Source organism: Pseudomonas sp. LAIL14HWK12:I10, from assembly GCF_900184205.1.
In the GTDB taxonomy this organism is placed as follows: domain Bacteria; phylum Pseudomonadota; class Gammaproteobacteria; order Pseudomonadales; family Pseudomonadaceae; genus Aquipseudomonas; species Aquipseudomonas kermanshahensis.
In genome coordinates this window covers 1-57671 of the sequence record NZ_FXWU01000010.1, presented here as the reverse complement: position 1 = coordinate 57671, position 57671 = coordinate 1, and the positions used below count along the sequence as shown (strand labels likewise).

Genomic DNA, 57671 nt, shown 5'->3' with positions numbered 1-57671 from the left:
GCCTTTCGCGCCCCGGATGAAGACCACGATGAACCGGATCTGGACGAGCCTGCTGACCGCTAGCCTGATGAGCCTGACAATCAACGCCCACGCCGCCACGCTGCTGGTGGGTAGCTACACCGATGGCCAGAGCCAAGGCATCTACCGCTACCTGTTCGACAGCAAGACAGGCCAGATCACGCCGACCCCGCAACAGGTGGTCAAGAGCGAGAACCCTTCCTGGCTGGTGCTCTCGGCCGACCAACGGCAACTGTTTGCAGTCAACGAAACCGCGCAAGGCCACGTCAGCAGTTTCAGCGTGAGCCGCAAAGGCGAGATCAAACCGCTCAACCAGGTGACCACCCGAGGCGACGAGCCGACCCACGCCAGCCTCAGTCGCGACCAGCGCTTCCTGTTCGTTGCCAACTACGCCGTCAAGCCAGACCCCGGCGGCAGCTTGGTGGTGATCCCGGTGGCCAAGGACGGCAAGCTCAAGGACGTGGTGCAGCAAGCCCGCCATAAACCAAGCGGCGTAAACCCCGAACGCCAGGCCGGCGCCCATGTGCATTCGCTGGTGCTGTCGCCGGACGGCCAGCACCTGTATGCCTGCGACCTGGGCGCCGACAAGGTGTTCATCTACCGTTACGACGGTGCCAGCACAGACCACCCACTGACGCCAGCGATTCCGGCGTCGGTGGCCCTGCCGCCGGGCAGCGGCCCGCGTCACCTGCTGTTCGACGCCAAGGGGCGACACGCCTACCTGACCTTGGAAATGAGCGCTGAGGTGGTGGTGTTCGATGTGCAGAACGGCAGCCTGGTCGAGCGCCAGCGTCTACCCCTGACGGACCACCAGGACGCTGCGGCCAAGGCCGCTGGCGGCCTGCACCTGTCGGCGGATGGGCGCTTCTTGTACGTGAGCAATCGCGGCACGGCCAATGAGATCGTGGCCTTCAGCGTGGGCAAGGAGGATGGCCAGTTGGCGTTCTTGCAACGCCGTTCGGTGGAGGGCGATCACCCTCGGGAATTTACCCTCGACCCTAGCGACAACTTCCTGTTGGTGGCCAACCAGAAGAGTGACCAGATCGTGGTCATGCGCCGTGACCCGCGTAGCGGCAAGCTCGGTGAGACAGTACAGACGCTGCCGCAGGCTGCGCCGTCGGACCTGAAGTTCATCGAGTGACGCCAGGTGTTCGGCGTTCGTTTTTGGGCGTTCTTGAGATCGAGCGCCGCCCGCGCGGCGCTTCGCAGCACAAGGCTGCTCCTACATTTGTTTCGGGCCAGTCACGCCTGTGAAGGCGGCGCGCGACCGCCCTGTGAGTCCAACTCGATATCGCGCCATGCACCTGTAGGAGCAGCCTTGTGCTGCGAAGCGCCGCGCGGGCGGCGCTCGATCTCAAAACTACTCAAGCATGCCCGCCGGACACTGCCAGCTATCGCGCCATCACTGCCTTGAACAGATCCGACCCCAACCAGCCCTCCAGCCAGCTCCGCACCCGCGGATAAGCCGCCTCGGCGAACCACTGCGGTTCGACCCCGGCAAACTGGCGCATCAGGGGCAACAAGGCGGCATCGGCAAGGCTCGGGTGATCGGCCAGCAGGTACGCACGCCCTTCGAGCAAAGCCTCGAGATCCACCAACCAGGCTTCGGCCTGCTGGCGGTAGTGCTCGCGGTTATGTTCGGGGTAGCGCTCGGCGTACTTGTACAGGTTCACCTGCGCCTTGAACGTGCTGTCGTTGCGGGCGATCAGCGCCTCAGCCTGTTGCGCCGCCGCAGGGTCGGCCAGTAGCTGCCAGTCCTGCGGGTCGTTGCGTTGCAGTGCCCAGCGCATGATGTCCAGGCTTTCTTCCAGCACACCCGCCCCGGTGTCCAGCACCGGCACCGTGCCCTTGGGCGACAAGGCCAGCAGCGTGGCGGGCTTGTGCTTCATCGCCACTTCTTCGATCTGCACCTCGCACCCGGCGTAGCGCAAGGCCAGGCGCGCGCGCATGGCCCAAGGGCAGCGGCGGAACGAGTAGAGGATCATCCGCACACCTCGACGTCACTCAGGCCGTTGCCCTGGCGGCGTACCTGGATCTGCACCGGGATCCGCTCATGCATCTCTTGCACGTGGGAGATCACCGCCACCTTGCGGCCTTGCGCCTGCAGGCCGTCGAGGGCATCCATGGCCAGTTGCAGTGACTCTGGGTCGAGGCTGCCGAAGCCTTCGTCGATGAACAATGATTCGATGCGCAAGGTGCTCGACGCCATCGACGCCAGGCCAAGGGCCAGGGCCAGCGAGACCAGGAAGGTTTCACCGCCCGACAGCGAATGCACCGAGCGCAGCTCGTCGCCCATTTCGGTGTCCAGCACCAGCAGGCCGAGGGCGCTGCCGCCACGTTTCAGGCGGTAACGACGCGCCAGCTGGCGCAATTGGCTGTTGGCATGGTGCAGCAGCAGGTCGAGGTTGTAACCCTGGGCGATCTTGCGGAACACATCGCCGGAGGCCGAGCCGATCAGCGCATTGAGCCGCGCCCAGCGCTGCCACTGCTGATGGGCGTGCTCGATTTCCGTGGCCAGAGCCTGGTACGCCTGTTGACGGCGCTGGTCTTCGGCCTGGGCGGCGCGCAGCTCGGCGCACTGCTGTTCATGGTTGGCCAGCACTTCGCGTAGCTCAAGCAACGACTGCTCCAGGTCTTCGGCCGTGGCTTCGACACTGGCTTGCGCGGCATGTTGCTGCAGCCGCTGTTCACGCTCCTGCAACAGTACGCGGCCTTGTTCGATAGCCTTTTCCGCCGCCTGCAGGTGCTGGCGCAGTTCAGCCATTTGCGCGTCGTCCATGCCCAGCAAGCGGTCCAGGCCACTGTCGTCCAGCTCGGGGTGTTCGGCGCGCCAGTGGGCGATTTCCCCCTGCAACTGCTGGTGCTCCTGTTCGAGCGCCTGTTGGCGGGCGATGTTGGCCTTGAGTTCGCCGGCCAGTTGCAGGGCTTGGGTGCGGGCGTGTTGCAGGCGCTCGGCCGTTTCGGCCTCGCTTGTGCGGGCCTGCTCCACCTGCTGTTCCAGATGGCGCTGCCAGTCTTCGGCGCGCGGGTGGTCACCGAGCAACTCGGCCAATGCGGCGCGGGCTTTTTCCATCTGCTCGGCCAGCCCGTTGATCTGCTGCTGCAGGTCTTGCTGGCGCTGCACGCGGGTGTGTTGCTGATCGAGCAGGCGCTCCAGCTGTTGCTGGCGTTGCTGTTGTTCCTGCAGTTCGTCCTTTTGCTGGTCCAGCTGTTGCTGGCGCTGGGCGATCTGCTGGTCAAGGCTGAGGAAGGCGTGCGCTGGCTCGTCGTGCAGTGCCTGCAACACAGGCGCTGGCAGCAGGGTGGCGAAATCAGCCAGGGCCTGTTCGAGGCGTTCCTGGTCGGCGGCCAGGGCTTGATGCTGTTGGTCCAGGCGGCGCTGGGCCTGCTGTTGGGCTTCGCTGGCAGCCTGCAACTGCTGGTTCAGGCGGGCGGCATCGCGTTGCAGGGTCAGCAGGGTGGACTGGCGTTTTTCGTCGCGGGCGATCTCTTGGTCGAGGCGCTGCAACTGGCTGTCCAGCCAACCACTGCGGGCCTTGCCTTCATGGGCGCTGAGGGCGGGCCACAAGGCATGGGCGGCGAGTTGGCCGGCCAATGGCTGCAATTGCTCGTTCAGTTGTGCCTGTTGGTGCTGGTATTCCTTGATCTGGCCGTTGACCACACCCACCTGGGTGCGCAGTTCGATCAGGCGGGTGTTGAATTGCTCAACCTGGGCCATGGCCGTGGCTTCTTCGGCCTGGTCGTGCCGGCCAAGGCTCTGCAGCAGCGCTTCAGGCTGGTGGAAGGGGTGTTCGGCGCTGCCGCAAACCGGGCACGGTTCGCCATCGTGCAACTGCGCACGCAGTTCTTCGACGCTGGTGTTGCGTGCCAGGCGCTGGCGTTCCAGCAGTTGCCGGGTCAGTGCCAGCGCCTGCTCGGCGGCTTCCAGCTCGGCCTTGGCGGCAGTGCCTTCGCCAATCAGTTGCTGGCGTTGCTGCATGGCCTGTTGCTGGCGTTCGCGCAGCGACTGAATACCCTGTTGCAGCTCCTGCTCGCGGGCGTGCAGGCGCGACAGTTCTTCCACGGCGCGTTGTTGCTTGCGGTATTCTTGCAGCATGCCACCCAGCAGGTCGAGCTGCTCGGCCAGGGCCTGAGGCTCTGCTGCGGCTTCGCGGAACAACACGTCGAGGGCGTCGCGCTGTTCCTGCAGTTGCGCATTGGCCTGGCTGGCCTGGGCCTGCAGGCCGGGCAGCTCTTCACGGCCCTGGTTCAGGCGGTTGCCGATTTGCAGCAACTGTTGCAGCTGCGGGCGATAGGCCTGCCAGGCGTTGGTCAGGGCGGCCAGGGGCGCACTGTCAGCCAGGGCTGCTTCAATGTGGGCCAGTTGCTGTTGGCCGCGCTGCTGGTGCTCGCCCAGCTGCTGCAATTGTTGCTGCAACTCGGCCGCGGCCAGGTCGGCCTGCTGGCCGGTTTCGCGCGCCTTGCCCAGTTCCTGTTCCAGGCGGGTGAGGGTGTCTTGCTCGGCGAACGCCTGGCGCAAGCGCGGGGCGTTTTCGCCTTGGCTGGCCTGGGCCTGGCTCAGCGCTTGGCGGGCTGATTCGAGGGCCTGCTCCAGTTCGCCGGTGCGGTTGTGCAGGTCGCTTTGCTGGCGCTGTTGTGCGTCGAGCTCGCTGGCCAGTGGCGCGCGTTGCGCGGCCAAGGCCTGCTGCCGGTGGAACTGGTGGCGCTGTGGCGCCAGGCGCTCCAGGCGTTGCAGGTCCAGGCGCTGTTCGGCCAGCTGCTGCCAGGCCTGTTCGGCGGCCTGCAGGGTTGCATGGGCTTCGGCCTGCTGTACCTGCAGCAGGCGCTGCTCATTGAGCCAGCCACGCTGTTGCTCCAACTGGCGCTCGCGCGCTTGGTCGGCCTTGAATTGCTGTTGCGCCTGCTCCAGGCGCTGGTCGAGCTCGGCGCGGGCTTCGGCCAGCAGCGGCAGCAGGTGGCTGGCACGGTCTTTCAGAGCGTTGTGCGTTTCACCGGCCTCGCGCGCCTTGCTGAAGGCGCGCTGGCCAAGGCGGGTGTAGATCGCGGTGTTGGTGAGCTTTTCCAGCAGCTCGCTGCGTTCCTTGTCGTCGGCCTTGAGGAACGCACCGAACTCGCTCTGGGCCAGCATCACCGCACGGGTGAACTGCTCGAAGTTCAGGCCCAGGCGTGCTTCGACCAGTTGCTTGTATTCGTTCTTGCCGCTGGCCAGCACCTGCTCGCTGTCCAGGTCATAGAAGCTCTGGCGGCTGTGTTGCAGCTTGCCATTGGCCTTGTCGCGGGCGCGGTTGGCTTCCCAGCGGGCGCGGTAGCGACGGCCATCGATGCCGACGAAGTCGACTTCGGCATAACCGCTGCCCGTGCCGCGGCGCACCAGGTTGCGCGGGTCCGAGGTCGGGATCTCGCCGTCGGCGTCCGGTACCTTGGCTTCGCGGCCGATGTCGTTGAGCCGCGGCACGGTGCCGAACAGCGCCAGGCACAGGGCATCGAGCAGCGTGCTCTTGCCGGCGCCGGTTGGCCCGGTGATGGCGAACAGGCCGGCGCTGGCCAGGGGCTCGGCGGTGAAGTCGATGTCGATTGGGCCGGCCAGGGATGCCAGGTTCTTCAGGCGGATGGCGAGAATCTTCATGGCTGTTCCTCTTCCAGCTGGACGTCCTGCAAGAGCAGGGCGAAATCGGCCAGGGCCTGCTCATCGGCGGGGTTGCCGTAGGCCTGTTCCCAGGCGCGGCTGAACAGGTCCTGCGGGGTCATCTGGGACAGTTCGACGAAGGCCAGGTCGTCGTCCTCGGCACTCGTGCGCCCGGCGTATTCGGCGCTGATGCGGATCAGCCGCACGGCCTTGCCTTGCAGCGCCCCCTCGACTTGCTGACGCAGGTCGGGTTGCGGTTCGTCCAACACCACACGCACTTCGAGCCAGGGCTGACGATTGGGGTCTTCGAGCAAGTCGATCACCGGCAGCTCAGCCAGCTGTACCAGCAACTCGCCGAGCGGCGCCGGGCCAATGCGTTGCAGGGCCACGGCGCGGGGCACCAGGCGCGGCTCGACGCTGACCAGCTCGGCGCCGTCCAGCTCCACCTCCAGCACCTGGTGCGGGTAGTTGATTTCGGCAAACGACAGCGGGATCGGCGAGCCGCTGTAGCGAATGCGCGCTTCGCGGTTGACCTTCTGCGGCTTGTGCAGGTGGCCCAGGGCGACATAGCTGATGGCCTTGTCGAACAGCTTGGCCGGCAGGGCTTCGGCATTGCCGATGATCAGGCTGCGCTCAGAGTCCTCGGACACCGCACCCCCGGCCATGTGGGCATGGCTGATGGCGACCAGCGCCTGGTCCTTCTTGCGCTTTTGCTGGGCAGCGGCAATCAGTTGCTGGTGCACCTGGGTGATGCCGTGCAGGTAATCGTCACCCAACTGCGGGCCGGTCACTTCTGCCGGGCGCAGGAAGGGCAGGGCCAGGCACCAGGCGCTGACCTTGCCGCGGGCGTTGGTCAGCGGGATCAGCAGGCGCTCGGCATCCAGCTGGCCTTCATCGAGCCAGTGCACACGACCCAAGGCGTGGGTGCGCAGGCGGCGCATGAGCGCGGCGGGCAGTTCGATGCGTGAGCCGGAGTCGTGGTTGCCGGCGATCATCACGATGTCCAGCTTGGGCTGTTGCTCATGGGCTTGGACGATGAAGTCGTAGAGGCGCTCCTGGGCTTTGACCGGTGGGTTGACCGTGTCGAAGATGTCGCCAGCGATCAGCAGCGCATCCGGCTGGCGCAGGTGCAGCTGGCCGAGCAGCCAGTCGAGGAAGCAGGCGTGTTCGAAGTCGCGTTCCTGGCCGTGCAGGCTTTGGCCCAGGTGCCAGTCGGAGGTATGAAACAGACGCATGGATGACCTGTTGGTGTCGAGTCGAGCAAGCGGGGGCTTGGCTTGGATGATGGGCGTTGCGCAGGGGGGTATGGTAACTCAATGGTGGGGGTAGGGGGCATGGCTGGGGGGATGGGTGGGGGGATGTTGGCGGATTGCGTGTGGGGCGCATGTCTTGAGTTTTGCAGTGCCTATGAGATCGAGCGCCGCCCGCGCGGCGCATCGCAGCACAAGGCTGCTCCCACATTTTTTTCGGGCCAATTAATCCTGTGGCATAGGCGCGCGGCCCCGTGGTGCCCACGTTGATATCGAGACGGACAAACAAGGCGGTCGCGCGCAAATTTCCCAGACCTCACTGGCCCGAAACAGATGTGGGAGCAGCCTTGTGCTGCGAAGCGCCGCGCGGGCGGCGCTCGATCTGATAGGCGCTAAAAATACCCATGTCATGCACCCCAACCTCACCCCCACCCCTCATTTCGGATACAACGGCGGCAAGCTCCCGGTCTCCCCCGATGGCAGCAGCACCTGCTCAGCCGGCGGAATCGTCCCGATCGCGCGCCACAAATCCTCACCCTGCCAATACTGCCCACTCTCGCTGTACAACGCCCCGTTCAACCCATCCAGCGCATCGGACAACGGCACGAACCGCGCAGCCATCTCCGCCAGGGTCTCCGGCTGCTGCCGCGCCCAGGCGTCCAGCGCTTGGCGTGTGGTCTGCGGGTCGTTGGCTTGGCAGGCGCGCTTGAGGTCGTCCAGCAGCGTGCGGGGGCTTGGGCCTTGTTGCGCGGCGCGCAGTACCGCGGGTTGTGAACGGGCCCGCCACCACAAGGCGAAGCCCAGCAATGTGGTCAGGGCAAACACCAGCGTCGCCAGCTGCCACGGCCACAACAGGCTATTGCCCGCACGGGTGTCGCCGACCGGCGTGTCAGCGCTCAGGGCCGGGTTGTCCTGCACGCTCAGGGTGCGTGCTGGCAGGCTGGTGTGCTCCAGGTGGTCTTCGCGGGTGTTCCACCAAGCCACTTCCAGCGCTGGCAAGGCCAGTTCGCCGCTGTGGGTCGGCACCAGCGCTTCGCGCTCTTCGCGGTTGGCGGTCATGCCGCGCTCGTTGATTTCGTTGCGCAGCAGCGGCTGGTCGGGGTAGCGGCGCAGGCCGGTGATTTCGGTGGCCGGCAGCGGTGGCAGCTGGGTGCTGGACAAGCCGTCGGCGCGCAAGGTGATGTTGCGGGTGAGCGAATCACCGATCTGCGTCTGCTGGCTGCCCGGGTCGGGGTTCCAGTGTTCTTCAAGGGTCAGGCTGCGTGCCGGCAGCCAGGGCGCACCCGCCGGCCAGGCCGCTGGAATTGGGCGCACGTCCAGGCGCAGGGGCAGCGAGCTGACCTGGATCTGGCGGCCGGCACGCGGGGCGGCCGTGGCAGATTGTTCGTTGTCGGCGCTGGCAGCCGCGGTGGCGGTGAAGGTCAGCGCCGGCACTTCGAGGCTGCCACTTTGCTGCGGGTAGACGGCGTAGCGGGTTTCGATCACCCCGTGACGCACGCCGTTGATTTCTTTCTCGTAGGTGCGCGACTCGCCCAGTGGCTCGACCTTGGCGTTTTCCAGCTGCAGTGGGCTGAGGCTGCTGTCGTCATACAGCGCCACCGAATGGTAGATGCGCAAGGTCAGCACGGCCTGGGCCTGAACATAGACCTCGTTGCTGTCCAGGGTCGCCTCAATGAACACCTGGGAGGCGCTTTCCTGGCGGCTGGCATCGGCTTGCAGCACTTGCAGGTCGATGGCCTGGCTGCGCGACTGGCCCAGTTGCAGCTCCGGGATGCGCAGGCTGCCGCTGCGCCGTGGCAGCAGGGTGATGATCCAGCGGGTGCTGGCGCGGGTCTCGCCATCGAGGGTGTGCAGGCTGTTCAGCTGGCGTGTGCCACGCACTTCGAAGTCGCCTTCAAGGGCACGCAGGTCGGGTTTGCCGAACTGGGTCACGTCCTGGCTTTCGAGGGTCAGTTCCAGGCTTTCGCCGGCCTCCAGGCGGGTGCGGTCGACGCTGGCTTGCAGCATGGGTTCGGCCTGGGCCATCAAGGCCCATGTGACACCGAGCAGAAAGACGCCGAAGCGACTCATCGTGGATTGTCCTGATGCAATTGCTGTTCATACCAGAATTTGCGCCGCAGCAGCTCCGCCGGGTTATCGGGAATCTCCCGCAGCCATTGTTCAAGGGCCTGACGCTGTTCGGCGTCGAGGTTGGTCGACACCGGGCGTTGGGGGGGCACGGTGACGTTGTCGTCGGCGCCCCCCTGGTTGCCGGGTGTGGCCTGGCTGTTGGTGCTGCCTTCGCCGGGTTCTTCGGCGTTGGCGGGTTCGTCATTGCCAGGGGTGCCCTGGGCCGGGCTGCTGGCCGAACTGCTGTTGCCTTCGGTTTCGCTGCCGGGTGTGCCTTGGGCCTCGTTGCTGGCGGGTTGTTCTTCGGCCTTCGCCTCGCGCTGTTGCAGCAGTTGCTGGACCAGTGCCTGGTTGTCCAGTGCCGGTTGCAGGTCGGGTTGGCGCTCCAGGGCCTGCTCGTAGGCATCCAAGGCGGCTTCCAGCTCGCCACTGCGGGCCAAGGCATTGCCTCGATTGTAGTGGTCCGCTGCCGTGTTGCCTTGTGAGAATGCCTGGGCGGCTCCGGCGTAATCGCCAGCCTGGTACAACGCCATGCCGCGCCACTGTGGATTTTGGAAATGCCGTGCGGCGCTGGCCGGGCGGTTCTGTTCGAGCATACGCTGGCCCTGCTGGTCGGGGCGCAGCCACAGGTCGTTGAACTCGAAGGCCTGGCTGGGCTGCGGCAAGGCCAGCAACAGGGGCAGGCAGAACAGCCAGCCGCGACGACCGGCGCAGGCCGCCAGCAGTAACAGCGGAATCAGCAGCCAGTAACCCTGGTCGGCCCAGCTGTCCAATTGCAGGGTCTGGCCGTCGCTGCGTGCGGTGCGCGGGGTGTCGAACAGGCCCAGGCCGCGCAGGTCGAGGTCGTCGACCCGGGCATTGCGGTAGCGCCCGCCGGTGCCGCTGACAAATGCCTTGAGGCTGGCGCTGTCCAGGCGCGGCAGCAGAATTCCGCCTTGGTCGTCTTTAAGGAATTCGCCATTGGCTTGTCGCACCGGTGCCCCATCTCGGCTGCCGATGCCCAACATCAGCAGGCTCGGGCCCTGGCGGCCGAGGGCCTGCGTGATGCCCTCGCGCTCCGTTGCGCTGAGCGAGGAACCGATCAGCAGCAGGCGCCCTTGCCCCAGGCCGCTCTGGGCCAGCAGGGCCAGGCCTTTTTGCACGGCCAAGTCGGCGCGCTGGCCGGGTTTGGGCATGATCGAAGGGTCGATCGCCTCCAGCAGGTTGCGGGTGGTGCCCAGGTCATCGGACAGTGGCACCAGGGTGTGGGCGGACCCTGCGTAGACGATCAGCGCGGTCTGGCTGTCGTGGCGGCGTTCGAGCAGGTCGAGGACCTTGCGCCGGGCCTGCTCCAGCCGGTTGGGCGGGCTGTCTTCGGCGAGCATCTGTGGGGTCAGTTCGAGCAGGATGACCAGCGGGTCGGCAGGGCGCTGCCGGTTTTCTTCCACACGCTGCCAGCTGGGCCCGAGCAGTGCCAGCACCACCAGCGTCCACGCCAGGCCCAGCGCCACCCAAGGCAGTTTGCTGGTGCTGCCGCTGCCGCCGCCGAGCAGCACGGCGTGGAACGCGGGCGGCAGGATCATCTGCCAACGCCCGGCGCGTTTGCGTCGGTGCCACAGCTTGAACAGCAACCAGCCGAGCAGTGGCACTACCAACAGCCAGAGCGGGCGCAACCATTGTGGCCACAGGTCGATCATCGCCGTTTCCTCAGGCGCAGGCGTTTGAGGCGCTGGCGCCATTCTGGGTGCGGCTGCAGAAAGCGCGGTTTGCGCAGCAGGCGCTGCAAGCGGTTGTCTGGCCACTGCACGGCCACCACCAGCAGCACGCTGAGCAACAGTGCCAGGGCCAATGGCCAGGCGTACAAGGCCTTGGCGGTGCGCGCCTGGGTTGGCTGCTGGGCCACTGGCTCCAACTGGTCGAGGGCGTCGCCGATGGCGTTCAGTTCGGCGCCGTCGTGGGCGCGGAAGTAGGCGCCGTGGGTCAGCTCGGCAATTTCCTTGAGCGAGGCTTCGTCCAGGTCCAGGCTCGGGTTGAGGCCCAGCAGGCCGGGCGTGCCGCTGGCCTCGGGGTTGGCGCCGATGCCGATGGTATAGATGCGCACGCCTTCCTGGGCGGCCAGGCGGGCGGCGGTCAGTGGGTGGATCTGCCCACCGTTGTTGGCGCCGTCGGTGACCAGCACCAGCACGCGGCTTTGTGCCGGGCGCTGGCGCAAGCGTTTGACCGCAAGGCCGATGGCATCGCCGATGGCAGTGTTCTTGCCGGCGATGCCGATCTGCGCTTCGTCAAGGAAGGTGCGCACGGTACGCCGGTCGAAGGTCAGCGGCGCCTGCAGGTAGGCCTGGCTGCCAAACAGGATCAGCCCAACCCGATCGCCTTCGCGGTCCTGAAGAAAGTCGCCAAGCAGCGCCTTGACCAGGTCGAGGCGGCTGATTTCGTCGTTCTTCCACTGCATGTCGGGGAAGTCCATGGAGCCGGACACGTCCACCGCCACCAGCAGGTCGCGGCCGCTGGCGGCCACCGGTACCGGGTCGCCGAGCCATTGCGGGCGGGCCGCGGCCAGCAGCAGCAACAGCCAGATGATGACAAAGGGTGCCTGCTGGCGCCAGGTGGGCAGGTTGAGCCGTGCCCGGCGCCCGGCCAGGCCTTCCAGCTCGTTCAGGAAGCCCACTTTGAGCACCGGCTCGCCACTGTCGGCGGCTGGCAACACCAGGCGAGCCAGCCACGGCAGCGGCAGCAGGGCGAACATCCACGGCCAGGCCAGTTCAAACATGCTTGCGGATCCAGGTTTCGACGGCCTGGCTAAGCCCGACGATGGCTTTGTCGTCGAGTTTGCACTCAGGCTTGTAGGCGCCTTCGACCAGCACCATCCAACGCGTAAGGCCGGCGGCCGGGCAGCGGTTGTCGAGAAACGCCAGCCACTGGCGGCCGTTGAGGGTATGGCTGTTGGCGCCCGGGTAGTGGCTGCGGCACAGGCGCTTGAGCAGGGCATTGATCTGTTGCAGCCAGGCGCCGGCCGGGGCGCCGTCATACGGGCGTGGCAGCTGGGCAAGTTCGGCCAGGGCGGCCACGCGTACCGGGTCGAGCGGTTGCTCGGCGCGCACGATGCGGCGTTTGCGCGGGCGCCAATGGCGTACGCGCCACAGGCCCCAGGCAAGCAGCGGCAGCAAGGCCAGCAATACCCACCAACCCGGTGCCGGTGGCCACAGGCCGACTGCCGGCGGGGCAATCAGCGGTTGCAACTGGTCCAGCGGGGTCATTTGCTGCTCCCCGGGCGCTGGGCGTTTAGGTATTCGCGCAGTTGCTCGATCATCTCGCTTTGCGTACTCAGCGGCATCAGCACCACGCGCAGCTTCTGTGCCATCAGTTCCCAGCGGGCGATACGTGACTCGGCCTGCTGGCGGTAAGCCTGGCGCAAGCTGGCGTCGAGGGTGTCGAGCTCCAGTTGCGCGCTGCGCTGGGCGAAGCGCAACAGGCCGGCTGCGGGCAGGGCATGGTCGAGCGGGTCGGAGACCGGCAGCAGCAGCAGGTCGCAGTGGCGCGAAAGCATGGCCAGGTGCTGTTCGACCTGGTCGGTCAGCGAGCGCTCGTCGCAGATGACGATCGCCAGGCTGCCAGGGCGCAGCACTTCACGCGCCCGGCGCAAGGCCAGGCCCAGGCTGTCGGCCTGGGGCGTGGCTTCGGTGTGCAGCGCCTGGTTGACCTTGGCGATGCGGTTAAGCAGCTGCAGCAGGCTTTGCTTGCTGCGCCGGGGTTTGATTTCGTGGTGCTCGTTGTCGCCAAACACCAGCCCGCCGATGCGGTCGTTGTGGCCCAGTGCCGCCCAGCCGAACAGGGCCGCAGCCTGGGCCGCCAGCACCGACTTGAACATCAGCCCCGAGCCGAAGAACAGCCGCTGGCTCTGTTCGACCAGGATAAAGATCGGCCGCTCGCGTTCTTCATGGAACAGCTTGGTGTGCGGCTCCTGGGTGCGGGCGGTGACCCGCCAGTCGATGTTGCGCACATCGTCGCCAGCCTGGTACACGCGCACTTGGTCGAAGTCCACGCCGCGCCCGCGTAGCTTGGAGTGGTGCAGGCCCACCAGCGGGCTGCGCTGGCCGGGCCGGGAGAACAGCTGGATTTCGCGCACGCGGTGGCGCATGTCGATCAGCTCGGCAAGGCCGATGCGGATGCCGGGTTCGGCCAGCTGCGCGGTGGGCATGGGGTCAGGCAACGGCGACGACGTCGAGGATGCGCTGGACCACGCGGTCCTGGTCGATCCCCGCAGCCTCGGCCTCGAACGACAGGATGATGCGGTGGCGCAGCACATCGAACAGCACTGCCTGAATGTCCTCGGGGCTGACGAAGTCGCGCCCGGCCAGCCAGGCGTGCGCACGCGCGCAGCGGTCCAGCGAGATTGAGCCACGCGGGCTGGCGCCGTAGGCGATCCAGTCGGCCAGTTCGGCGTCGAACTTGGCCGGCGTGCGCGTGGCCATGACCAGTTGCACCAGGTATTCCTCCACGGCATCGGCCATGTACAGGCCGAGGATTTCCTTGCGCGCGGCAAAAATGGCCTGCTGGCTGACCCGGCGCTCGGGCTTGGTCTCGCCGCCCAGTGCCTCGCCGCGGGCCTGCAGCAGGATGCGCCGTTCCACCGCAGCGTCGGGGAAGCCGATTTTTACGTGCATCAGGAAGCGGTCGAGCTGGGCTTCGGGCAGCGGGTAGGTACCCTCCTGCTCGATGGGGTTCTGGGTGGCCATGACCAGGAACAGCGGTGACAGGTCATACGTGCTGCGGCCCACGCTGACCTGGCGCTCGGCCATGGCTTCGAGCAGCGCCGACTGGACTTTGGCCGGGGCGCGGTTGATTTCGTCGGCCAGCACCAGGTTATGGAAGATCGGCCCCTGCTGGAACACGAAGCTGCCGGTTTCTGGGCGGTAGATTTCGGTGCCGGTAATGTCGGCCGGCAGCAGGTCGGGGGTGAACTGGATGCGATGGAACTGCGCCTCGATGCCTTCGGCGAGTTCTTTGATGGCTTTGGTCTTTGCCAGCCCGGGGGCACCTTCGACCAGCATATGGCCGTCGGCCAAAAGCACGATCAACAGCCGCTCGACCAGCTTTTCCTGGCCTAGGATCTGGGTGGAAAGAAAGGTGCGCAGCGCGATCAGCGCTTCACGGTGTTCCATCGGCGACGGTTCCTGGTATTGGGCCGCAGGCGCGCTGGGAACAGCTGCCTCGGCAAGGGGTGATACTTTAATCTATCCGGGGGGGTGGCGACCAATGGCGGCTGGCAAATTTATCCAGGCCGTCGGGCGTGGGCTTGTCGACAAGTCCTGCGCAACCTTCGGCGTCGGCTGATAGTCGGCCGCTGTGCCCTGGCGCTTGCTGATGCTCTTTGAGCAAGCAGGACGCAGGATGATGCAAACCCACCGCAGTACCTTCGATACCCCTGTGCCAACGACGTTGCGCGTTGGCGTGTTCTTTGATGGCACCGGCAACAACCTGGGCAATGCCACGGCGGCGGTCCAGGCTGCTGGGCCGCTGGCAGGTACCAGCTATGGCAATGCCTGGAGCAATGTGGCCTTGCTGCATGCGCTGTACCCAGCCCCCGGCAGCCCTGCGCCGGGCGCGATGGCCTTTCTCAAGCTGTATGTCGAGGGCATCGGCACCACCGCGGGGGCGGCGGACTCCAGTTTTGCCTCGGCCACCGGGCGTGGGCGTACCGGCGTCGAGGCGCGCGTCGCTGAGGCCGTGACAATGATTGCCGACCAGTTGCGGGGCTGGTGCCTGGCGTATCCGCAATCGCGGCTCGCGCGGGTCGAACTCGACCTGTTCGGGTTCAGTCGTGGCGCCGCTGCCGCCAGGCACCTGGCCAATGTGCTGTGTGATGATGCGAGCAACCTGTTGGGCACCTCGTGTGCTGTGTGCATCAATTTCATTGGCCTGTTCGACACCGTGGCGGCCATCGTCGCGCCGTTGCAGGGGGACTTCGACCCCGCTGACGCTCGCCACGGCGGCTTGCGCTTGGGCCTGGGCAAGGGCATTGCGCGGCACGTGGTGCAATTGGTGGCCGGTGACGAGCGCCGGCATAACTTCCCGCTGGTGCGCAGCGAGGGTGACATTGTCGTGCCGGGCGTGCACTCGAACATTGGCGGGGGCTACCTGCCGTGCATGCAGGAGCAGGTGCTGCTGTGCAAACCGCAGTCGCAGCGGGTGCCTGTGCGCACAAAAGCCGAATGCACCCGCGCCTACTCGGCGGCCAGCGCCTTGCTGACATCGGCGTTTGCTGAGTTGGGCGAACCGCGGCCGCGGGTGCTGACCTGGGAGCAGCCGATCGCCGGCGGCAAACCGGACGAGGCGCAAAAGCAGGTGTATGCGGCGGTTTATCGGGAGAGGGACGTGGCCGGCCATCTTTCCCGGGTGTACCTGAGCATCATGCGTGAACTGGCAGTGCGTGGTGGGGTGCCGTTTGCCGAGCTGGGCGGCGATGAAGCCCATCGGCTGCCCGATGACTTGCTGGACATCAGCCGCAAGCTGCATGGCTTTGCCTTGGGTTCCCGCCCTGATGTTGGCCTGACCGAGGACGAGCAGCGCCTGCTGCGCGACAAGTACATCCACACCTCGGCGCACTGGAACCCCGTGAAGGGCCTGCGCAACAGCACGCTGGACGTGCTGTTCGTCAATCGGCCTGGCGAAGCGGGGCGGGTGGAGCATGCAGACCCGATGGTGTAATTACGGCTGAGTACGCTTGAACCCAGGGGCGCGCCCGTTCAGCACTGCGTAGGCCAGCAGGCCGATGACCAAGCCCCAGAAGGCCCCGCCGATACCCAACAGGGTGATGTTGGCAGCGGCTGCAAGAAAGGTGATCAGCGCGGCTTCGCGTGACTTCGCGTCGGCCATTGCACCGGCAAGGCTAGTGCCAATGGTACCCAGCAGCGCAAGGCCGGCGAGGGTGGTGATGAAGGTGGCAGGGAGTGCCATGAACACGCTGGCAAGCGTGACGCCGAATACCCCCACAAGGATGTAGCAGACCCCTGCGGCGATCCCCGCGATCCAGCGTTTGGCCGGGTCTTCATGGGCTTCCTTGCCGGTGCAGATGGCGGCGGTGATGGCCGCAATGTTGAACGCGTGCGAGCCGAACGGCGCCATGAGCAAGGAGCCCAGGCCGGTGACTGCGACAATCGGGTTGGCGCTGGTCTTGAAGCCGTCGTTGCGCAGCACCAGCATGCCGGGCATGTATTGCCCGGTCAGGGTGATCAGGAACAACGGCAACGCGACGCTGAGGGCTGCATTGAGGGTAAAGGCCGGGGCAGTGAACACCGGTGTCGCGATTTCCAGCGTCAGTTGCGAAAGGCCGGCCTTACCCTGGATCAGCAGGTAAGCAAGGCCAAGGACGAGGATGCCTACGACTGCGTAACGGGCAGTAAAGCGTTTGAACACCGCGTACGCCACGATGAGCAACCCGGCCAGCACAGGGTCGACCGACAGGCCGGCAAACGCGCCGATGCCGAACTGTAGAAGAATGCCGGCCAGCAGCCCTGCCGCGACCCCGCCAGGGATGATCCGGACCAGCCTTTCGAAGTACCCGGTCAGGCCCAGCACTACGAAGCCGGCAGCGGACAGCAGGTACGCGCCAATGGCCTCGGCATAGGGCACGCTGGCCAGTGCCGTGACCAGAAACGCGGCAGCCGGGGTGGACCAGGCCGTTATCAAGGGTTCACGGCTGTACCAGGACAAGACAAGCCCGGTAATACCTACCCCGATCGACACCGCCCAGACCCATGACGAGGTCAGCTCCGGGCTTAGCCCGGCGACCTTGGCTGCCTGGAACACCAGGATGAACGTGCCGCCGTAGTTGACGATGACCGAAACCAACCCGGCGATGGCGGGGTGCAGGATGTCGGTCAGCCCAAGCGATGCCGATGGGTGTTGAGCAGGCGTTGTCACAAGTGGCCTCCGTGCTTATGTGATTGATGAGTGCCTCTGCGTGTGTTCGCGCAGAACGATGATCGCCAGCGTGGCGCACGCCGTGTAGGAGCAGCCTTGTGCTGCGAAGAGGGCCTTAACAGCAGCGACGATTCACGGTGTTTTCACCGGCCTCTTCGCAGCACAAGGCTGCTCCTACACGTCGTGCTGCTAGGTGCGCGCAGCTGAAGCGTCCAGCAACCCTTTCAGGTAGGCACTGCCTTCAGCGTCCAGGGGTTGCAGCGGCAGGCGCGGCGCCCCCACGTCCAGGCCAAGCATTTTCAGCCCGGCCTTGATGGTGGTGGGCAGGCCGCGTTGGGTGATGTACGCCAGCAACGCGTACTGTTGGTAGAACAGTGCCCGTGCTTCAGCCAGCTCGCCCTTCTGCACGGCGTCCCACAAAGCCAGGTTCAGCGCGGGGATCAGGTTCGGCGCTGCGGTGCACCAGCCGGCGGCGCCGGCAACCAGGGCTTCTAGGGTGAGCGGGTTGCAGCCGTTGTAGAAGGCCACCTTGCCATCGGTCGCGGTGTACAGGCGGTGCATGCGCTGAATGTCGCCGGTGCTTTCCTTGACCATGGTCACATTGGCCACCTCGCCGAGGATGCGCAGGATCAGCTCCACCGACAGGTCGGTGCCGCTGGTGCCTGGGTTGTTGTACAGCATGATCGGGATGTCGATTGCCGCGCCGACTGCCTTGTAGTGGTCGACCACCTCCGCCTCGGTCAGCTTCCAGTAGGAGATGGGCAACACCATCACCGCCGTGGCCCCGCACGCCTGGGCCAGGCGGGCGCGCTGCACGGTACGTGCGGTAGTCAGGTCAGAGACACTGACCACGCTGGGTACGCGGCCAGCGATTTTCTCGAGGCTGTAGCGCACCACCGCTTCCCACTCGGCCTCGGATAGGTAGGCACCTTCGCCCGTGCTGCCCAGCGGGGCGATGGCGTGCACGCCGGCCTGGATCAGGCTGTCGATGGATGTGCCCAGGGCGGCTAGATCGACCGAGCCGTCTGCCGCGAAGGGAGTGATGGTGTAGCCGATGACGCCGCGAATTACAGGTGTAGACATGACCAGGCACCTTTGCCGTTGTTCAGGAAGGGGGACAGCTGCAATCAGCCCAGGCATTCGCCATGGGCACGCAAGGCCCGGCGCGCGTAATAGCTGAACGCGGCGCCATGGCGTTTTGGCGTGGAAATCCAGTCATGGGCTTCTTTGCCAAGTGCTTCGGGGATGGGGCGGATTTCACCGGCGCCCATGGCCAGCAACTGCATCCTCGCCGCACGTTCGAACAGCAGGGCGAGCACGCAGGCTTCTTCGATCGAGCGGCCGGCGATCAGCAGGCCATGGTGGGAAAGCAGAATCGCCCGCTTGTCGCCGATGGCACTGGCGATGATCTCGCCTTCTTCGTTGCCCACCGGCACGCCTGGCCATTCCTTGAGGAAGGCGCAATCGTCGAACAGCGGGCAGAGGTCCATGTGCGAGATGGCCAGCGGCACTTCGAGCATCGACAAGGCTGCGCTGTGCAGCGGGTGGGTATGGATGATGCAGTTGACGTCAGGGCGTGCGCGGTACAGCCAGCTGTGGAAGCGGTTGGCGGGGTTGGCCATGCCCTGGCCTTGCAGCACCGTCAGGTCTTCGTCCACGACCAGCAGGTTGGAGGCCGAGATCTCGTCGAAGCCCAGGCCAAGCTGTTGCGTGTAATAGGTGCCAGGTTCCGCAGCGCGTGCGGTGATCTGCCCGGCCAGGCCCGAATCGTGGCCGCCGTCGAACAGAATCCGGCAGGTCAGTGCGAGCTTCTGGCGCGGGGTGTAGGTGTTGTCGGCCAGCGCAGTCAGCATTTGCTGTTGGGCACGTTTGACGAGCTGGTCCTTGGGGGTCTGCATGGTCGTGGTCACAGTGGGGTACCTGCACGGGATAAGGGCGATGACGTCCTGGTTGCCGTGGCTGGCTTCAGGACACACGCCGATCTTAATGACACTTTGTGTCATATGCAAGCGAAGTGTCATCGCGCCATGGCTCACCCCATGACGACCTGCGCAGGTATCCCTTACTCGTGCTTGGCGGTGGCCTCTTTTTCCAGAATCCTCGCCCCTGCACCGTCCTTGCCCAGCACATCCTCGGGGTTGCGCAGCGGGCAGTCTTCCAGTGACAGGCAGCCGCAGCCAATGCAGTTGTCCAGGCTGTCGCGCAACGCTTCCAAGGTGCGGATGCGTGCGTTCAGGTCTTCTCGCCAGGCCGATGACATCTCACCCCACTGCGCTGCCGTGAGTTTGCTGTTCGGCGGGTAGCGGCCAAGGGCACGCTTGATGACCTCGAGGGGGATACCCGTGCGCTGGGCCACCTTGATGATGGCAATGGTGCGCAACACCAGCGCGGGGTAACGCCGCTGGTTGCCGGCGGTGCGCGTGCCGGCGATCAGCCCCTTGGATTCGTAGAAGTGCAGGGCGGATACCGCAACGCCACTGCGCTTGGCGACTTCGCCGACAGTCAGCAGCCGCGTGCTGTTGGTGGATGATTTGGCTGTCACACCTGTTGACCTCAAGTTAAGTTGAGCTCTTATAGTCCTGCCCGATCTTTCCTGCAACCACCCCGCTGATCGGAGCAAGGCATGAACAAAAGGATGTTACTGGCCATGACTGTCGCCGCAGTCGGTGCCTTGGTCGGCGCCTACGCATTGACGAGCAGTAGGGTAGCGGCCCAACAGGCCGCGGCGTGGCCGGTCACCAAAGTTGCGCTGGCCACTGCCGAGCCGGTCGACCTGGCGCGGCAACGTTTTGCATCGGGGGAGCTGGAGGCGGTCAATCAGGTGCAGGTCGCGGCCGAGGTGGCAGGGCGCATCACCCACATCGCCTTCGCGTCGGGGCAGGCCGTGCGTGCCGGGCAGTTGCTGGTACAGCTCAACGATGCGCCCGAACAGGCCCAGCGCGTGCAACTGCGGGCGAAGCTGCGCAATGCCCAGGTCGCGGCGCAGCGGGCCAGTAAGTTGCGCGCGCTGAATGCCGTTTCGCAAGAGCTGCTGGATAACGCGAGCACAGCGGTGGATGTGGCCGCGGGTGAGCTGCAGCATGTCGAAGCGCTGATTGCGCAAAAAGCCATACGCGCACCGTTTGCAGGCAATGTGGGTATCCGCCGTGTTCACCAGGGCCAGTACCTGGGCGCTGGCGAGGCGATTGCCAGCCTGACGGATACACGCCAGTTGCACGTCAATTTTTCCCTCAGCGAACAGGCGGCCCCCGAAGTGACTGTCGGGCAACTGCTGGAACTGACCGTCGATGCTGTGCGCGGGCGGGCGTTTCAGGCACGGGTAGTGGCGGTCGACCCGCTGGTCAGCAAGTCACGCCTGGTCCAGGTGCAGGCTGCCCTGCCAAACCTGGATGGGCAACTGCAGCCGGGCATGTATGCCGGGGTCCGTCTGCCTGCCGCGCAGCCGTCGAGGGTGCTGGCCGTGCCGGAAACGGCGATCACCTACACCGCCTACGGGCAGACGGTGTTCATTGCCAGGCAGGATCAGCAGGGCGTCACCAGCGTCAACCGGGTACCGGTAACGACCGGTGAGCGCTGGCAGGGGCGCGTGGAAGTCACCTCGGGCCTCGCGCCGGGCGACAGGGTGGTGGTTTCCGGCCAGCTGAAATTGAGTGATGGCATGCAGGTCGAGCAGGTCGCAGAAGACAGCCTGCTGGACGTGGCTGGGGGGCAGCAACCGTGAACTTCACCGATACCTTCGTGCGTCGCCCCGTGCTGGCGCTGGTGGTCAGCAGCCTGATCGTGCTGATGGGGTTGTTCGCCCTGGGCAAGTTGCCGGTGCGTCAGTACCCCTTGCTGGAGAGCGCGACCATCACCATCAGTACCGACTACCCCGGCGCCTCCGCCGAACTCATGCAAGGCTTTGTGACCCAGCCGATCAGCCAGGCGGTTTCTTCGGTTGAGGGCGTTGACTTCATGTCGTCATCATCGTTGCAGGGGCGCAGCCTGATTACCCTGCGCATGCTGCTCAACCGAGACCCGACCCAGGCGCTGGCCGAGACCATGGCCAAGGTCAACCAAGTGCGCTACCGCTTGCCCGAGAAAGCCTACGACCCGGTGGTGGAGCTGTCTGCAGGTGACTCCACGGCGGTGGCGTATGTCGGCTTCTCCAGCCAGACCCTGTCCATCCCAGAACTCAGTGACTACCTGTCGCGGGTGGTTGAGCCGCTGCTTTCGGGGATCGACGGCGTGGCCAAGGTGCAGACCTTCGGCGGGCAGAGCCTGGCCATGCGCCTGTGGCTCGACAGCGAGCAGATGGCCGGGCGCGGGGTGACGGCTGCCGACGTCGCACAAGCGGTGCGGGCCAATAATTACCAGGCCACCCCAGGGCAGGTGCGCGGGCAGTTCGTGCTGGCCGATATCCAGGTCGACACCGACCTGACCCGCGTCGAGGACTTCCGTGACCTGATCATCCGCAACGACGGCACCGACCTTGTGCGCCTGCGTGATGTGGGCACTGTCGAACTGAGCGCGGCGGCCACCCGCACCAGTGCCACCCTGGATGGCAAACCCGCTGTGCACTTGGGGTTGTTCCCCACGCCATCGGGTAACCCGCTGGTCATCGTCGACGGCATTCGCGAATTGTTGCCGCAGATCCAGCAAACGCTCCCGCCCGGCGTGAAGGTGGCGCTGGCCTATGAGACTGCGCGTTTCATCGAGGCTTCGATCGAAGAAGTGTTGCGCACGCTGGTGGAAGCGATGCTGATCGTCGTGCTGGTGATCTGGCTGTGCCTGGGGTCACTGCGCAGCGTGGCGATCGCGGTGGTGGCCATTCCGTTATCGATGCTGGGTGCAGCGGGGTTGATGCTGGCGTTCGGCTTCAGCCTCAACCTGTTGACCTTGCTGGCGATGGTGCTGGCCATCGGCCTGGTGGTGGACGATGCCATCGTGGTGGTGGAGAACGTGCACCGTCATATCGAAGAAGGGCAGACACCGGTGGCGGCGGCGTTGGCCGGTGCACGCGAAATCGCCGGGCCGGTGATCGCCATGACCCTGACCCTGGCCGCCGTGTACGCGCCCATCGGCTTGATGGGGGGGCTGACCGGCACGTTGTTCCGTGAATTTGCCTTGACCTTGGCGGGGGCGGTGATCGTTTCGGGTGTCGTTGCACTGACCTTGTCGCCGGTGATGAGTTCGTTGCTGCTCAAACCCGGCCAGCAGGATGGGGCCATGGCCCAGTTCGCCGAAAGGGTGTTCGCTGCGCTCACAGCGGCCTATGCCCGGGCCTTGGCGTTTACCTTGGCGCGGCGCTGGCTCAGTGCTGGTGTGGCCCTGCTGGTTTGCCTGAGCCTGCCCTGGCTGTACCTGTTGCCGCAGCGCGAGCTCGCACCGCCGGAGGACCAGGCGGCCGTGCTGACGGCAATCAAGTCGCCGCAACAGGCAAGCCTGGACTACGTCGAGCGCTTTGCCAGCAAACTCGACCAGGTGATGAAATCGATTCCCGAAACCACCGACACCTGGATCATCAACGGCACCGACGGGACGGCGGCCAGCTTCGGTGGCATCAACCTCAGTGCATGGCAGCAGCGCAAGCGCTCTGCCGCGCAAATCCAAGCGCAGCTGCAACAGGCGGTCGCGGACATCGAGGGCAGCAGCATCTTCGCCTTCCAGGTGGCGTCGTTGCCAGGTTCCAGTGGTGGCTTGCCGGTACAGATGGTATTGCGCAGTGCCCAGGATTACCCGGTGCTGTACCAGACCATGGAAGTGCTCAAGCAGCGCGCCCGCGAGAGCGGTTTGTTCAGCGTGGTGGACAGCGACCTGGACTACAACAACCCGGTGGTCAAGGTCAGCATCGACCGCGCCAAGGCCGCCAGCCTGGGGATCAGCATGCAGGACATCGGCGAGTCGCTGGGCGTGCTGGTGGGCGAGCAGTACCTGAACCGCTTTGCCCTGTTCGGTCGCGCCTATGACGTGATCCCGCAAAGCATCCAGGACCAGCGCCTGACCCCGTCGGCCCTGAATCGCCAGTACGTGCGGGCCGAAGATGGCAGCCTGGTGCCGTTGTCCACGGTGGTGCGCCTAGACCTGCAGGTCGCGCCTAACCGCCTTTTGCAATTCGACCAGCAGAACGCAAGCACCCTGCAGGCCATCCCCGCGCCCGGTGTCTCAATGGGCAAGGCCGTGGCATTTCTGCAGCAGCTTGCCGCCGAGTTGCCGCCCGGTTTCAGCCATGATTGGCAATCGGAGTCACGCCAGTATGTGCAGGAAGGCTTTGCCCTGATGTGGGCCTTTCTTGCGGCCTTGGTGGTGATCTACCTGGTGCTGGCCGCGCAGTATGAAAGCCTGGTGGACCCGCTGATCATCCTGGTGACCGTACCGTTGTCGATCTGCGGTGCGTTGCTGCCGCTGGCGCTGGGCTGGGCCACGTTGAACATCTATACGCAGATTGGCTTGGTCACGCTGATCGGGCTGATCAGCAAGCACGGCATTCTGATGGTGGAGTTCGCCAACGAGATTCAGGTGCGCGACAACCTTGACCGTGCGGCGGCCATTATGCGCGCCGCGCAAATTCGCCTGCGCCCGGTGTTGATGACCACGGCGGCGATGACCTTCGGTGTGATACCGCTGTTATTTGCCAGTGGCGCAGGGGCCAACAGCCGCTTTGGGCTGGGTGTGGTGATCGTCTGCGGCATGTTGATCGGCACGCTGTTCACCTTGTTCGTGCTGCCGGCGATCTACACCTGGCTGGCGCGTGATCACCGGGTGACCACCCTGCGTAAACAGCAACTGGCAGACGCCGAGCGGAGCGTTGGGCTGAGTGTGCCTTGAGTGTTCATGTGGCGCCCCGGTGCCATATACCGCGGCGCCTGCATCGCCGGCAAGCCGGCTCCCACAGGATTCGGGGCTCGCTTGCGATGTTTGTTCTCTGCGTGACAGCCCAGCCCAGAGGAACAGGCGCGCAAATGCCCGGTTAGGCGCGTTCTGGTTTAAGGTGCGCGTAGGCCAAAATGGACTCTCACTGGAAGGACACGACACTGATGGACACTGCTTTTTCACCTGTCGCCGAGCGCCTGCACAATCGCCGATTCGCGGTAGCGAACAATGCACAAGGGCTCTCCGGTGCTGGCACGGTCTTTCATTACGTTGTCGATGGAAGCGCCATAACCAGCCACTATCAGGGCGGCAGGATCCGGATTGGCAATCAGGTAGGCCGTGTTACAGGCCCCGACACGATCGAGCTTCTTTTTCAGTGTTTGACCACCGAAGGTGAAATGCTGGCCGGCTGGTCGCGCGGTACGGTGGGGCTCGATCAAGCCGGTCGCACCACGCTGCACTTCGTTTGGGGCTGGTTGTCGGGGGCGACGGGGGGTGGCGAATCCCGCTACGTCGAGCTCGTCGAGTAGCAGCAGCCCCCCCCCCGCAGCGCTCACTTGCCGCTGATCACCCGGGTCCACAGCCGGGTGCTCAAGCGCATGCCTGCCGGTGACAGGGTCTGGATCGGGAACAGCGTATCCGGCACGGCCTGGGATGGGTACACCGCCGGGTTGTCGAGGAACGCCACGCCACAGGCGCTCAGCTTGCGCTGGTTGCTGCCCAGGCTGAGCTTGTAAGCGCTGAACTCGGCGTTGTGCCTGTCCATTGAAACCGTGAGCGGGGAGGTGGTGGAAACAAGCGGCGATTGCGATGCCTAAGTACTGTATTTGCGAGATGGCCTTGATGATCGGTCGCTGACGGTGTTGTTCGATGAGTACCTGATCCCGGTCTGCGCGCCGCGCCTGGGCATGCACCCATAGTCAGGCTATGTAGGTCATTTTCGAAACCCGCTCCGATTCCCTTTATCCCGTTGCACGCTGCACGTTGGGAATTTAGTCTCGCGCTTTCCGCGTCGTGTCGCACAGCACATACCATGCATCAGGACGGCGTTTGTGTGTGTTGATTTGCGTATGATTTTACGCAATATTGTGTGTTGTCGATTCGGGGGAGCCGCTGCATCTCCTCCCGTCTCCCTTTACTCTCTGGAGGCAATGCAGCAAACCGATGGGAGCAAGCATGCGATGGCTGGACTAATGACCAGAGCTGAGCAGGCGGTGTCTGCTACGGCAATGGCTAGAACGTTTGGAGCGCGTTTAAAGGAAGTGACGAGCGGGGATGCAACCCACCTCGTCATTTTCAAGGACAACGAGCCGGCTGCTGTGCTGATAGGTGTTGAGGCCTACCAAGCCATGCAGGACGAGCTCGAAGATCTGCGCGCAGAACGGCTGGCTGCCGAGCGCCTACTCAGCCTGAAAGAGGAAAATAGCGTGAGCCTTGAAGACATGGAGGCTCGCTTCAGGTAGGAACGCGATGATCTGGAATGTCAGGTTTCACCCTGAAGTAGAAAATGACCTTCTGCAGCTTGGGCGCGCGGAGGCACAAAGAGTCCTCAGAGTGGTGCGTGAGCGTATCGCAGGAGGCGAGCCTGACAAGCTAGGCAAGCCCCTTAGGGGCGTGCTGGCGGGTTGCCGCAGAATTCGCACAGGCGATGTGCGCATTGTCTATCGAATTAACGGCACCGAGATCGTTCTGGTTCTCTGCATAGGTGCCAGACGCGACGATGAAGTGTACGAAGCAGCCTACAAACGTGTGTAAACCCTAAGTCCCGCTTCGGCGAGGTTTAGGGTTTCCTGCTTGGGAAATGACAGCCCTCAAACCTCGCAGACAAACGTCCCCGTCCCCTCAAGAATGTTCTGCAGCGTCTCCTTCACCTCGTCCAGGTCGCTCAGTTCGCTGGTCAGGATGATCTCCAGCGCTTCATCCCCCCTCAGCGCATCGCGGTCCCCGGCCGCCACTTCGATCAGCAGGCGCTGCGCGCTCAGGGTCACTTTCAGCCCGTCCAGCGTCGACGGCTCGTCATCCAGGGTCAGGTCAACCGTGTCTTCATCTGGGTAACGGGTAAGCAGGAACATCTGACCCTTGTCGCTGTGGCAGCAGAGGGTTGCCATGTTGTCTTCCTCGTCATCGCAAGGGGTGGCGAAGAGCAGGGCGGTCTTGATTTGCATGGACAGGCTCAGGTCAAAGGAAACGGAAGGGAATTCTGACAGTCTTGCACGTATCCATAAACGTAAAGTTACCCCCCCTTGACCGAAATTGTCGCAGCGCTGCAAGCGTTGGTGACTACTCAGTCGTTAAGCTTCGGCGAGCCCTGGGCGTGCTGTGCACGTCCAACGCCTGGTTATAACCGTCCGCCATGCCACGGGTTGGCTATCGTTGATCCGTACACGGCGCACGCGAGCGACGCTTCAATTATTACAAAGCCCAAGCGGAGTACCACAGATGGCGTTTTTCACCGCAGCCAGCAAGGCCGACTTCCAGCATCAACTGCAAGCGGCTCTGGCGCAGCACATCAGCGAACAGGCACTGCCACAAGTGGCGCTGTTCGCCGAACAGTTCTTCGGCATCATCTCTATGGACGAACTCACCCAGCGCAGGCTTTCCGACCTGGCTGGCTGTACCCTTTCTGCCTGGCGCATCATCGAGCGCTTCGACGCCGAACAACCTCAAGTGCGGGTGTACAACCCTGATTACGAACGCAACGGCTGGCAATCGACCCACACCGTGGTCGAGGTGCTGCACCATGATTTACCCTTCCTGGTCGACTCGGTGCGCACCGAGCTCAACCGCCGTGGCTACAGCATCCACACCCTGCAAACCACGGTACTGAGCGTACGCCGCGGTGCCAAGGGCGAGCTGCTGGAGCTGCTGCCCAAGGGTACCCACGGCGAAGGCGTGCGCCATGAGTCGCTGATGTACCTGGAGATCGACCGCTGCGCCAACGCCGCCGAACTGACGGTGCTGGCCCGTGAAATCGAACAAGTGCTGGCCGAAGTGCGGGTGGCGGTCGCCGATTTCGAACCGATGAAGGCCAAGCTGCGCGAAGTCGTGGCGCTGGTGGAACAGACCGCGTTTGGCCCGGCGCAGCATGACAAAGGCGAGGTGAAGGCGTTTCTCGAGTGGCTGCTGGACAACCATTTCACCTTCCTCGGCTACGAAGAATTCACCGTCCAGGGCGGCAGCGATGGCGGCCAGATGGTCTACGACGAACAGTCGTTCCTCGGCCTGCCACGGCGCCTGCGCGTGGGGCTGACGCCTGAAGAGCTGCGTATCGAAGACTACGCCGTAGCCTACCTCAACGAGCCGCTGCTGCTGTCCTTCGCCAAGGCCGCGCTGCCCAGCCGCGTGCACCGCCCGGCCTACCCGGACTACGTGTCGATCCGCCAGCTGGACGCGGATGGCAAGGTGGTCAAGGAACACCGCTTCATGGGCTTGTACACCTCCTCGGTGTATGGCGAGAGCGTGCACGCCATCCCGTACATTCGGGTCAAGGTGGCCGAAGTCGAGCGCCGTTCGGGCTTCGACCCCAAGGCCCACTTGGGCAAGGAACTGGCCCAGGTGCTCGAAGTGCTGCCGCGCGACGACCTGTTCCAGACCCCGATCGACGAGCTGTTCAGCACGGTCATGGCCATCGTGCAGATCCAGGAGCGCAACAAGATTCGCGTGTTCCTGCGCAAAGACCCATACGGCCGCTTCTGCTACTGCCTGGCCTACGTGCCGCGCGAGGTCTACTCCACCGAAGTGCGGCAGAAGATCCAGCAGGTGCTGATGGAGCGCCTCAAAGCCAGCGACTGCGAGTTCTGGACCTTCTTCTCCGAATCGGTGCTGGCGCGCGTGCAGCTGATTTTGCGGGTCGACCCGAAGAACCGCATCGACATCGACCCGCAGCAGCTGGAAAACGAAGTGATCCAGGCTTGCCGCTCGTGGCAGGACGATTACTCGACCCTGGTGGTAGAGAACTTCGGCGAAGCCCAAGGCACCAACATCCTGGCCGACTTCCCCAAAGGCTTCCCGGCGGGCTACCGCGAGCGCTTCGCGGCGCACTCGGCCGTGGTCGACCTGCAGCATGTGCTGGGGTTGTCTGAAAGCAAGCCGCTGGCCATGAGCTTCTACCAGCCGCTGACCCAGGTCGGCGAGCGTACCCTGCATTGCAAGCTGTACCACGCCGACACCCCGCTGGCGCTGTCCGATGTCTTGCCGATTCTGGAAAACCTCGGTTTGCGCGTGCTTGGCGAGTTCCCGTATCGCCTGCGCCACGCCAATGGCCGTGAGTACTGGATCCATGACTTCGCCTTCACCTACAGCGAAGGCCTGAGCCTGGATATCCAGCAGCTCAACGACACCCTGCAGGACGCCTTCATCCACATCGTCCGCGGCGATGCCGAGAACGACGCCTTCAACCGCCTGGTGCTGACCGCCGGCTTGCCGTGGCGCGATGTGGCGCTGCTGCGTGCGTATGCCCGTTACCTCAAGCAGATCCGCCTGGGCTTCGACCTGGGCTACATCGCTAGCACCTTGAACAACCACACCGGTATCGCCCGCGAACTGACCCGGTTGTTCAAGACCCGCTTCTACCTGGCGCGCAAACTGACCCAAGACGATCTGGACGACAAGCAGCAGCGTCTGGAACAGGCGATCTTGACGGCGCTGGACGATGTTCAGGTGCTCAATGAAGACCGCATCCTGCGTCGCTACCTGGACCTGATCAAGGCCACCCTGCGCACCAACTTCTACCAGCCCGATGCCAACGGCCACAACAAGTCGTACTTCAGCTTCAAGTTCAACCCCAAGCTGATCCCCGAGCTGCCAAAGCCGGTACCCAAGTTCGAGATCTTCGTTTATTCGCCACGGGTCGAAGGCGTGCACCTGCGCTTCGGCAACGTCGCCCGTGGCGGCCTGCGCTGGTCAGACCGCGAGGAAGACTTCCGCACCGAGGTGCTCGGCCTGGTCAAGGCCCAGCAGGTGAAGAACTCGGTCATCGTGCCAGTCGGCGCCAAAGGCGGCTTCCTGCCGCGCCGCCTGCCCCTGGGCGGCAGCCGTGACGAGATCGCTGCCGAAGGCATTGCCTGCTACCGCATCTTCATTTCTGGCCTGCTCGACATCACCGACAACCTCAAGGACGGGGGCGTGGTGCCGCCGGCCAACGTGGTGCGGCACGATGAAGACGATCCGTACCTGGTGGTGGCCGCCGACAAGGGCACCGCGACGTTCTCGGACATCGCCAACGGCATCGCCATCGATTACGGCTTCTGGCTGGGCGACGCCTTTGCCTCGGGCGGCTCGGCCGGTTATGACCACAAGAAGATGGGCATCACCGCCCGTGGCGCCTGGGTGGGTGTACAGCGCCACTTCCGCGAGCGCGGCATCAACGTGCAGGAAGACCCGATTACCGTGATCGGCGTCGGCGACATGGCCGGCGACGTGTTCGGCAATGGCTTGCTGATGTCCGACAAACTCAAGCTGGTGGCGGCGTTCAACCACCTGCACATCTTCATCGACCCGAACCCGGAGCCGGCCAACAGCTTCGCCGAGCGCAAGCGCCTGTTCGACCTGCCGCGTTCGGCCTGGAGCGACTACGACACCAGCATCATGTCCGAAGGCGGCGGGATCTTCCCGCGCAGTGCCAAGAGCATTGCCATCAGCCCGCAGATGAAAGAACGCTTTGCCATCGAAGCCGACCGCCTGACCCCGACCGAGCTGCTCAATGCCCTGCTCAAGGCGCCAGTCGACCTGCTGTGGAACGGCGGCATCGGCACTTATGTCAAGGCCAGCAGCGAGAGCCACGCCGATGTCGGCGACAAGGCCAACGACGCCCTGCGCGTCAACGGCAACGAGCTGCGCTGCAAGGTGGTGGGCGAGGGCGGCAACCTGGGCATGACCCAGCTTGGCCGGGTCGAGTTCGGCCTCAATGGCGGCGCGACCAACACCGACTTCATCGACAACGCCGGCGGCGTGGACTGCTCGGACCACGAGGTCAATATCAAGATCCTGCTCAATGAAGTGGTGCAGGGTGGCGACATGACCGAGAAGCAGCGCAACCAGTTGCTCGGCAGCATGACCGAAGAAGTCGGCGCGCTGGTGCTGGGCAACAACTACAAGCAGACCCAGGCGTTGTCCCTGGCGGCCCGCCGCGCTCGCGAGCGGATTGCCGAATACAAGCGCTTGATGGCGGACCTGGAAGGGCGTGGCAAGCTCGACCGAGCCATCGAGTTCCTGCCGTCCGAAGAGCAACTGGCCGAGCGCCTGGCGGCTGGCCAGGGCCTGACCCGTGCCGAGCTGTCGGTGCTGATCTCGTACAGCAAGATCGACCTCAAGGAGCAACTGCTGAAGTCGCTGGTGCCGGACGACGATTACCTGACCCGCGACATGGAGACCGCGTTCCCGCCGTCACTGGTCAGCAAGTTTGCCGAGTCCATGCGCCGTCATCGCTTGAAACGCGAGATCGTCAGCACCCAGATCGCCAACGACCTGGTCAACAACATGGGCATCACCTTCGTCCAGCGCCTGAAGGAATCGACCGGCATGAGCCCGGCCAACGTGGCGGGCGCCTATGTGATCGTGCGCGACATCTTCCACCTGCCGCACTGGTTCCGTCAGATCGAAGCGCTGGACTATCAGGTGCCGGCCGAAATCCAGTTGACCCTGATGGACGAGTTGATGCGCCTGGGCCGCCGTGCCACGCGCTGGTTCCTGCGCAGCCGCCGCAACGAGCAGGATGCCGGGCGTGATACCGCGCATTTCGGGCCGAAAATCGCGCAACTGGGGCTCAAGCTTGACGAACTGCTGGAAGGCCCGACCCGCGAGCGCTGGATGGTGCGCTACCAGGGCTTCGTCGACGCCGGTGTGCCAGAGCTGCTGGCGCGCATGGTGGCCGGTACCAGCCACCTGTACACCTTGTTGCCGATCATCGAGGCGGCGGATGTGACCGGCCATGACCCGGCGCAGGTGGCCAAGGCGTTCTTCGCCGTGGGCAGCTCGCTGGACCTGACCTGGTACCTGCAGGAGATCAGCAACCTGCCGGTGGAAAACAACTGGCAGGCCCTGGCCCGCGAGGCGTTCCGCGACGATATCGACCTGCAGCAGCGGGCGATCACCATTTCTGTGCTGCAAATGGTCGATGCACCGCAGGACATGGATGCCCGGGTGGCGCTGTGGGCCGAGCAACACCGGGTGATGGTCGAGCGCTGGCGCGCGATGCTGGACGACCTGCGCAATGCCACCGGGACTGACTATGCGATGTACGCGGTGGCCAACCGCGAGCTGGTCGACCTGGCCATGAGCGGGCAGGCGGTGGTGGTGCCGTCCTGATCGGTGGTCTGAAATGAAAAAAGCCCCGGCAGCGATGCCGGGGCTTTTTTAGGCGGGCTTGCCCCGCGAAGAGGCCGCTGCAGGCTTACTTGAACCGCCGCTCCACGCCTTTCTCCACCAGAATCTTCGCCGAAATCTCTTCCACCGAAAAATGCGTGGAATTGATATTGGGAATGTTCTCCCGCCGGAACAGGCTCTCTACCTCGCGCACCTCGAACTCGCACTGGGCAAAGCTGGAATAGCGGCTGTTGGGCTTGCGCTCGTGGCGGATGGCCGTCAGGCGGTCCGGGTCGATGGTCAGGCCAAACAGCTTGCTGTGGTGCTTTTTCAGCACCGCCGGCAGTTGCAGGCGCTCCATGTCATCTTCGGTCAGCGGGTAGTTGGCCGCACGAATACCGAATTGCATGGCCATGTACAGGCAGGTTGGCGTCTTGCCGCAGCGCGAGACGCCGACCAGAATCAGGTCGGCCTTGTCGTAGTAGTGCGTGCGCGCGCCATCATCGTTGTCCAGGGCGAAGTTGACCGCCTCGATACGCTCCATGTAGTTGGAGTTGCCGCCAATCGAGTGGGATTTGCCCACGGAATACGACGAATGGGCGGTCAATTCTTGCTCGAGCGGGGATAAAAACGACGAAAAGATGTCGATCATGAAGCCATTCGAGGTCGCCAGGATCTCGCGGATGTTCTGATTGACGATGGTGTCGAAGATGATCGGGCGCACACCATCGCGCTCGGCGGCAGCGTTGATTTGCTGCACCATGGTGCGCGCTTTGTCTGGCGTATCGATGTAGGGGCGGGTGAATTTGTTGAACGGAATGCTTTCGAATTGAGCGAGCAAGCTTTGCCCCAGGGTCTCGGCGGTGATGCCGGTGCCGTCGGAGATGAAGAACGCGGTTCTTTTCATTTGCACCCTGGGCCTTAAGCTGATGACGTTTCTTGGATATGATAAGTTCGGTTTGCCGAATGCGGCTGTCGGCATTCTCACTTATTTTCCAGGTACAGGCCACAAACGCCCGGCCAAGTCAAAGCAGACAGGCGGGCGCCTTTGAGCTTTTCCAACACAGTTAGTGGAGAGATCACCTTGGTAGAGTACGTAGTTTCCCTCGATAAGCTCGGCGTCCATGATGTGGAGCATGTGGGGGGCAAGAACGCATCCCTGGGCGAGATGATCAGCAACCTTGCGGGTGCTGGTGTATCGGTGCCGGGCGGCTTTGCCACTACGGCGCAGGCGTACCGCGATTTTCTCGAACAGAGTGGTCTCAACGACCGGATCCATGCCGCACTCGATGCGCTGGACGTGGATGACATCAACGCCCTGACCAAAACCGGCGCGCAGATTCGCCAGTGGGTCATGGAAGCCGAATTCCCGGCGCGTCTGGATGCGGAAATCCGTACGGCCTTCGCCGAAATGGCCGCTGGCAACGACAACATGGCCGTTGCCGTGCGCTCTTCGGCCACCGCCGAAGACCTGCCGGACGCCTCGTTTGCCGGTCAGCAAGAAACCTTCCTCAACATCCGCGGCGTCGACAACGTGATCCGCGCGGCCAAGGAAGTGTTCGCCTCGCTGTTCAATGACCGCGCCATTGCCTACCGCGTGCACCAGGGCTTCGACCACAAGCTGGTGGCCCTGTCGGCCGGCGTGCAGCGCATGGTCCGCTCCGAGACCGGCACCGCTGGCGTGATGTTCACCCTCGACACCGAGTCGGGCTTCCGCGACGTGGTGTTCATCACCGGCGCCTATGGCCTGGGTGAAACCGTCGTGCAGGGTGCGGTCAACCCTGACGAGTTCTACGTACACAAAAACACCTTGCAGGCAGGCCGCCCGGCCATTCTGCGCCGCAACCTGGGCAGCAAGGCGATCAAGATGATCTACGGCGACGAGGCCAAGGCCGGTCGTTCGGTCAAGACCGTCGAAGTCGACCGCGCCGAACGCGCCCGCTTCTGCCTGAGCGACGCCGAAGTCAACGAACTGGCCAAGCAGGCCATGATCATCGAGCAGCACTATCAGCGCCCGATGGACATCGAGTGGGCCAAAGACGGTGACGACGGCAAGCTGTACATCGTTCAGGCCCGCCCTGAAACCGTAAAAAGCCGTTCCAGCGCCAATGTCATGGAACGCTACCTGCTCAAAGAGAAAGGCACCGTACTGGTCGAAGGCCGCGCCATCGGCCAGCGCATCGGCGCCGGCAAGGTCCGCGTGATCAACGACGTGTCGGAAATGGACAAGGTCCAGCCGGGCGACGTGCTGGTCTCCGACATGACCGACCCGGACTGGGAACCGGTCATGAAGCGCGCCAGCGCCATCGTCACCAACCGTGGCGGGCGTACCTGCCACGCGGCGATCATTGCCCGTGAGCTGGGTATTCCGGCCGTTGTCGGTTGCGGCAACGCCACCCAACTGCTCAAGGACGGCCAGGGCGTGACTGTCTCCTGCGCCGAAGGCGATACCGGCTTCATCTTCGAAGGCGAGCTGGGCTTCGACATCAAGCAGAACTCGGTCGACGCCATGCCGGACCTGCCGTTCAAGATCATGATGAACGTCGGCAACCCGGACCGTGCCTTCGACTTCGCCCAGCTGCCCAACGCCGGTGTCGGCCTGGCGCGCCTGGAGTTCATCATCAACCGCATGATCGGCGTGCACCCCAAGGCGCTGCTGAACTATGCCGGCCTGCCGGCAGAGCTCAAGGACAGCGTCGACAAGCGCATCGCTGGTTACGACGACCCGGTCGGCTTCTATGTCGAGAAGCTGGTCGAAGGCATCAGCACCCTGGCGGCAGCCTTCTACCCGAAAAAGGTCATCGTGCGCCTGTCGGACTTCAAGTCCAACGAATACGCCAACCTGATCGGCGGCAAGCTGTACGAGCCGGAAGAAGAAAACCCGATGCTGGGCTTCCGTGGCGCTTCGCGTTACATCAGCGAATCGTTCCGTGACTGCTTCGAGCTCGAATGCCGCGCGCTGAAGCGCGTGCGCAACGAAATGGGCCTGACCAACGTCGAAATCATGGTGCCGTTCGTGCGCACCTTGGGCGAAGCCAGCCAGGTCATCGACCTGTTGGCCGAAAACGGCCTGGCCCGCGGCGACAATGGCCTGCGCGTGATCATGATGTGCGAGCTGCCGTCCAACGCGATTCTGGCCGAAGAGTTCCTGGAATACTTCGACGGCTTCTCGATCGGCTCCAACGACCTGACCCAGCTGACCCTGGGCCTGGACCGTGACTCGGGTATCATTGCGCACCTGTTCGACGAGCGTAACCCTGCCGTCAAGAAGCTGCTGGCCAACGCCATCCAGGCGTGCAACAAGGCCGGCAAGTACATCGGCATCTGCGGCCAGGGCCCATCGGACCACCCAGACCTGGCCAAATGGCTGATGGAACAGGGCATCGAAAGCGTGTCGCTGAACCCGGACTCGGTGCTCGAGACCTGGTTCTTCCTGGCCGAGGGCCAGGGCGCAGCCTGATGCAGTGAATTGCGGGGGCGCGTCTGGCGCGCCCCCGCCTGGTTTTATCCAGGGCGAGTTCCAGTAATGGTTCCCGCCCTTTTTTGTGCACCAAGCAACCTTATGCATAGCAGCAGCACTTTATTTCCCGTGGCCTTGCTCAGCGCAGAGCGCCGAGGCGACTTGAGCGAGGACGTGTACCGGATCAAGGCTGGCAACAGCCCCGACCCGAGCGTCGAGCTGGCCGTGACCCGCCTTGGGTTGGCCGACCAGCCAGGCGCCCAGGGCGTACCGGTCATTCTCTTGCACGGCAGTTTCTCCAACCGCCGTTTCTGGTATTCGCCCAAAGGCATCGGCCTGGGCGCGTTTCTCGCCCGCGCAGGTTTTGATGTGTGGATCCCAGAAATGCGTGGCCATGGCCTGTCGCCGCGCAATCGCCAGTGGCAGCACAACCGTGTCGCCGACTATGCCCGCGATGACTTGCCCTTGGTTGCTGCATTCGTTCAGGAGCAGGCCGGCCAGGCGCCGCACTGGGTTGGCCATTCCCTGGGCGGTACCACCCTGGCCGCCGCACTGGGTGGCGGGTATTTGCCGCCTGAGCAAGTTGCCAGCGCGGCGTTCTTCGGCACCCAGGTCAGCCGCGTGTACTGGCCCTTGAAAGTGCCGCCGGTGGTGTGGGGGGCGAAGTTTTTGCTCAAGCGCTGGCGGCAGATTCCGGGGCAGCGCTTAAAGCGTGGCCCCGAGGACGAGCCGATCGGCCTGGCCCTCGAAAGCATGCGCTGGCATGGCCTGTTCGGGCGCTTTGGCGACAAGGACAATGACTGGTGGGCCGGGCTTGCACGGGTCGATGTGCCGGTGCTGGCCGTGGCCGGCGCGGGCGACTTCCAGGACCCTGTATGGGCTTGCCGCAAGCTGTTCGAGCAGTTGGGCGGGGCGCGCAAGCAGTTTCTGCGGCTGGGGCGCGAGGAAGGCTTCGAGGCGTTCGGGCATGTCGACATGCTGGTCAGCAAGGCAGCCCAGGCTCAGGTCTGGCCGTTAGTGGAGCGCTGGTTGAGGGACCCCTTGGTGCCCGTGCATGCTTCGATTGTGATGGCGGAGCCTGTGTTGGCCAGCTGATTCTGTGCGGCCTTTACTGGCCCTTTCGCGGGCAAGCCCGCTCCCACAGGATCACTGCAGCTCCTAGGCCAGTGGTATTCCTGTAGGAGCGGGCTTGCCCGCGAAAGGGCCGGTACAGGCACAAGCTGACCACTCAGTCCTGGATGACTGCGACAGCCTCTCCGGTGTAGCCTTGGCCCACACCCGCTTTCGTTGTGACTGACAGGAGCTTCCCATGCAGCATTACGTAACGCCCGACCTCTGCGACGCCTACCCAGACCTGGTCCAGGTGCTCGAACCCATGTTCAGCAACTTCGGCGGCCGCGATTCGTTCGGCGGCCAAATCGTCACCCTCAAATGCTTCGAAGACAACTCGCTGGTCAAGGAGCAGGTCGAACTCGACGGCAAGGGCAAGGTGCTGGTGGTCGACGGCGGCGGTTCGCTGCGCTGTGCGCTGCTGGGCGACATGCTGGCCGAGAAAGCTGCCAAAAATGGCTGGGAAGGTTTGGTGATCTACGGCTGCGTACGCGACGTGGACATCCTGATCCAGACCGACGTCGGCGTGCAGGCCCTGGCCAGCCACCCGAAAAAGAGCAACAAGCGCGGCATCGGCGAGCTCGACGTGCCGGTGACCTTCGCCGGCGTGACCTTCCGCTCGGGTGAATACGTATATGCCGACAACAATGGCGTGCTGGTTTCGCCAAGCCCGCTGAAAATGCCGGAGTGATGCGCCGCACGCGCTGATGGAGCTTTGATGTTCGAGGAAGACAACGCGCAGTGGGGGCTGGTGCATGCCCTGGTGCTCGATGGCAAAGGCGGCGCGCGCTCGATTGCCCGTACCGAACTGGACGACCTGCAACTGCACCCCCAGGAAAGCCTCTGGCTGCACTGGGACCGCAGCCACCCGCAAACCCGTACCTGGCTGCTGCGCGACAGCGGCCTGAGCGAGTTTGCCTGCGATTTGCTGCTGGAAGAAAACACCCGGCCGCGCTTGCTGCCGCTGGTGGATGAACAGTTGTTGCTGTTTTTGCGCGGGGTCAACCTCAACCCGGGCGCCGAGCCTGAAGACATGGTTTCGGTGCGCATTTTCGCCGAGGCGCAGCGGGTCATCTCGCTACGCCTGCGGCCGCTGCGGGCCAGCGACGAGATTCTGCAGTTGCTCAGCGAGGGCAGGGGGCCGAAGTCGGCTTCCGAGTTGTTGCTGTTGATGGGAGAACTGCTGACCGAAAAGGTCCAGGGCCTGGTCAGCGACCTGTCCGAATTGGTTGATCTCGAAGAAGAAAAGGTCGAATCCGACGAACGGTACACTCCAGAGCAGGGCAGCCTGCAGCAGATCCGCCGTCGGGCCGCTGGCCTGCGGCGTTTTCTGGCGCCGCAGCGTGAAATCTACGCCCAGCTGTCACGCAGCAAGTGGAGCTGGTTCGCCGATGCCGACGCCGACTACTGGAACGAGTTGAACAACAGCCTGATCCGCTACCTCGAAGAGCTTGAGCTGACCCGCGAGCGGGCCGCGCTGGTGCTTGAGAGCGAGGACCGGCGCCGCAGCGAGCGGATGAACCGGACCATGTACCGCTTCGGCATCATCACCTGTATTTTCCTGCCCATGAGCTTCGTCACCGGGCTGCTCGGCATCAACGTCGGCGGTATTCCGGGGTCGAACAGCCCGTATGGCTTCTTGTTCGCCAGTCTGTTGGTGCTGGGTTTGGCAGTGGGGCAGTGGTGGCTGTTCCGGCGGTTGCGGTGGGTGTGAATGGCTATTGACCTGCACTGTGTGACCCATCGCTGTGCCATCTCGTCTCTTGCTGATACTGCGCGAGGTGCCCATGCACGATCCGTTTGAAGAATCCCTGCGCGACCTGCTCAAGGCGTCACCGTCCGGCCAGGACCGAGATGACGCCGCCTGCTTGGGTCGTGTGCTGAAAACCGCCAACCGCCAGGTCGGTGCGGGTGATCTGTTCAGCCTGCTTGGCCGTTGGAGCCAGGCGCTGCTGATTGCCGTCAACAATGGCTCGGCGCATGTTGCGCCCGTGCGTAGAAACTCTACCCGCAACGCTGCCAGCGGCAGCAAAGCAGATAAGGCCGATTGAATATGGAACTGGATCTCTGGACCCAAAGCCTGGTCACTGCCATGACGGCCCTTTGGACCAAGGTGGCGAACTTCATCCCTAACCTGTTCGGCGCGCTGGTGGTGGTGCTGCTCGGTTTCGTAGTGGCCAAGCTGCTCGATGCGCTGCTCTCCAAATTGCTTGCCAAGCTTGGCCTGGACCGCCTGATGGCCGGTACCGGGCTGACCAAGATGTTGAGCCGGGGTGGCATCCAGGTGCCGATATCGACCCTGATCGGCAAGATCGTCTACTGGTTCGTGTTGCTGATCTTCCTCGTCTCGGCCGCTGAATCGCTGGGCCTTGAGCGGGTTTCGGCGACCCTCGACATGCTTGCCCTGTACCTGCCTAAAGTGTTCGGCGCGGCGCTGGTGCTGCTGGCCGGCGTGCTGCTGGCGCAGGTGGCTAATGGCCTGGTGCGCGGTGCAGCCGAAGGCATTGGCCTTGAGTATTCCGCCGGTATTGGGCGTATTACCCAAGGCCTGGTGATCATCATCAGCATCTCGGTGGCCATCAGCCAGCTCGAGGTCAAGACCGACCTGCTGAACCACGTGATCGTCATCGGGCTGATTACCGTTGGTCTGGCCGTTGCCTTGGCCATGGGCCTCGGCAGCCGCGAAATCGCTGGGCAAATTCTGGCCGGCATCTACGTGCGCGAGCTGTACCAAGTCGGCCAGCAGGTGCGGATTGGAGAGGTCGAAGGGCATATCGAGGAAATCGGCACGGTGAAGACGACGCTGTTGACCGATGATGGCGAACTGGTGTCGCTGTCTAACCGCGTGTTGCTTGAGCAGCGTGTCAATAGCCGCTAACCGCACAAAAGCTGTTAATGTATGCCGCCGCGAAATCGACCCCACGGGGTCGAGCGGCGACATTGACCTGACTGTCGGCCAGATCCGTTTTGAATAAAGTTCATTCGCCGCCCATGCGTTATGACCCCCGCGAGCTCACCGACGAAGAGTTGGTGGCGCGTTCGCATGAGGAGCTGTACCACGTTACCCGCGCCTATGAGGAGCTCATGCGGCGCTACCAGCGGACCCTGTTCAACGTCTGTGCACGTTATTTGGGGAACGACCGGGATGCCGACGATGTCTGTCAGGAAGTGATGCTGAAAGTGCTGTACGGGCTGAAGAACTTCGAAGGTAAATCGAAGTTCAAAACCTGGCTCTACAGCATCACCTACAACGAGTGCATTACCCAGTACCGCAAGGAGCGACGCAAACGTCGGTTGATGGATGCCTTGAGTCTGGACCCTATTGAAGAGGCGTCCGAAGACAAGGCACCCAAACCCGAAGAAAAAGGCGGGCTGGACAAATGGCTCGTGCATGTGAACCCGATCGATCGGGAAATCCTGGTGCTGCGATTTGTCGCGGAGCTGGAATTTCAGGAAATCGCAGATATCATGCACATGGGCCTGAGCGCGACGAAAATGCGTTACAAGCGCGCGCTAGACAAGCTTCGAGAGAAATTTCACGGGCTGGATGAAACTTAAGCGCGTGCAATAATCTCTAACGAATCGGCGAGTTCTGCTAGACTAGCCGTCGAGTTGTCCCCCTTGTTGTTGGTGGGACTGCTTAACTATCACCAGATGGGGATTTAACGGATGAAATTGAAAAACACCTTGGGCTTGGCCATTGGCTCGCTCGTAGCCGCTACTTCGTTCGGCGTTCTGGCTCAAGGCCAAGGCGCAGTCGAAATCGAAGGTAACGTTACCAAGCAGTACTACGACAGCGAGCGTAACTTCAAGAACGACGGCACCAATCCTGGTGTTCGCCTCGGTTACTTCCTGACCGACGACGTCTCCCTGGACCTGGGCTACAACGAGACTCACAACGCTCGTGGTGAAGTCTTCAACAAAGACATCAAAGGTTCGAAAGCCAAGCTCGACGCTACCTACCACTTCGGTACCGTAGGCGATGCTCTGCGTCCGTACGTTTCCGCTGGTTTCGCTCACGAGAGCCTGGGCCAAGCTACCCGTAGCGGCCGCGACCACTCCACCTTCGCCAACGTTGGCGCTGGTGCCAAGTGGTACATCACCGACATGTTCTTCGCCCGTGCTGGCGTTGAAGCCATGTACAACATCGACAACGGCAACACCGAGTGGGGCCCATCCGTTGGTGTTGGTCTGAACTTCGGTGGCAGCGGTGGCAAAGTTGCTCCAGCTCCGGCTCCAGTAGCTGAAGTCTGCTCCGACAGCGACAACGACGGCGTGTGCGACAACGTCGACAAGTGCCCAGACACCCCGGCCAACGTTACCGTTGACGCCGACGGCTGCCCGGCTGTTGCCGAAGTCGTTCGTGTTGAGCTGGACGTCAAGTTCGACTTCGACAAGTCGGTCGTCAAGCCAAACAGCTACGGCGACATCAAGAACCTGGCTGACTTCATGAAGCAGTACCCACAAACCACCACCGTGGTTGAAGGTCACACTGACTCCGTAGGTCCAGACGCTTACAACCAGAAGCTGTCCGAGCGTCGTGCCAACGCTGTTAAGCAAGTCCTGACCCAGCAGTACGGCGTAGAATCGAGCCGTGTTGACTCGGTTGGCTACGGTGAGACCCGTCCGGTTGCTGACAACGCCACCGAAGAAGGTCGCGCTGTTAACCGTCGCGTTGAAGCGCAAGTAGAAGCCCAAGCCAAGTAATTGGTTCGATGCTTCATGAAAAACCCGGCCTCGGCCGGGTTTTTCTTTGCCTGCGATTTCATGGGTGCTGGCTTGCCAGCGAAGAGGCCAGCACAAGCAACACGCCGCTAGCCAGCGGCTGACCATTCCATCAGCTGTGCCTGAGCAACCCCAACCACCTCGCCAATCACCAGAATTGCTGGGCTGCAGAGCCCGAATGCCCGCGCATCGTCAACCATCCCCTGCACATCACTGCGGCACTCACGCTGCTGCGGCAATGACGCATTCTCGATCATCGCCACCGGCGTATGGGGCGCCATGCCACCGTGCAGCAGCCCTTGGCGAATCTGCTCCAGCCGCGCTACACCCATGTACACCACCAGCGTCGTACCACCCTGCGCCAGCGCCGCCCAGTTCAGGTCGCTGTCATCCTGGGTATGTGCGGTTACCAGCGTCACACCGCGGCTCACCCCGCGAGACGTCAGTGATATGCCGCATTGCGTCGCCCCCGCCAAGCCTGCTGTGATGCCGTTGACCAGCTCGACCTCGATGCCATGGCCTTGCAGCCAGGCGGCTTCTTCGCCACCCCGGCCGAAGATGCACGGGTCGCCGCCTTTGAGCCGTACCACGCAGCGCCCCTGGCGCGCATGGCGCAACATCAGGCGCTGGATGAAGGCCTGCGGCGTGGAGCGGCAGCCACCGCGCTTGCCTACGGCAATCACCCGTGCCTGTGGGCAATGCTCCAGCACGGCGGGGTTCACCAGGTCGTCGATCATCACCACCTGGGCGTGCTGTAATGCACGCACGGCCTTGAGGGTCAGCAGTTCGGGGTCGCCAGGGCCAGCACCGACCAGCCAGACTTTTGCATTCATCAACGTTTCCTCATCGGCAAGGCGGCTCAGCCCTTGAGCAGGGTGAGCAGCAGTATCAGGTTACACAGCAGGGACAGCAGGGCCAGGGTGCGCCAGACTTTCAGCGGTTCGCGCTCCAGCAAAGGCCGGGGGCGATTGGGTGCATCCTGGCGGTCGCCGCGTTCGAGCAGCAGCAACCAGTGTTCAGCGGTTTCAAAGCGGTGCGCCGGGTCGGCCGCCACCGCTTGCAGCAGGTTGTGCTGCAACCATTCCGGCAGGTCAGGGCGATAGCGCGAGGCATTGACCGGCTGGCCGAAGCGTGGCCGCTGGAACGGCTCCACTTCGCCATAGGGGTAGTGCCCGGTCAGCAGCTGGTAGAGCGTCACGCCGGCGGCATAGAGGTCTTGCCGCGGGTTGGGGGGCTGGCCTTCGAAGGCTTCCGGGGCGATGAAGGAGGGCGTGCCGGGCAGCTCGTGCTGCGGGTCTTCGGACAGGCCAGGGCAGTAGGCCAAACCGAAGTCCAGCAGGCGCAGTTGGCCATCGGCGCCCAGGTGAAGGTTTTCTGGTTTGATGTCGCGGTGCAGCAAGTTGCGCCGATGCAGCACGCCGACGGCTTGCAGCAGTTGACGGGCCATTTCCAGCCACTGCGCCAGCGGCAGCGGCCCGTGCTCGTTGAGCAGCGCCGAAAGGCTTTGGCCGGGGTATTCGCGCATCACGTAGTACAGGTGCTGGCGCTGGCTGGCGACGTGCAGTTCTGGGAAGTGCCGCCCGGCCACCCTGCGCAGGAACCACTCTTCCATCAGCAGCCCTTGCGCCGCCCCGGGCTCCTGTTCGCGGGCAGCGGGCAGGGTCTTGAGCAGCCATGCGTGGCCGTGGCCGTCGCGTGCCCGGTACAGCAGGGATTGGCGGCTGTGCGAGAGCAGCGTCTCGATCTGCCAGCCATCGATCACCTGGCCTTCGCGAAGGGGGCCGGGCACAGGCCACTGCTGCAGCTGTGCCAAGGTATCGCCCAGGTTGGTCGGCCCCAGTTGTTCAACCTGCACCAACAAGGCGCTGGCGTTGTCCTGGCTGCCATTGAGGTGGGCGCTGGCAACCAGGGTGTCGGCCGCCTGTTGCAGGTCGGGCTGCTCGCGCAAGACCGACTGGATGTGCTGGTCACCCAGGCTGGCCCAGACCCCATCGCTCAAGAGCACGAAGCACTCGCCTGCCTGCAGTTCGCCTTCCAGGTAATCGACCAACAGGTGCTGGTCCAGCCCTAGTGCGCGTTTGAGCACATGCTGCATGCCCGGTTGATCCCACACGTGGTCTTCGCTCAGGCACTGCAGGCGGCCGTGGTGCCAGCGGTAGACGCGGCAGTCGCCGACATGCGCCAGGGTAAAGCGCCGACCGCGCAGCACCAGTGCGCTGAGGGTGGTCAGCAGCGGCTGGCCGCTGCCCTGGGCGCGCAGCCAGCGGTTCTGCGCCAGCAACAGGCGGTCCAGCGCCTGTGCCACGCTCCAGGTGGCGGGGGTGGCGTAGTAGTCCAGTGCCAGCGCCTGCAGGCTGGCCCGTGCGGCCAGGCCGCCATCGGCGCATTGGTTGACACCGTCGGCGAGGGCGAACAGGTAGCCCTTGCTGGCGGCCAGCTCCGGCGCCGGGGTGACCAGGCGCAGGGCATCCTGGTTTTCCGCGCGGGGGCCGGTGGCGCTGGCGTGGGCAAAGCTCAGTTGCAGGCTCATGGGGGCGCCTCAGACCCGCGCCGCGGTCACGGCAGCCGAGCCCCAAGTGGTGCGCCAGCGCTGCTTGACGCCATGCAGGCCGAACCAGGCCAGCAAGCCCAGGCTGGCGAACAGCCACAGCCCCAATTGATAGTCGCCGGTGTGTTGCTTGATGGTGCCAAGGCCCGCGGCCAGCAGGAAGCCGCCGATGCCACCGGCCATGCCGATCAGCCCGGTCATTACCCCGATTTCCTGGCGGAAACGTTGTGGCACCAACTGGAACACCGCGCCATTGCCAGCGCCCAGGCCGAGCATGGCGCTGACGAACAGCGCCAGCGCCGCCGCCGCGCTGGGCAAGTTGAAGCCTACGGCCGCGATGCAGATGGCGGCCACGCTGTACATGCCCAACAGGGTGCGAATGCCGCCAAAGCGATCGGCCAGAGCGCCGCCGAGCGGGCGCATCAGGCTACCGGCAAACACGCAGGCGGCTGTGTAGTAGCCGGCGGTAACCGGGCTCAGGCCATACTGGTCGCTGAAGTAGCCGGGCAGGGCACTGGCCAGGCCGATAAAGCCGCCGAAGGTAACGCTGTAGAAGAACATGAACCACCAGCTGTCGCGGTCACCGAGGGCCTTGAGGTAGTCGGCCATGGCTTTGCGCTTGGGCCGCTCGGGCGCATTGCGCGCCAGCAGCGCGAACACCACCAGGGTCAGTGACAGCGGGATCAGGGCGAAGCCGAACACGTTGTTCCAGCCAAAGCCTGCAGCCAAGGCGGGTGCCAACAAAGCGGCGAACACCGTGCCGGAGTTGCCGGCCCCGGCGATGCCCATGGCCTTGCCTTGGTGCTGCGGCGGGTACCACTGCGAGGCCAGCGGCAGCGAAACCGCGAACGAGGCGCCGGCAAAGCCCAGGAACACCCCTAGCAGCAAGGCCTGCTCATAACTGTGCACGCCCAGGTACCAAGCGCCAGCCAGGGCGACGATGACGATCACCTGGCCGATCAGGCCGGCGGTCTTGGGCGAAAGGCGGTCAACCAGCAGCCCCATCGCAAAGCGCAGTATTGCGCCGGCCAGGATCGGCGTGGCCACCATCAGGCCCCGTTGCTGTGCACTCAACTGCAGGTCGGCAGCGATTTGCACCGCCAGCGGGCCGAGCAGGTACCAGACCATGAAGCTCAAGTCGAAATACAGGAACGCGGCGAACAGCGTGGGCACATGCCCGGATTTCCAGAAGCTGGTACTCATTGAACACCTCACTCGGCAAAGCAACGGAACGAAAAAGACGCCGCTACCCGGTCCACGGCTGTGGAAGGGTGAGCGACGTCTTTGTCGGGATTTAAGTGGGGCAACCGCCGTTGGCTACCGGTGATGTTTGTTCAGCAAGAGATGGGCCAACATTGCTGCGGCCGCTTCGCGGGTGACCCTGCTGTCATTGAACAACACATAACTGATTCATTTAGCAGGGCCATGTGGGAGCCGGCTTGCCGGCGATCACCGGCAAAGCCGGTGCCATACACCGTGGCGCCTGCATCGCCGGCAAGCCGGCTCCCACAGGTTTGGAGGCTCGCTTACGATCTTTGTTCTCGCGCGATAGCACAGCCCAAAGGGCTATGCCTTCTCAGCCCAGCATCTCGTGCATGGCGATGATCTGCTCGGCCACCTGGATCAGCTTCTGCTGGCGGCTCATGGCCTGGCGGCGCATCAGGGTGTAGGCCTGCTCTTCGTTGCAGTCTTTCATCTTCATCAGCAGGCCCTTGGCCTGTTCGATCCGCTTGCGTTCGGCCAGTTGCTGGTCACGCGCCAGCAACTGCGCCCTGAGGGCCTGGTCGCTCTCGAAGCGGGCCATGGCCACATCCAGAATCGGCTGCAAACGCGCAGCATGGATGCCCTCGACGATATAGGCGCTGACCCCCGCCTGGATTGCCTGGCGCATCACGCCGGGGTCGTGCTCGTCGGTAAACAGCACGATAGGCCGCGGTCGGTCGCGGCTGACCAGTACCACGTGTTCCATCACGTCGCGGTCCGGTGAGTCGGTATCGATCAACACGACGTCCGGATGCACCGTTTCGACGCAGGCGGGCAAATCGATGGTCAGACCAGGGGCTTCGATCACGTCGAAACCGGCCTCGCTCAAGGCGGCCTTGAGCCGGCCCAGTTTGTTTTGAGTGTCGTCGATCAGCAGGATACGCAGCATGTTCATCCCCCTCACAGGCCAACGCGGGCTTCGGGTGTGTCGCCCAAGGCGTGCAGGCTGAAGCTGCGGGCATAGCCGTAGGGGTCGCTGCCGTCCCAGCGGGTGCCGTCGATCAGCAGGCTGCTTCGCATCGGATGCTCAAGGCACGCTATGCCTAGGGCGTCTGCCGCTTCGTGGTAAAGCGCCAGTTGCTGAACCTGGCTGGCCACGCCGAGGTAGTCGGGGTCGTCTCGCAATAGTCCCCAGCGGCGGAACTGGGTCATGAACCACATGCCGTCGGACAAATACGGCAGGTTGGCCCGGCCCTGGTCGAACAGGCGCAAAGCGTGGGGGTCTTGCCACTGGTTGCCCAGCCCGTCTTGGTAGTCACCCAGCAGGCGGGGCTCGATAGTGCTCGTCGGCGTGTCCAGGTAAGCACTGCCGCTGAGCAACTGCGCGGTGCTGCGGCGGTTCTCGGGGCTTTGCTCGATGAAGCGGCTGGCTGCGAGGATCGCCTTGATCAGGGCGCGGGCGCTGTTGGGGTACTGCTCGGCGAAGGCGCGGGCGCAAGCGAGCACCTTTTCCGGGTGGTCTGGCCAGATCGACTGGCTGGTTGCCAGGGTAAAGCCCTGGCCCTTGGCGACGGCATCCGCCGCCCAAGGTTCGCCTGCACAAAACCCGTCGATGCGGCCAGCCTGGATATGCGCGGCCATCTGCGCGGGCGGCACCACCACGCTGTCGACATCGCGCAGCGGGTGGATGCCCTGGCTCGCCAGCCAGTAGTACAACCACATGGCGTGGGTGCCGGTGGGGAAGGTCTGGGCAAAGGTCAGGCGTGCACCCTGCTGGTGCACCAGGCGCGCCAGTGCCTCAGGGCTGGTCACGCCCTTGCGTTGCAGAGCCGGGGACAGGTTGATGGCCTGGGCATTCTGGTTCAGCCCCATGAGCACAGCCATGTCGCTGGCGGGCACACCGCCAATGCCCAGGTGCACGGCATAGGCCAGGCCATACAGGCAGTGCGCAGCATCCAGCTCGCCGCTGACCAGTTTGTCGCGCAGGCCCGCCCAAGAGCCCTGGCGCTTGAGGTTGAGGGTCAGGCCGTGTTGCTGGGCAAAGCCCTGGGTGGCGGCGACCACCACCGAGGCGCAGTCGGTCAGGGCCATGAAGCCAATGTTCAGGCTGGTTTTTTCCGGTGCGTCGCTGCCGTTGACCCAGGCCAGGGGCGTTGCTCGGGGTGCTGTGTTCACAAGGATCCTCGCCCGTACTGAAAAGGCAGTGTGTGGTAAGCGAAGCAACGCATGTGCCAAGCGGCCCGAGGATTTACTGTCATGCCAGCCGTGCGCTGGCTATAATCGCCCCCTCATTCACCCCGAGCCTTGCCCGCCCATGTATACCCTGGCCCGCCAGCTGCTGTTCAAGCTTTCCCCGGAAACCTCCCACGACCTGTCCCTGGACCTGATCGGTGCCGGTGGCCGTCTCGGCCTCAACGGCATGCTGTGCAAACAGCCGGCGGCGTTGCCGGTGTCGGTCATGGGCTTGAACTTTGCCAACCCGGTGGGCCTCGCCGCTGGCCTGGACAAGAACGGCGCGGCAATCGACGGCTTCGCCCAACTGGGCTTCGGCTTCGTCGAGATCGGTACCGTCACACCGCGCCCGCAACCCGGCAACCCGAAGCCGCGGATTTTCCGTCTGCCAGAGGCAACGGCGATCATCAACCGCATGGGCTTCAACAACCTGGGTGTCGATCACCTGCTCGAACGCGTGCGGGCATCGCGCTACAACGGCGTACTGGGCATCAACATCGGCAAGAACTTCGACACCCCGGTCGAGCGGGCGGTCGATGACTACCTGATCTGCCTGGACAAGGTCTACACCGAAGCCACCTACATCACCGTCAATGTCAGCTCGCCGAACACACCGGGCCTGCGCAGCCTGCAGTTTGGTGACTCGCTGAAGCAGTTGCTCGATGCCTTGGCCGAGCGCCGTGAGCAGTTGGCAGTCACGCACGGCAAGCGCGTGCCGTTGGCGATCAAGATTGCCCCTGACATGAGCGACGAAGAAACCGCACTGGTGGCTGCTGCGCTGATGGAATCGGGCATGGATGCGGTGATCGCTACCAACACCACCCTGAGCCGCGAAGGCGTCGAGCACTTGCCTTATGGCGGCGAAGCCGGTGGTCTGTCGGGGGCGCCGGTGCTTGAGAAGAGCACCCACACGGTGAAGGTGTTGGCCGGTGAGCTGGGCGGCAAGCTGCCGATCATTGCGGCGGGTGGCATTACCGAGGGGCGCCACGCCGCCGAGAAAATCGCTGCGGGTGCCAGCCTGGTACAGATTTACTCGGGCTTCATTTATAAGGGGCCGGCGCTGATTCGCGAATCGGTCGATGCGATTGCCGCTCTGCCACGCGCATAAATCGCGGGCATAAAAAGGGCCCCATCAAGGGGCCCCTGGGCCGAAGCCCGCCGCCCGGATGGGGCGTGCTTGGTAAATCGAATTCAGTGTCCTCGATCAGCCAACGGCGTGATTTTCGTTGAGTCTATGGATGCCAGCGGTGCCAGTCATGCCGTCCCAGTTATCACCGCGACCTTCGCGCCAGCCGTTGATCCAGGCTTGGCGAACAGAAGGAAGATTGAAAGGGCAAAGTTCGCGGGATTTGCCGGTGACCCCGTATTGGTAGCCACGTGAATATGCTCTTTCCAACGGATCACGCTTAAGTCTTCTCATAGGGTGTTGCCCTCACTTGTTGACTGTAATGTCCCGTCGGCCTCTCCGAGGCCGGGCAGAGTCTTTCTGCCGGTTTGCGCTCGCTGCCGGCGTGGCGAGCGGAAGGTGCCGCCTCGTTGCGAAGCGGCCTGAGACCAGTTCTAACGAATGCGCGTCACAGTGTGAATGATCGATTTGTCATAAGGACGTAACGTTTCTAAGGGTGAAGGGATAAGTAAATAAATGCGACTCAACCTTATTTGTCGCTGAGCCCGCAATGATCGGGGTTTGCCGATCATTGACGTCATTTCGCCAGCGTCGCTGCGCGATGACAGAATTATTTTGAAATGCGACGAAGGGTCACATCGGCCCCTGCATCGCTCGAATTTTTAATACTGCCTGATGATCTAAGCTGTCTTTGCCCCTGGTGAAGTGCTGGTCGGTCAGGCGGCCCGGTTGTTGCGCTGCGCACTTGCGCGCAGGCAATGGCCACTCGGATGCCTGCTGGAAGGGTGTTCGGGCAAACATCGCGGGGCGATGCGTCGCCTCGTCAGTCAAATAGCCCAAGGCTCTGGAATACTCATGTCGGACCGTTTCGAAATTTACCTCACCTGCCCCAAAGGCCTGGAAGGCCTGCTCGCTGAAGAGGCCAAGGGCCTCGGCCTCGATGAAGTGCGTGAGCACACCTCGGCCATTCGCGGCGCCGCCGACATGGAAACCGCCTACCGCCTGTGCCTGTGGTCGCGCCTGGCGAACCGGGTGTTGCTGGTTCTCAAGCGCTTCAACATGAAGAACGCCGACGACCTCTACGACGGCGTCAACGCGGTTGACTGGGCAGACCACCTGGCGGCCGACGGCACCCTTGCGGTGGAATTCAGTGGCCATGGCTCGGGCATCGACAACACCCACTTCGGTGCGCTCAAGGTCAAGGACGCCATCGTCGACAAGCTGCGCAACCGCGAAGGCCTGCGCCCGTCGGTGGAAAAGATCGACCCGGATGTGCGCGTGCACCTGCGTCTGGACCGTGGCGAGGCGATTCTCTCGCTCGACCTGTCCGGCCACAGCCTGCACCAGCGCGGCTATCGCCTGCAGCAAGGCGCTGCGCCGCTCAAGGAAAACCTCGCGGCAGCCGTGCTGATCCGCGCCGGCTGGCCACGCATCGCTGCCGAAGGCGGCGCCCTGGCCGACCCGATGTGCGGTGTGGGTACCTTCCTGGTCGAAGCCGCCATGATCGCCGCCGACATCGCCCCTAACCTCAAGCGCGAACGCTGGGGCTTCAGTGCCTGGCTTGGCCATGTGCCGGCACTGTGGCGCAAGGTTCACGACGAGGCGCAAGCGCGTGCGCAGGCCGGTTTGGCCAAGCCACCGCTGTGGATCCGTGGCTACGAGGCCGACCCGCGGCTGATCCAGCCGGGGCGCAACAACGTCGAGCGCGCGGGCCTGAGCGACTGGGTCAAGATCTACCAGGGCGAGGTCAGCACCTTCGAGCCGCGGCCTGACCAGAACCAGAAAGGCCTGGTGATCAGCAACCCGCCATACGGCGAGCGTCTGGGTGACGAAGCCAGCCTGTTGTACCTCTACCAGAACCTTGGCGAGCGTCTGCGCCAGGCGTGCATGGGCTGGGAAGCCGCGGTGTTCACCGGGGCACCGGAGTTGGGCAAGCGCATGGGCATTCGCAGCCACAAGCAATACGCCTTCTGGAACGGGGCATTGCCGTGCAAGCTGCTGTTGTTCAAGGTGCAGCCTGACCAGTTCGTGACCGGCGAGCGCCGTGACGCCCAGGCTGAACCCACCGATGCCCGTCGTCAGGAGCCGCAGGCCAGCGAACCGGCGCGTTTGTCGGAAGGCGCGCAGATGTTCGCCAACCGCCTGCAGAAGAACCTCAAGCAACTGGGCAAGTGGGCCCGTCGCGAGCAGGTCGACTGCTACCGCCTGTACGATGCCGACATGCCCGAGTACGCCCTGGCAGTCGACCTTTACCACGACTGGGTGCACGTGCAGGAGTACGCCGCGCCCCGCTCGATCGACCCGGAAAAGGCCCAGGCGCGCCTGCTTGATGCACTGGCGGCGATCCCGCAGGCGTTGGGTATTTCCCCTCAGCGCGTGGTGCTCAAACGCCGTGAGCGGCAGAGCGGCACCCGCCAGTACGAGCGCCAAGCCACTGAGGGGCGCTTCCAGGAAGTCAATGAAGGCGGCGTCAAGCTGCTGGTCAACCTCACTGACTACCTCGACACCGGCTTGTTCCTCGACCATCGCCCGATGCGCATGCGCATCCAGCGCGAGGCCGCCGGCAAGCACTTCCTCAACCTGTTCTGCTACACCGCCACGGCCACCGTGCATGCGGCCAAGGGCGGTGCTCGCAGCACCACCAGCGTCGACCTGTCGAAAACCTACCTGGACTGGGCGCGGCGCAACCTTGCGCTCAACGGCTTCTCTGAGCGTAACCGCCTGGAGCAGGGCGATGTGATGGCCTGGCTGGAAGCCAACCGGGACAGCTATGACTTGATTTTCATCGACCCGCCGACCTTCTCCAACTCCAAGCGTATGGAAGGGGTGTTCGACGTTCAGCGTGACCATGTGCAGCTGCTCGACCTGGCGATGGCGCGCCTGGCGCCGGGTGGCGTGCTGTATTTCTCCAACAACTTCCGCAAGTTCCAGCTCGATGAACACCTGATGGCACGTTATGCGGTGGAGGAAATCAGCGCCCAGACCCTGGACCCGGACTTCGCCCGCAACAACCGTATCCACCGGGCGTGGCGCCTGCAATTGCGTTGAGGCGACGAGGTACATTGCGCAGCTAGTGGCCAATAGCTATAACTGATGCCAGGGCAAGATAATCCGCAGGACGCTGACGTGACGAGATGGGTGTATGTCCAAGTTTGGCGTGCGTGCGAGGTTGCTTGGCCTGTGCACCGAAGGCGTGTCCGCGTGGGCGGTGGCGCTGGTGGCATTGGTGGCTGGCTGCCTGTTGTCAGCCGTCCTGGCCCTTGCCGCGCAGGCGTTCTACAAGCAGCAGTTGCGCCAGCGCTTCGAGTTGCTGGCCAGCGAGCGCTTCAGCCGCATCGCTGAGCGCTTTGACGATCAGCAGCAGCGCCTGGACGGGCTGCGGCGTTTCTTCAGTTTCTCCAACGAGGTTACCCCCCGCGAATTCGAGGGCTATGCACGGCCCTTGTTGCGCCGCACCCTGGCTTACGCTTGGGCGCCGCGGGTCGAGGCCGCGCAGCGCGCCGAATTCGAGCACAGCACCGCTACCTGGTTGGGCCAGGACTATGTGATCCGCGATCAGGATGCGCAGGGCGCTTGGCAACCGGCGCCCCTGCGTGATCACTACTTTCCTGTGCGCTTCACCCAGTCGACAGACGCGCCTGCGCTTCCTTACGGGCTTGACCTGGCTGGCAAAGGTGCGCGGCAGGCCACCCTGGCGCGTGCGTTGGAACCTGGCAGCATGGCGGTGTCGGAACCTCTGGCCCTATTGGAGACTGGCGCTGTTCGGCCAGCAGCGGATGCACGCGGCCTGTTGATGGTGGCACCGGTGTTCTCCGACGCCGCCCCCCAAGGCGCGGCGGTGGGCTATGTGATGGCGTTGCTCAACCTGCGCGATCTCATCAGCGATGGCCTGCCGGCGGCGGCCGATGACAACCTGGTCGTGCGTATCGAAGACCCGTCCGGGCTGAAAGGACCTGAAGTGGTGTTCGACTCACGAAATGAGGCCGCGCCCCTGGCCCTGGCCAGCAGCCAGTTGTTGTACTTGGCCGATCACCCTTTCCAGTTGTTCATTCGGCCTAGCCAAGCTTTTCTGAAGGCCAATCATTCTTCGGCTGCACTGACCGTCGGCCTGTTGGGTGGGCTGTTGAGCGTGCTGCTCAGTGCCTTGCTCTACAACCTGTTTAGCCAGCGCCAGCGCGCCTTGACCCTGGTCGAGCAGCGCACGGCCGAGCTGCGGGTCAGCGAGCAGTCCTTGCGCGGCACCCATAACCAGCTGCGCAGCGTGCTGGATGCAGCGACCCAGGTGGCGATCATCGCCACCAACCTCAAGGGGGTGGTCAGCACCTTCAATGCCGGTGCCGAGCGCATGCTCGGCTATTCGGCCAACGAGGCGATCGGCCATTTGCGCCTCGAGGACCTGGTGTTGCCCGACGAGCTCAGCCAGCGCGCCCACGCCTTGAGCCTACGCTACGGGCGCCACATCGCCGGCGGCCAGGCCATGTTTGCCGAAACGGTGCAGGAAAGGGGTGAAGAGCCTGGCGAGTGGACCTTGGTACGCACCGATGGCAATCACCTTGTGGCCAACATGCTGGTTACCGCCATGCTCGATGAACAAGGGCTGTGGGTTGGCTACCTGGCCATCTGCATTGACGTCACCGAGCGGCGCCGGGTGCACGAGGCGCTGGCCGCGCGTGACCGGCTGCTGGAAAAACTCAGTGCCGAAGTGCCGGGCGGCATCTACCAGTACCGCCTGGATGCCAATGGTCATTCCTGTTTCCCGTATGCCAGCAAAGGCCTTTACGACATTTATGAGGTCGACCTGCAGCAGTTGCGTGAGGATGCCACGGTGGTGTTCGAGCGCATTCATCCCGATGACCTGGAGCGCGTGCGCCGTTCGGTGGGCTATTCCGCCGACCACCTTACGCCGTGGCGCGAAGAATACCGGGTGTGCTTGCCGCGGGCGGGGTTGCGCTGGGTGCGTGGCGAGGCGACCCCGGAGGTGGGTGAGGCGGGATGTACCTTGTGGCATGGCTACCTGACCGACATCTCCGACCTCAAGGGGGTGGAGGAGGAGTTGCGTGCCCTGTCGGTGACCGATTCACTGACCGGTATCCATAACCGGCGCTATTTCCAGGAGCGGCTCAAGGCCGAGCTGGACCGCGCCCAGCGCGATGGGCTGGCGCTGGCGGTGATCATGCTCGATATCGATCACTTCAAGCGCATCAACGACCAGTTCGGCCATGCGGTGGGCGACCTGGTGCTGCGCAGCCTGTGCCAGCGCATCGGCCATCGCCTACGGCGAACCGACGTGTTTTGCCGGTTGGGAGGGGAAGAGTTCATGGTGCTGTGCCCGGGCAGTGATGCCGAGCAGGCGCGGTTGCTGGCGCTTGAGCTGTGGCAAAGCGTGCGCAACGTCCCGATCGAGGGGGTGGGCGAGGTCACGGCGAGCTTTGGTGTGGCGGGCTGGCGGCCAGGGGAGGGGGCTGACGCGTTGTTGTTGCGGGCGGATGCCGGGGTGTATGCGGCCAAGCAGGCAGGACGGGACCGGGTCGAAGCGGAGTTGACCTGAGCCTCGTGTAGGAGCGGCCTTGCGTCGCGAAAGGGCCGCAACGCGGCCCCGCACTTTATGCGTTAACACTGAAATCAGGGGGCCGCTGCGCAGCCCTTTCGCGACGCAAGGCCGCTCCTACCCTCAGTTGGCCGCAGCGCTAGCACCCAGCTTCGGTTGGCGATACAGGTCTAGCAGCACCTGGTCCAGCACCTGCGATGCCCCCCACGGTTTCGGGTCGTTCAAAATCGCCGCCACTGCCCAGGTATGCCCATTGCTATCACGACTGAAGCCCGCGATGGCGCGCACGGTGTTCAACGTGCCGGTCTTGATATGGCCTTCACCGGTCATTGCCGTGCGTTTCAGGCGCTTGCGCATGGTGCCGTCCATGCCCACCAGCGGCATGGAACTGATGAACTCGGCGGAGTAGGGGCTCTTCCAGGCGGCCTGGAGCAGCGCCGCCATCTCGCGGGTGCTGACGCGCTCGGCGCGCGACAAGCCGGAGCCGTTTTCCATCACCAGGTGTGGCGCGGTGATGCCCTTTTTCGCCAACCACTGGCGCACTACACGTTGCGCCGCGCGGGCGTCATCGCCATCGGCATCGGTACGGAACTGCGCGCCCAGGCTAAGGAACAGTTGCTGGGCCATGGTGTTGTTGCTGTATTTGTTGATGTCGCGGATCACTTCCACCAGGTCAGGCGAGAAGGCCCGTGCCAGCAGGCGTGCGCTTTTGGGGACATTCTCGACGCGATCGCTGCCCTGAATGCTGCCACCCAGTTCGTTCCAGATCGCCCGCACGGCACCGGCGGCATAGGCCGGGTGATCGAGCAGCGACAGGTAGGTCTGCGAGTTGCAGCCATCACCCAGCTGGCCGCTGACCACCACGCTGACACCATCGGCCTGTTGCACAGGGTTGTAGCGCACATCACCGGTGCACTGCTTGGACGCCACGGCTTTGACCTGGTTGTCGATGCGGATGTTGGCAATCGGCGGTTCGACCGCGATCGTCACCTTGCCGCCATCGTTGCGGGCAACGAAGCGCAGTGCCTTGAGGTTGACCAGCAGCGAGTCGGGTTTGACCAGGAAGGGCTTGTTGACGTCACCGCCGTCATCGTTGAACTGCGGCAGGTTAGGCTGTACGAAGTGGCTACGGTCCAGCACCAGGTCACCGGTGATGGTGCGCACGCCGTTGGCGCGCAGGTCACGCATCAGCAGCCAGAGTTTTTCCATGTTCAGTTTGGGGTCGCCGCCACCTTTGAGGTAGAGGTTGCCGTTGAGCACACCGTTGCTCAGGGTGCCGTCGGTGTAGAACTCGGTTTTCCACTGGAAGGTCGGGCCGAGCAGTTCCAGGGCCGCGTAGGTGGTGACCAGTTTCATGGTCGAGGCCGGGTTTACCGACACATCGGCATTGAACACCGTCGCCGCGCCAGGCCCATCCAGCGGCAGCATCACCAGCGACAGTGCGGTGTCCTGCAGTTTGTTGGCTTTCAGCGCCTGCTGCACCTTGGGCGGCAGGCTGGTATTGACGGCGGCGGCCTGGCTGGGCAAGGCGAAGGGCAGCAGCAGGCCGGCGAGAACGAGGGGACGGAGCGTTTTGATCATATTCAGTAAATACCCTGCGGCGAGGGAAAAGGACATTGGGGCTGTAAGAGATGATGGCCCCAGAACGTAATAGAACGCGCATTATGCCCCAAGCGTAGCCACGATGGGCCACGTTCGACGGAAAACGCCACCCACAAAAAAGGCCACCGCAAAGGGTGGCCTTTTCAGCGTTCAAGCCGCTGGGTGCCGCACAGGTATCACTCAGCCGCGTTGATCGGCTTGTCCGGATACCAGGCGTCGAGCAGTGGGCTGACTTCGATCTTGGTCAGTTCGCCACGGCCTTTGAGCCAGGCTTCGACGGCAGCGCGTTGTTCTTCGCTGACCGAACCGCGTTTGGCCGAGCACACCAGGCCGAAATCGTCACCGCCTACGTAGTCGAGGCCATTGGCGTCCATGGCTTCTTCCAGGAAGGCATCGAGGAATGCATCGATTGCCTGGTCATCCAGATCTTCCTTGAAGTCCAGGTTCAGCTCGAAGCCCAATTCCTGAAACTCGTCGACACACAGCTTTTTGCGCAGGCGACGGGAGCGGTTAGTGGCCATGAAACAATCCTCTTAGGTAATATCGCCGCGCAGTCTACCAGCTTCGGCGTTTGGCTGCCTTCCTGATTGACGTTCGTCGGTACCTGCAAGCTCTCCAGCCAAGGCCATTTCCACGCGGCGCATGTGCCGTGCCAGCGCCTGACGCCTTAGCTGCCGTTGCAGAGTTGTTAAACCCATGTTTTCCAGCGCTTCGCACGCCGCCATCAGCTGCGTGGCTTCCAGCAGGCGCGCGGCACTGAGAATCTTGTGCGCCTGGTCGGCAACGGCGGCGGCGTCGTCGGAGGGCAGGTCCATCAAGATCATCAGGTCGGTGCGCAGGCTCTGGTGCAGCGCCGTGAGAAAACGCTCGCGGTCCTTTGGGTCCGGCCCGACGATCGCGCCCAGGCCATTCAAGTCAAAGGGTTTGCGTCGCCACGGCTGCCGGCTCTGCGGCTTGAGGCCGGCCAGGCGCTGGCTGAGGGTACTCAGGCTGATGGGTTTGAGCAGGCAGTCATCCATGCCGGCATCCAGGCACTTGCGCATGACCTCGGGTTGCGCGTTGGCGGTATAGCCGAGGATGGTGCAGCGCGGTCGCCCGCGTTGCCGTTCTTCAGCACGTATCGCACTGGCCAGCTGATAGCCGTTCATGTGCGGCATGTTGCAGTCGAGCACCAGCACATCGAAGGTGCCGGCACGCCAGCTGCTCAGGCCTTCGCGGCCATCCCTGGCGCACGTATGGCCAAGGCCCAGGTAGCCCAGCTGCTGGGCCATCAACTGCAGGTTGGCGGGGTGGTCGTCGATCACCAGCACATTCAAGCGTGGATCGGGCACGTCGAGGTTCTCGATAACCGGCAGCCCGACCGACACGGCGCTGACGGTTTGCAAAGGCATCTTAAGGCGAACCTGGGTGCCAACATCCTCCAGGCTTTTGATCGTCAAGGTGCCGCCCATCATGTCGCAGAGGGTTCGGCAGATGGCCAGACCAAGCCCGGTCCCCGCACGGGCGCCTGGGCTGTGCGGGTTGGCCTGAATGAACGGGTTGAACAGGCGCTGCAGGTCATCGGCGTGAATGCCGATGCCGCTGTCACGCACCTCCAGTTCGAGCATCGGGGAGGAGGGCGTGCCTTCGTCCTGCAAACAGACGCAGATGCGCACCTGGCCATGTTCAGTAAACTTGATGGCGTTGTTGACCAGGTTGGACAAGACCTGCTTGAAGCGCAGCGGGTCGAGCAATGCATGGCAGCGAGCCGATGGCTCGATGATCACTTCCAGCGCCAGGCCTTTCTGCCGTGCCTGGCCATCGAAGATGCGCCCCACCGACTCGACCAGCGCCGCCAGGTCGACCGGTTCTGGCGCCAGTGACAGGTGCCCGGATTCGATGCGCACGATGTCGAGGATGTCGCCAATCAGCCCCAGCAGGTCCTTGGCCGAGTGATAGGCCAGCTCCAGGGCGGAGCGGTCCACCCGCCCTTGGTCGGCGCGTTTGACGGCCAGCTCCAGCATGCCGATGACCGCGTTCATCGGGGTGCGAATTTCATGGCTGATGGTGGCCAGGAACGTGCTCTTGGCACGGTTGGCATCCTCGGCTTGCTGCTTGGCCTGGCGCAGTTCCAGCACCAGCTGGCGGCGGTCACTGATATCGATCCAGCCGCCGATGATGCCTTGTACCTCGCCCAGCGAGTCACGGTACGGCAGTATCCAGTGGTAGATGGTCATTTCCCGGCCTTTGACCCGCAAGGGGCGATCGATGATCAGCGGAGTGCCTGCCGCCATGACCTTCAGGTAGTCAGCGTGGATCTGGCGGGTCTGCTCGCGGTCAGCGAACAGGCTTTCTTCCAGGTGCTTGCCCATGACTTCCTCGTTACAGGCCTGTACAGCCTCCAGGTAACTGTCGTTGCAGCTTTGCAGGCAGCCCTCACGGTCACGCACATACATGGGGTGGGGGGTGCCGTTGAGCAGCGCGCGCATGAACGCCAGCTGGTCGTTCAATGCCCGCTCGGCGCTTTGCCGTTGCCTGATCTGCAGGCGCAGGCGGGCATTCCAGATCAGTGCCAGCAGCAACAGAAGCGCCGTGCCCAGCAGCACTTGCCAGGCAAGCCGGCGAAATTTCTGCCAGGTGCTGTCGTCATGCAGGCTGTAGCCACGCCAGCGGTTATTGATCACCCCCAGTTCTTCCGGCGAAATGCTCAACAGCGCTTTGTCCAGAATCGAAACGAGCGTCGGCGACTGGTCGCTGGCTGCCATGGCGTAGCTGGCAGGCTCGCTGCCGACCGTGGTGCGTATGACTAGTGTGGTGTTTCAGAAATACCACTGAAAATCATCTACCCAGCGCTCGTGCCGCGCGAGCGACTGAGGCAAGGATGTCCTCGGCCTTCTTGTGCCACCGAAATGGCTTCGGATTCTGGTTGTAGGTTTCCAGGTAGTGCTCAATCGACGCCTCCAGATCCTTAACGCTGACATGTGCCTGCCGCTTGATCCACTTCTCGCTCAGCGTTGAGAAAAACCTCTCAACCAAATTCAGCCAGGATGCCGAGGTGGGCGTGAAGTGGATGTTGTAG

Annotated in this window: 45 protein-coding genes and 1 pseudogene (1 of these 46 running past the window's edge); 20 read left to right on the top strand and 26 right to left on the bottom strand. The window is 63.8% G+C overall.

The genetic code is table 11. The features are described from left to right. Positions 1 to 63: the 3' portion of a DUF5629 family protein gene (locus QOS90_RS21150; protein WP_027596702.1), read on the top strand. It extends 228 nt beyond the left edge of the window; the window shows 63 of its 291 coding nt (coding positions 229-291); its start codon lies off the left edge, out of view; the stop codon is at positions 61 to 63. Further along, positions 29 to 1159 (top strand): lactonase family protein, encoded by a 1131-nt coding sequence (locus QOS90_RS21145; protein WP_177408607.1) that lies wholly within the window; start codon positions 29 to 31, stop codon positions 1157 to 1159. Before QOS90_RS21150 ends, QOS90_RS21145 begins: the two co-directional genes overlap by 35 nt. Positions 1160 to 1409: 250 nt before the next feature. Here QOS90_RS21145 and QOS90_RS21140 read toward each other — a convergent pair whose 3' ends face one another. From QOS90_RS21140 to QOS90_RS21100, 9 genes are all read right to left on the bottom strand, one after another. Beyond that, positions 1410 to 2003, bottom strand: a complete 594-nt coding sequence (locus QOS90_RS21140; RefSeq protein WP_027596700.1) for a glutathione S-transferase — start codon at positions 2001 to 2003, stop codon at positions 1410 to 1412. Continuing rightward, positions 2000 to 5644 (bottom strand): AAA family ATPase, encoded by a 3645-nt coding sequence (locus QOS90_RS21135; RefSeq protein ID WP_085273668.1) that lies wholly within the window; start codon positions 5642 to 5644, stop codon positions 2000 to 2002. The genes QOS90_RS21140 and QOS90_RS21135 overlap by 4 nt, the downstream gene beginning before the upstream one ends. Continuing rightward, a complete protein-coding gene (locus QOS90_RS21130) occupies positions 5641 to 6879 on the bottom strand; it encodes an exonuclease SbcCD subunit D C-terminal domain-containing protein (RefSeq protein ID WP_027596698.1) in 1239 nt (412 codons plus the stop codon). Before QOS90_RS21130 ends, QOS90_RS21135 begins: the two co-directional genes overlap by 4 nt. 450 nt (positions 6880 to 7329) lie before the next feature. Then, positions 7330 to 8964, bottom strand: coding sequence for a BatD family protein (locus QOS90_RS21125; RefSeq protein ID WP_085273667.1), 1635 nt, complete (start codon positions 8962 to 8964; stop codon positions 7330 to 7332). Further along, positions 8961 to 10679 carry a vWA domain-containing protein gene (locus tag QOS90_RS21120; RefSeq protein ID WP_085273666.1) on the bottom strand — a complete coding sequence of 573 codons (1719 nt, stop codon included), beginning with the start codon at positions 10677 to 10679 and terminating at the stop codon, positions 8961 to 8963. Before QOS90_RS21120 ends, QOS90_RS21125 begins: the two co-directional genes overlap by 4 nt. After that, a complete protein-coding gene (locus tag QOS90_RS21115; protein ID WP_027596695.1) occupies positions 10676 to 11752 on the bottom strand; it encodes a vWA domain-containing protein in 1077 nt (358 codons plus the stop codon). The genes QOS90_RS21120 and QOS90_RS21115 overlap by 4 nt, the downstream gene beginning before the upstream one ends. Further along, positions 11745 to 12239: a DUF4381 domain-containing protein gene (locus tag QOS90_RS21110; RefSeq protein ID WP_027596694.1), complete on the bottom strand. Its 495-nt coding sequence runs from the start codon at positions 12237 to 12239 to the stop codon at positions 11745 to 11747. Before QOS90_RS21110 ends, QOS90_RS21115 begins: the two co-directional genes overlap by 8 nt. Continuing rightward, positions 12236 to 13180, bottom strand: a complete 945-nt coding sequence (locus tag QOS90_RS21105) for a DUF58 domain-containing protein (RefSeq protein ID WP_085273753.1) — start codon at positions 13178 to 13180, stop codon at positions 12236 to 12238. Before QOS90_RS21105 ends, QOS90_RS21110 begins: the two co-directional genes overlap by 4 nt. 4 nt (positions 13181 to 13184) lie before the next feature. After that, positions 13185 to 14144: an AAA family ATPase gene (locus QOS90_RS21100; RefSeq protein ID WP_027596692.1), complete on the bottom strand. Its 960-nt coding sequence runs from the start codon at positions 14142 to 14144 to the stop codon at positions 13185 to 13187. Positions 14145 to 14373: 229 nt separating this feature from the next. On the opposite strand from QOS90_RS21100, the gene QOS90_RS21095 reads away from it, so the two are divergent. Continuing rightward, entirely contained in the window at positions 14374 to 15690 is a 1317-nt protein-coding gene (locus tag QOS90_RS21095) for a T6SS phospholipase effector Tle1-like catalytic domain-containing protein (protein WP_085273665.1), read from the top strand. Here QOS90_RS21095 and QOS90_RS21090 read toward each other — a convergent pair whose 3' ends face one another. The 4 genes from QOS90_RS21090 to soxR form a co-directional block, all read right to left on the bottom strand. Next, positions 15691 to 16905, bottom strand: a complete 1215-nt coding sequence (locus QOS90_RS21090; RefSeq protein WP_085273664.1) for a benzoate/H(+) symporter BenE family transporter — start codon at positions 16903 to 16905, stop codon at positions 15691 to 15693. 189 nt (positions 16906 to 17094) lie between these two features. Beyond that, entirely contained in the window at positions 17095 to 17988 is an 894-nt protein-coding gene (locus QOS90_RS21085) for a dihydrodipicolinate synthase family protein (protein ID WP_027596689.1), read from the bottom strand. A 44-nt stretch (positions 17989 to 18032) separates the two neighbouring features. Further along, positions 18033 to 18803 (bottom strand): aldolase, encoded by a 771-nt coding sequence (locus QOS90_RS21080; RefSeq protein ID WP_189662755.1) that lies wholly within the window; start codon positions 18801 to 18803, stop codon positions 18033 to 18035. 164 nt (positions 18804 to 18967) lie between these two features. Continuing rightward, entirely contained in the window at positions 18968 to 19414 is a 447-nt protein-coding gene (gene soxR, locus QOS90_RS21075; RefSeq protein ID WP_027596687.1) for a redox-sensitive transcriptional activator SoxR, read from the bottom strand. Between the two features lie 114 nt (positions 19415 to 19528). Here soxR and QOS90_RS21070 point away from each other — a divergent pair, with 114 nt between their 5' ends. From QOS90_RS21070 to QOS90_RS21060, 3 genes are all read left to right on the top strand, one after another. After that, entirely contained in the window at positions 19529 to 20626 is a 1098-nt protein-coding gene (locus QOS90_RS21070; protein WP_027596686.1) for an efflux RND transporter periplasmic adaptor subunit, read from the top strand. Next, entirely contained in the window at positions 20623 to 23712 is a 3090-nt protein-coding gene (locus QOS90_RS21065) for a MexW/MexI family multidrug efflux RND transporter permease subunit (protein ID WP_085273663.1), read from the top strand. The genes QOS90_RS21070 and QOS90_RS21065 overlap by 4 nt, the downstream gene beginning before the upstream one ends. A gap of 209 nt (positions 23713 to 23921) precedes the next feature. After that, a complete protein-coding gene (locus tag QOS90_RS21060; protein WP_027596684.1) occupies positions 23922 to 24287 on the top strand; it encodes an avidin-fold protein in 366 nt (121 codons plus the stop codon). Positions 24288 to 24310: 23 nt separating this feature from the next. Here QOS90_RS21060 and QOS90_RS27685 read toward each other — a convergent pair whose 3' ends face one another. Then, positions 24311 to 24523 carry a hypothetical protein gene (locus QOS90_RS27685; RefSeq protein WP_256577470.1) on the bottom strand — a complete coding sequence of 71 codons (213 nt, stop codon included), beginning with the start codon at positions 24521 to 24523 and terminating at the stop codon, positions 24311 to 24313. 463 nt (positions 24524 to 24986) lie between these two features. Between QOS90_RS27685 and QOS90_RS21050 the strand changes: the two genes are divergently transcribed. Continuing rightward, positions 24987 to 25220, top strand: a complete 234-nt coding sequence (locus tag QOS90_RS21050; RefSeq protein WP_027596682.1) for a type II toxin-antitoxin system Phd/YefM family antitoxin — start codon at positions 24987 to 24989, stop codon at positions 25218 to 25220. A 7-nt stretch (positions 25221 to 25227) separates the two neighbouring features. Continuing rightward, positions 25228 to 25512 carry a type II toxin-antitoxin system RelE family toxin gene (locus tag QOS90_RS21045; protein ID WP_027596681.1) on the top strand — a complete coding sequence of 95 codons (285 nt, stop codon included), beginning with the start codon at positions 25228 to 25230 and terminating at the stop codon, positions 25510 to 25512. A gap of 56 nt (positions 25513 to 25568) precedes the next feature. Here QOS90_RS21045 and QOS90_RS21040 read toward each other — a convergent pair whose 3' ends face one another. Then, the gene (locus tag QOS90_RS21040) at positions 25569 to 25922 is read right to left on the bottom strand and encodes a hypothetical protein (protein ID WP_027596680.1); all 354 of its coding nucleotides are present in this window, start codon (positions 25920 to 25922) and stop codon (positions 25569 to 25571) included. Positions 25923 to 26196: 274 nt separating this feature from the next. Here QOS90_RS21040 and QOS90_RS21035 point away from each other — a divergent pair, with 274 nt between their 5' ends. Next, the gene (locus QOS90_RS21035; protein ID WP_085273662.1) at positions 26197 to 31062 is read left to right on the top strand and encodes an NAD-glutamate dehydrogenase; all 4866 of its coding nucleotides are present in this window, start codon (positions 26197 to 26199) and stop codon (positions 31060 to 31062) included. Between the two features lie 85 nt (positions 31063 to 31147). Here the strand turns inward: QOS90_RS21035 and ppsR are convergent, their stop codons facing one another. After that, the gene (gene ppsR / locus QOS90_RS21030) at positions 31148 to 31966 is read right to left on the bottom strand and encodes a posphoenolpyruvate synthetase regulatory kinase/phosphorylase PpsR (protein ID WP_085273661.1); all 819 of its coding nucleotides are present in this window, start codon (positions 31964 to 31966) and stop codon (positions 31148 to 31150) included. Between the two features lie 177 nt (positions 31967 to 32143). On the opposite strand from ppsR, the gene ppsA reads away from it, so the two are divergent. The 8 genes from ppsA to QOS90_RS20990 all read left to right on the top strand — a co-directional run bounded on the left by ppsA (position 32144) and on the right by QOS90_RS20990 (position 40336). Beyond that, positions 32144 to 34519, top strand: a complete 2376-nt coding sequence (gene ppsA, locus QOS90_RS21025; protein ID WP_027596677.1) for a phosphoenolpyruvate synthase — start codon at positions 32144 to 32146, stop codon at positions 34517 to 34519. Positions 34520 to 34621: 102 nt separating this feature from the next. Beyond that, positions 34622 to 35614 carry an alpha/beta fold hydrolase gene (locus QOS90_RS21020; RefSeq protein ID WP_371098745.1) on the top strand — a complete coding sequence of 331 codons (993 nt, stop codon included), beginning with the start codon at positions 34622 to 34624 and terminating at the stop codon, positions 35612 to 35614. Between the two features lie 214 nt (positions 35615 to 35828). Next, the gene (rraA, locus tag QOS90_RS21015; protein ID WP_027596675.1) at positions 35829 to 36320 is read left to right on the top strand and encodes a ribonuclease E activity regulator RraA; all 492 of its coding nucleotides are present in this window, start codon (positions 35829 to 35831) and stop codon (positions 36318 to 36320) included. 27 nt (positions 36321 to 36347) lie between these two features. Continuing rightward, on the top strand, positions 36348 to 37343 hold the full coding sequence (cmaX, locus tag QOS90_RS21010) for a divalent cation transporter CmaX (protein WP_027596674.1): 996 nt from the start codon (positions 36348 to 36350) through the stop codon (positions 37341 to 37343). Positions 37344 to 37416: 73 nt separating this feature from the next. Further along, entirely contained in the window at positions 37417 to 37680 is a 264-nt protein-coding gene (locus QOS90_RS21005; RefSeq protein ID WP_027596673.1) for a hypothetical protein, read from the top strand. Positions 37681 to 37682: 2 nt separating this feature from the next. Further along, positions 37683 to 38507 carry a mechanosensitive ion channel family protein gene (locus QOS90_RS21000; protein WP_027596672.1) on the top strand — a complete coding sequence of 275 codons (825 nt, stop codon included), beginning with the start codon at positions 37683 to 37685 and terminating at the stop codon, positions 38505 to 38507. A 113-nt stretch (positions 38508 to 38620) separates the two neighbouring features. Further along, complete coding sequence (gene sigX, locus QOS90_RS20995; RefSeq protein ID WP_033694384.1) at positions 38621 to 39187, top strand: RNA polymerase sigma factor SigX; 567 nt, start codon at positions 38621 to 38623, stop codon at positions 39185 to 39187. Between the two features lie 111 nt (positions 39188 to 39298). Further along, positions 39299 to 40336 (top strand): OmpA family protein, encoded by a 1038-nt coding sequence (locus tag QOS90_RS20990; RefSeq protein WP_027596670.1) that lies wholly within the window; start codon positions 39299 to 39301, stop codon positions 40334 to 40336. A gap of 107 nt (positions 40337 to 40443) precedes the next feature. Here the strand turns inward: QOS90_RS20990 and cobA are convergent, their stop codons facing one another. The 5 genes from cobA to QOS90_RS20965 form a co-directional block, all read right to left on the bottom strand. Next, positions 40444 to 41187 (bottom strand): uroporphyrinogen-III C-methyltransferase, encoded by a 744-nt coding sequence (cobA, locus tag QOS90_RS20985; RefSeq protein ID WP_085273660.1) that lies wholly within the window; start codon positions 41185 to 41187, stop codon positions 40444 to 40446. Between the two features lie 26 nt (positions 41188 to 41213). Further along, on the bottom strand, positions 41214 to 42884 hold the full coding sequence (locus QOS90_RS20980; RefSeq protein WP_085273659.1) for a bifunctional protein-serine/threonine kinase/phosphatase: 1671 nt from the start codon (positions 42882 to 42884) through the stop codon (positions 41214 to 41216). Between the two features lie 9 nt (positions 42885 to 42893). Continuing rightward, positions 42894 to 44105, bottom strand: coding sequence for a nitrate/nitrite transporter (locus tag QOS90_RS20975; RefSeq protein ID WP_027596667.1), 1212 nt, complete (start codon positions 44103 to 44105; stop codon positions 42894 to 42896). Positions 44106 to 44478: 373 nt separating this feature from the next. Next, on the bottom strand, positions 44479 to 45054 hold the full coding sequence (locus tag QOS90_RS20970; protein WP_027596666.1) for an ANTAR domain-containing response regulator: 576 nt from the start codon (positions 45052 to 45054) through the stop codon (positions 44479 to 44481). Between the two features lie 11 nt (positions 45055 to 45065). Further along, positions 45066 to 46280: a CmpA/NrtA family ABC transporter substrate-binding protein gene (locus QOS90_RS20965; protein WP_027596665.1), complete on the bottom strand. Its 1215-nt coding sequence runs from the start codon at positions 46278 to 46280 to the stop codon at positions 45066 to 45068. A 139-nt stretch (positions 46281 to 46419) separates the two neighbouring features. Here QOS90_RS20965 and QOS90_RS20960 point away from each other — a divergent pair, with 139 nt between their 5' ends. Further along, entirely contained in the window at positions 46420 to 47445 is a 1026-nt protein-coding gene (locus QOS90_RS20960) for a quinone-dependent dihydroorotate dehydrogenase (protein WP_027596664.1), read from the top strand. Positions 47446 to 47541: 96 nt separating this feature from the next. On the opposite strand, the gene rmf is transcribed toward QOS90_RS20960, so the two are convergent. Continuing rightward, positions 47542 to 47757, bottom strand: a complete 216-nt coding sequence (gene rmf, locus QOS90_RS20955; RefSeq protein ID WP_003248687.1) for a ribosome modulation factor — start codon at positions 47755 to 47757, stop codon at positions 47542 to 47544. Positions 47758 to 48318: 561 nt separating this feature from the next. Between rmf and rlmKL the strand changes: the two genes are divergently transcribed. Beyond that, a complete protein-coding gene (gene rlmKL, locus QOS90_RS20950; RefSeq protein ID WP_085273658.1) occupies positions 48319 to 50511 on the top strand; it encodes a bifunctional 23S rRNA (guanine(2069)-N(7))-methyltransferase RlmK/23S rRNA (guanine(2445)-N(2))-methyltransferase RlmL in 2193 nt (730 codons plus the stop codon). Positions 50512 to 50605: 94 nt separating this feature from the next. Further along, entirely contained in the window at positions 50606 to 53011 is a 2406-nt protein-coding gene (locus tag QOS90_RS20945; protein ID WP_085273657.1) for a sensor domain-containing diguanylate cyclase, read from the top strand. 123 nt (positions 53012 to 53134) lie between these two features. Here the strand turns inward: QOS90_RS20945 and dacB are convergent, their stop codons facing one another. The 4 genes and pseudogenes from dacB to QOS90_RS20925 form a co-directional block, all read right to left on the bottom strand. Continuing rightward, complete coding sequence (dacB, locus tag QOS90_RS20940) at positions 53135 to 54592, bottom strand: D-alanyl-D-alanine carboxypeptidase/D-alanyl-D-alanine endopeptidase (RefSeq protein ID WP_027596661.1); 1458 nt, start codon at positions 54590 to 54592, stop codon at positions 53135 to 53137. A gap of 197 nt (positions 54593 to 54789) precedes the next feature. Next, positions 54790 to 55134 carry a YggL family protein gene (locus tag QOS90_RS20935; RefSeq protein ID WP_027596660.1) on the bottom strand — a complete coding sequence of 115 codons (345 nt, stop codon included), beginning with the start codon at positions 55132 to 55134 and terminating at the stop codon, positions 54790 to 54792. A 12-nt stretch (positions 55135 to 55146) separates the two neighbouring features. After that, a pseudogene (locus QOS90_RS20930) lies at positions 55147 to 57411 on the bottom strand (ATP-binding protein); the annotation flags it as partial. A gap of 19 nt (positions 57412 to 57430) precedes the next feature. Next, a partial coding sequence (locus tag QOS90_RS20925) for an integrase core domain-containing protein (protein ID WP_283600560.1) occupies positions 57431 to 57671 on the bottom strand: 241 nt, incomplete at its 5' end.

Coding starts and splice junctions, on each gene's coding strand:
- QOS90_RS21145 (WP_177408607.1), top strand. CDS start 29: ATGAACCGGATCTGGACGAGCCTGCTGACCGCTAGCCTGATGAGCCTG.
- QOS90_RS21140 (WP_027596700.1), bottom strand. CDS start 2,003: ATGATCCTCTACTCGTTCCGCCGCTGCCCTTGGGCCATGCGCGCGCGC.
- QOS90_RS21135 (WP_085273668.1), bottom strand. CDS start 5,644: ATGAAGATTCTCGCCATCCGCCTGAAGAACCTGGCATCCCTGGCCGGC.
- QOS90_RS21130 (WP_027596698.1), bottom strand. CDS start 6,879: ATGCGTCTGTTTCATACCTCCGACTGGCACCTGGGCCAAAGCCTGCAC.
- QOS90_RS21125 (WP_085273667.1), bottom strand. CDS start 8,964: ATGAGTCGCTTCGGCGTCTTTCTGCTCGGTGTCACATGGGCCTTGATG.
- QOS90_RS21120 (WP_085273666.1), bottom strand. CDS start 10,679: ATGATCGACCTGTGGCCACAATGGTTGCGCCCGCTCTGGCTGTTGGTA.
- QOS90_RS21115 (WP_027596695.1), bottom strand. CDS start 11,752: ATGTTTGAACTGGCCTGGCCGTGGATGTTCGCCCTGCTGCCGCTGCCG.
- QOS90_RS21110 (WP_027596694.1), bottom strand. CDS start 12,239: ATGACCCCGCTGGACCAGTTGCAACCGCTGATTGCCCCGCCGGCAGTC.
- QOS90_RS21105 (WP_085273753.1), bottom strand. CDS start 13,180: ATGCCCACCGCGCAGCTGGCCGAACCCGGCATCCGCATCGGCCTTGCC.
- QOS90_RS21100 (WP_027596692.1), bottom strand. CDS start 14,144: ATGGAACACCGTGAAGCGCTGATCGCGCTGCGCACCTTTCTTTCCACC.
- QOS90_RS21095 (WP_085273665.1), top strand. CDS start 14,374: ATGATGCAAACCCACCGCAGTACCTTCGATACCCCTGTGCCAACGACG.
- QOS90_RS21085 (WP_027596689.1), bottom strand. CDS start 17,988: ATGTCTACACCTGTAATTCGCGGCGTCATCGGCTACACCATCACTCCC.
- QOS90_RS21080 (WP_189662755.1), bottom strand. CDS start 18,803: ATGCAGACCCCCAAGGACCAGCTCGTCAAACGTGCCCAACAGCAAATG.
- QOS90_RS21070 (WP_027596686.1), top strand. CDS start 19,529: ATGAACAAAAGGATGTTACTGGCCATGACTGTCGCCGCAGTCGGTGCC.
- QOS90_RS21060 (WP_027596684.1), top strand. CDS start 23,922: ATGGACACTGCTTTTTCACCTGTCGCCGAGCGCCTGCACAATCGCCGA.
- QOS90_RS27685 (WP_256577470.1), bottom strand. CDS start 24,523: ATGGACAGGCACAACGCCGAGTTCAGCGCTTACAAGCTCAGCCTGGGC.
- QOS90_RS21050 (WP_027596682.1), top strand. CDS start 24,987: ATGGCTAGAACGTTTGGAGCGCGTTTAAAGGAAGTGACGAGCGGGGAT.
- QOS90_RS21045 (WP_027596681.1), top strand. CDS start 25,228: ATGATCTGGAATGTCAGGTTTCACCCTGAAGTAGAAAATGACCTTCTG.
- QOS90_RS21040 (WP_027596680.1), bottom strand. CDS start 25,922: ATGCAAATCAAGACCGCCCTGCTCTTCGCCACCCCTTGCGATGACGAG.
- QOS90_RS21035 (WP_085273662.1), top strand. CDS start 26,197: ATGGCGTTTTTCACCGCAGCCAGCAAGGCCGACTTCCAGCATCAACTG.
- ppsR (WP_085273661.1), bottom strand. CDS start 31,966: ATGAAAAGAACCGCGTTCTTCATCTCCGACGGCACCGGCATCACCGCC.
- QOS90_RS21020 (WP_371098745.1), top strand. CDS start 34,622: ATGCATAGCAGCAGCACTTTATTTCCCGTGGCCTTGCTCAGCGCAGAG.
- rraA (WP_027596675.1), top strand. CDS start 35,829: ATGCAGCATTACGTAACGCCCGACCTCTGCGACGCCTACCCAGACCTG.
- cmaX (WP_027596674.1), top strand. CDS start 36,348: ATGTTCGAGGAAGACAACGCGCAGTGGGGGCTGGTGCATGCCCTGGTG.
- QOS90_RS21005 (WP_027596673.1), top strand. CDS start 37,417: ATGCACGATCCGTTTGAAGAATCCCTGCGCGACCTGCTCAAGGCGTCA.
- QOS90_RS21000 (WP_027596672.1), top strand. CDS start 37,683: ATGGAACTGGATCTCTGGACCCAAAGCCTGGTCACTGCCATGACGGCC.
- sigX (WP_033694384.1), top strand. CDS start 38,621: ATGCGTTATGACCCCCGCGAGCTCACCGACGAAGAGTTGGTGGCGCGT.
- QOS90_RS20990 (WP_027596670.1), top strand. CDS start 39,299: ATGAAATTGAAAAACACCTTGGGCTTGGCCATTGGCTCGCTCGTAGCC.
- cobA (WP_085273660.1), bottom strand. CDS start 41,187: ATGAATGCAAAAGTCTGGCTGGTCGGTGCTGGCCCTGGCGACCCCGAA.
- QOS90_RS20980 (WP_085273659.1), bottom strand. CDS start 42,884: ATGAGCCTGCAACTGAGCTTTGCCCACGCCAGCGCCACCGGCCCCCGC.
- QOS90_RS20975 (WP_027596667.1), bottom strand. CDS start 44,105: ATGAGTACCAGCTTCTGGAAATCCGGGCATGTGCCCACGCTGTTCGCC.
- QOS90_RS20970 (WP_027596666.1), bottom strand. CDS start 45,054: ATGCTGCGTATCCTGCTGATCGACGACACTCAAAACAAACTGGGCCGG.
- QOS90_RS20960 (WP_027596664.1), top strand. CDS start 46,420: ATGTATACCCTGGCCCGCCAGCTGCTGTTCAAGCTTTCCCCGGAAACC.
- rmf (WP_003248687.1), bottom strand. CDS start 47,757: ATGAGAAGACTTAAGCGTGATCCGTTGGAAAGAGCATATTCACGTGGC.
- rlmKL (WP_085273658.1), top strand. CDS start 48,319: ATGTCGGACCGTTTCGAAATTTACCTCACCTGCCCCAAAGGCCTGGAA.
- QOS90_RS20945 (WP_085273657.1), top strand. CDS start 50,606: ATGTCCAAGTTTGGCGTGCGTGCGAGGTTGCTTGGCCTGTGCACCGAA.
- dacB (WP_027596661.1), bottom strand. CDS start 54,592: ATGATCAAAACGCTCCGTCCCCTCGTTCTCGCCGGCCTGCTGCTGCCC.
- QOS90_RS20935 (WP_027596660.1), bottom strand. CDS start 55,134: ATGGCCACTAACCGCTCCCGTCGCCTGCGCAAAAAGCTGTGTGTCGAC.